This window comes from Niabella drilacis, assembly GCF_900101395.1.
Classification (GTDB): Bacteria; Bacteroidota; Bacteroidia; order Chitinophagales; family Chitinophagaceae; genus Niabella; species Niabella drilacis.
Map to the genome: position 1 here is coordinate 1 of NZ_FMZO01000017.1, position 57,671 is coordinate 57,671.

Genomic DNA, 57,671 nt, shown 5'->3' on the forward strand with positions numbered 1-57,671 from the left:
TATACGAAACAAGATCGTAGAATTATATACCCTCAAACGCTGTGTAAACATCATAGTGGAATTGGCAGGCAAGATCTCAAGTTCTATTGTAGCTATTGTACCCAACAGGTCTTTTGCCAGAAACCACAAGTTTAAACGAAAAAATCGCTTTAGTCCCATGTACAAATAAAGCACAATCAGCTGCTGAAAACAGGATCCGCTTTGCCAGAAAAGCCAGAAACCTTAAGGATCAGGCTCATGGTTGTACTATGCCCATTACCTACAATAGTAGCAACCATCGCAGATGCCTGTCTCCCTGGAAGGACGATCCTGGATACAGACTTTTCTTATTTTAATAGCATTGGTGTCCTCACAAACCACTAGTAATTACGCATTTTAATAAAATTGATTCCGGTTCATTATAACAGCATCAGGACTTCCAGGCATGGCGTTGCCGGTAACAAACAGGAGCCCAATAAAAGAGAGCGATCTCCATGCAGAAGATCGCTCTCTTTTACCAATCGTTGTTCTTATCCTTTTATTTTTTAAGCTCCTTGATCTTTAATGAGCGATAGGATACTTCATCGCCATGATCCTGCAGCAGCAAATGCCCCTTGGGCGCCATTCCAAAATTGGGCCAGTTCTTATACTTGCTGATAGCTACCAGCTGTAAGAATTCCGGGGACCCGCGCTCATATTCCACCACTTTAAAGCCATTCAGCCAATGTTCCACCTTATTGTTGGGATATACTATAACGATCCCTTTGTTCCATTCCCCGATAGGCTTGCGCGATTTTTTATCCCGGTCGGAAGTGATCAAATCATATAAAGAGCCAAGGGTGCGGTTTCCATCCCGTCCCATTTTGGCATCCGGATGCACCGCATCATCCAGTACCTGGTACTCCAGGCCGATAGCCGATCCTTTATTCTTTTCGCTTTCGGTCACAAAATATTTCACACCGCTGTTTGCCCCTTTTGTAAGCTTAAAATCAAATTCAAAAACGAAAGCGCTGTATTCCTTCTGCGTAACAATATCACCTCCATTTGCAGCTTCTTTACCCTGCGAGGACAATACCGTCAGCTCCCCATCTTTTACCCTCCAGCCTTTATCAGGAAAAGCCGGTTTATAAGCGCCCCTCCATCCATTGGTGGTTTTACCATCAAACAGTAACTGAAAACCGTTTTTCTTTTCTGCTTCCGACAAATTGTTCGGGATCATATTCACCACAAAAGTACCCGTCAGCGGAGCCGGCTTCAGCCCCGTGGTCCGGATCCGGATATTGCGCCAGCGGATCTGCCGTCCCTCCTCTTTTTTACTGCCAATGCCATGCACCTGTAATGCGATAAATCCTTTCGGTGTCATGTCATCTACAAGATAAGAACAGGGAATCCCATTTACCCAGGTACGCATGACATTGCCGATACATTCCAGTTTGATCTTATTCCATTGTCCCTGCTTAAATGCTTTTTTGGCTGCCGGGTTTAACTCCAGCGCGTACAACCATCCCCTGCGTGCCTCATCATAAATACCTCCGGTCCAGGCCCTGGCCGACGGATCGATCTCAAACTGGTACCCATGCACACGACCCTTGTTATAATCGGGAGTGCTCTCACTGCGGAACTGCACACCGGAGTTCATGGTACTGTCTACCTTAAACTCCAGTTCCAGGATAAAATCGCCATACTCCTGCTCGGTTACCATAAAGGAATTGGGCTGGCCATAAACCGTTGTGCCCACGATTTCCCCGTTTTCCACGGTATATTTTGCTTTTCCATTCAATTGTTTCCAGCCGGTAAAGTCCTTACCATTGAAGAGATTTTTCCACCCCGAACCCTGGGCGGCGGCGGCAAGCACCAATAGCGTGCAGCCTGCAAGCATCATTATTTTTTTCATTATCTGTTTTTTAAAAGATACCGGCTAAATTACCTGCTTTCCGTTAAACAGCAGAAATTAACTATTCAAACGTTTTCGTAAATACCTTTTTGATAAATGGGCTATATTCGTCAATATTACAATACAATTATTGCCATTATGAGTACAAACAGAAGAGTTTTTATCCGCAATACAGGATTGGCTGCCGTAGCGGCAGGTTTGGGAGCCATGGTTCCTCTGGAACTTTTAGCCGGGATCAAAAAAGCGGTATCCCCCAATGACAAGATCGGTATCGGCGTTATTGGCCTCAAAGGGATGGGATGGTCCGATCTTTCTTCGATGCTGAAAATACCTGAAACCCAGTGTGTCGCCGTATGTGATATAGATGACAGCATTTTGCAGCAACGCCTTGCAGACCTGGCCAAACTAAGCCCGATGAAACCGGCTGTTTATAAAGATTACCGGAAACTGTTGCAAAATAAAGACGTGGATGTGGTGATCGTAGGCACCCCTGACCACTGGCATTGCCTGCAGATGATCGATGCCTGTGCAGCGGGGAAAGATGTCTATTGCGAAAAACCGCTGGCCAATTCCATCTTCGAAGTACAGCTGATGGTGAAAGCAGCGGCCAGGTATAACCGCATGGTGCAGGCGGGCCAGTGGCAGCGCAGCCAGCGGCATTTTAAAGATGCAATTGCCTATGCGCAATCGGGGAAACTGGGCCGCATTTCCTCAACAAAAACCTGGATGTACCGTGGCGGGTCCACTGCATTGCCCGTGGTGCCGAATTCGCCGGTACCCGCAGGGGTCGATTACAATATGTGGCTGGGGCCCACAAAAAAAAGACCGTTCAATAAAAACCGCTTCCACTATGAGTTCCGCTGGTTTTGGGATTATGCCGGGGGACTGATGACCGACTGGGGAGTGCACCTGATCGACATCGTATTGATGGGAATGAAGGCCGAGGCGCCCAAATCGGTGATGGCCACCGGTGGCAAATTTGTGTTTCCCGATGACGCACGTGAAACCCCCGACCTGCAAACCACTCTTTATGACTTTGGCTCCTTCCAGATGAGCTGGGAACATAATCTGGCCACAGGGGTGGGACTGTATAATATGCAGCATGGTATCGCCTTTATAGGCGAGAACGGTACCCTGCTTTTAAACCGGGGTGGCTGGGAAGTGCGGCCGGAAAAGAACAAGATCGAAGCCGTGCCCTGGACCAAGTCTGTTGACAATGGGCTGAACCTGCATACCGCTAATTTTATTGATGTGGTAAAATCCCGTAAGAAAGCAGACCTGCACTGCCCTGTAGAGGCCGCTGCAACCGTAGCCATCGCCAGCCATATGGGCAATATTGCTGTACGCACAGGGCAAAAAATCTACTGGGATCAGGCTAAGAACCAGTTCAATACACCGGCAGCTACCCAATTGGTAAAACCGGTGTATCAAAACGGCTGGAAGCTTCCCGCTATATAGGTTGTATCTTTGCAAAAAGATATACTTGTGAAATACTATTTCTGGTTAGGCATGATGCTGTTCGCGGCCGGCTGTGCAAAACGCACGGCTCCGGCCATTGACACCAACGGCACCACCATAAGCCTCGCCCTCCACGAAAAAAAAGCATATGGTAACCTTACCATTGCCGTATCACAGATACAGGAAAGCCGGTGTCCTATGAATGCCCGCTGCATCCGGGCGGGAGAAGCCATTGCCGACCTGGTCATCAGCGACGAAAAAAACAGCGCTACTGTTTCGCTGTGTACCGGCGCCGATTGCAGCATGCAGAAAAAAGAGGCAACAGCCACAGCCGTGCTGAACACACATCAATACCAGCTCAGCCTGGTGAATGTGTTACCCGATCCCACAAAGACCCTGGCCGGCGGCACCCGGAAAGTAACGTTCTCTATCCGGAAAATACAATAGCATGCCGGCGGCACCGGTCATATTATTTGATGGGGTGTGCAACCTCTGTAATGGTTCGGTCCGGTTTATTATCAAACGGGATAAAAAAAATCTATTCAGGTTTGCCTCCCTGCAGTCAACAACAGGCAAGCAGCTCCTGCAGCAATATGCGCTTCCTCAAACGCCCCATTCAATAGTCCTTATTGAAAACGGGAAGGCCTACCTACGCTCAACAGCCGCACTAAGAATTGTACGAAAGCTAAAAGCACCCTGGCCCTTGCTGTACCTCTTCATCATTATTCCGGGTTTTATCCGCAACGGGGTATACAACTGGGTTGCCCGTAACCGCTACCGATGGTTTGGCCGGGCAGATCATTGTACATTACCCGGTCCTCAGTTCCGCGAAAAGTTTATCGGTTAGCTCATCCGGCAGGTCTTTTATTCCATAACAGGATCGTCGCAAACCCAACAAGACCCCCGGTGAAGCCTCCATTTAAGTTTGATTGTTATTTCAATCATATTTTATAATTCTGTGTGAAAGAACAATCAAATTACCGGAAATGAATAAAAAGAGACCAATCATCTTCCCAGGGCATGATCGATTGTTGGCCCGGATGGGTGAGCAAATAAAGCCCGCAAGAAAACGCCGCAAACCGACGACCATTCAGGTTGCAGAACCTGCGGGCCTGGCCCCTCCTACCTTGTCCCTTGTCGAAAAAGGCAATGCGGCGGAGCATACTTTAACGTACTGAAGGTATTAGGCTTACGGAAAGATATATTAAAACTGGCGGCCGATGATGTATTCGGGAAAAAATTACAGGACCTGGATCTGTTAAACTAAAATGGTACAAAATAAATTCAACATATACGTTTATGCACATTGGAAAGGCATGCCTGCCCCCTGGCGTATCGGTATGCTCGCTGCCCATTTCGCAGAAGGGAAAAAGGCATTCAGCTTTGAATATTAAAACATGGATACAATCACAACAACAGCAACTATTAGATCCCGACATCCCGTTCCTTTCGCATGCGCGTCAAGATAAAAAGCGGGTCTATTGCCATAAAATGGAGTATAAATAAGCCTTTGGAGGCCGAAAAGGACCTGATCTTTTGATAGCAGGCGCAGCGCGCCGTAAATAATGGTAACCAGAACTTCCAGGGACTTACCCTTAGCCGCAGCGCGGCGGGAATCTTTTCGGGGGAGACTTATAGTACCGGTGCGCTGCACCTCTGTTCCATCTCCTGTTCGTTGCTAATAAAAGCAACGCTGCGCTACAGCTTTCGCCTTTGACCACTATTCCTAAAATTTACCTGACGCGCATGCTTTCTTTTCGGGACCACAATTTCCCGGCAACAAAGAGAACTTTGGTATTTTTTCAGATAGCCTGCCCGATACCCGGGGACGTACACTCATGAAAAAACCTGCAGTCCAGCAAGCAACGAAACGAAAAAGTCCCTGTATATAATATTGATTATTTATGGGGCGTTTATAAAGAAAGCCGTATGGGCGCTTTACGTTTCAAAACAGCCCCTGAAGGTCCGTTCTCAGATGCCGACAATGAAATACCCACCCCTCCCCGGTCCTCCATCGGGGAACTACAGCATGCTTTGGATATCCCTGAAAATAACGAAGACAGGCAAGAAACAAAAAAATGGTTGAACCTATTAATGGCTCCCGGCTCATCATTGGGAGGAGCGAGGCCCAAAGCCAACATCGCGGATGAGGCCCGGGAACTATGAATCACGAAATCCTCCTCTAAAAACGACGCAATCAATAAAGGTGCCTGGGAGTACCTGGCTTATCAATTGGCCATCAGGGCCGGAATCATAATGCCCCCCTGTAAAGCGGAAAAGATAGCCGGGAAAGCTATTTCATCGACGTGAGCCACCATACATTTCCAAAGGGATCTCTTACTCCGGCGCTATACCCGTAATCCCGCTGTGCCAGCTCATCAATCACTTCACAGCCATTGTTCACCGCCTTGCGCAGGGTTTCGGAAGCATCATCCACATACACAAATAAATTTGCCGGCGCCGCATCATACCCTTCGGTTACATCCGCAAACAGGATATTGCATCCATTGATCTGTACTTCGGCATGCATAATTTCCTTACTGTCTTCATCGCGGTAGCTTTTAAAGATCTCAAGGGCATTGAATACACGTTGTGTAAAACCTATAAAGGCTTCGGCATTCAGCAGGATCAGGTACGGCATCAGCGGCTGGTGCCCTTTTGCTACTTTCATATAAACTGTTTTAAGCAAAACAAGCAAACGGGCTACTTTGTTGCATCCCCGAAAAAAGGAAGCAATGCATCCCGCAATGGTGCAGGCATGGCAGCCCTCTTCATAGTACGGGCTTCCATAAAATAAAGCACCACATGGCCCCTGGCCAGCACCTCCTTTTTGTCGTTATATGCCTCCTGGTGAAAGGTGATCCGGTGTCCCTCCGGCAGCTCATGCAGGTTAGCCGTAACCGTGATCAGGTCATCATAGGTAGCAGGACGGATATACCTGCAATGTACTTCGATCACCGGCATGATGATACCCGCCGTTTCCATGGCAGCGTATGTAATCCCCAGGTTCCGGATCGATTCGGTGCGTGCAACCTCAAAATAGTTGATATAATTACTGTGATACACCACTCCCATTTTATCGGTATCTGCATACCGCACCCTGAGCTGTGTTTCTGAAACGAACATATACGCTTATTTACCAATTGCTTTATCCAAACTGTATTTTCCCGGGCCCACGAGCAGCAGTACCAGGAATATGGCCAGGAAAACCCCGGCCAGTTCGCCCTGCCCGAAAAAGTCACCGCTATGCGCTACAAATAAAGCCACACACATAGTGACCATAAGCGGGATCACAGCCAAACGGGTAAGCAAGCCTAAAACAATAAGCACCGCACAAAAGAACTCAGCAAACACGGCCATACCCAACGAGGCTTTTACACCAATATGAAAAGGGTCTGCAAAGCCTTTGGCAGCCATTTCTGTAAAACCGGTCAGTTTTTTATACCCGTGGTTCACCGCCATTGCACTGCCGGCTGTCACCCTTAGCACCAGCAAAGCCAGTGATACGGTTCCTTCCTTATATTTCGTACTCAACCATTTCATACGCTGAAAGTATTAAAAAAACAAACATAGGTATTTATTCCATTTTTTCAGGGGGGAAAAATCAGCCCCCGATTTTATTTTCCCCACATAAGCGGGGAATTGTATATTCGTTCCCGTAAAACGATCGATCATGTTCCCTATATTGTCCGCTTATTTATACCAGGAGAAAAAGATCACCATTCCCGGGATCGGCCGGTTTGAGCTGATCCCCGTAAATGCAGCTACCGGATTTGAAACCGTTGAAGCTCCGGGCTGGGAGATCCGCTTCACGGAAAACCAGGCAGCGGAAAGCAACGAAAACCCGGAAGGGCTTTTTACGCTGCTCGGGTCGAAAGAAGCCATAAGCAGGGATGAATCCCGGATCCAGTTTGAAGAATTTGCCAGGAATATTCTTGTAAAGCTGAATGACCAGGAGATTATTGAATGGGAAAACGTTGGCGTACTCGAAAAACCCGATGCATTGATTGTTTTTACCCCCAGGGCTCTTCCACTATCACCGTTTACCGGTATTGCTGCGCAAAAAGTGCTGCGGGAACATGCAGCCCACCCGGTGCTCATCGGGGAAAAAGAAACAAGCCTGGGAGCTGCAAAAGAGCAGCTGCAGGAATTGCAAACCGGGAAAAACAAGTCGAAGAAAACAACCTGGATCGTACTGGCTGCCGTGATCGTGATCGCTACCCTTTTCTTTTTAAAGAATGGCTGCAGTCTCCAGTCTGCGGCCAACCAGCAGCAGGTCCCGGTACAAAAACCGGAACCAACTTATAAGCAGCCATAGCGGATCAGTGGTCAGTTATCCGCTGTCTGTCTTCAGTTTTGATCGTCGGGAAGAACAGAACAATCATCAATAGAACATCGAGGCACGCACGCGGATCTAACATTACCTTGAACCTGAAACTTTAAACAAACATAGGAGTCTTCAGCCGTCAGCAGTCAATATCAGATGGGCAACCTTCAACAATTCTTCATGCTCTCAGGCAACTTCAAACTCTTTCAGGTTCCGAGTGAGAAGTGTATCGCGAAAAGTTTTATGACTTCATTCATTGACCATTGGCTATTCACCGTTTGAAGTTTGAAGTTCTGGCATTAACGGTGTCTTCGTACCTTAGTAGGTTTGTCAGAAACTAAAAATCCCGTGATCTCACATTTCGTAAAAGCAGGTAGAGCGCTACGGGGATGATATTAAAGATCAGGACCACGATGATGCCCAGCACTTTCAGATGTGCGGGTAATACTTTATCCATAAGAAGCGCGCGAATGCCAAACGTAACTACGGCTATATAAACAACGATCAATATAAAATACAATGCGTCCAACCTGGTTCAATTGCTTAAGGGCCCAAAGGTAGCTTAAAACCGGATGCCCGCACCCAGGCCGGCATAATAACAAACATTATTACGCTGCAGCTTCCAGTGATCCGGATGCCGGTCTTCCGATGCCCTTCCTCCCACGATACCTCCAACACCGAAATTACCGGCCAGGCATAGCACCCTGTTTACATTCACAGTTAGTTTCCCGGTGAACCCCAGGGATGAAAACCGCACCAGCTCTCTTACATAGGCATCGGATGCATATGTAAAGGAAGGATTATTATTGTCTGTTACGCGATACCGCGTAACGGCCTTTTTAGAAGAAAAAATGTATTGCGGCCCCAAACCCAGCCGTACCCTTCCCTTATTCTTTGGGTAAAACCGCATGGCAAAACCCAGTCCCCAGGCACCGTCGTTCAAACCCACAAATGGCGCCACATCCAGCCCCAGGCGGTTGTTCAGCAAGGTCCGTTCGTACGACAGCTGAAGAGCTGCAGAAGGGCGGTTGCGCATATTTTCGGGAGCATTATACTCCAGGTCCGGCTGCACCAGATCAAAAACACCGGCAGTTGCGATAAAGGTACCGGAACCCATTTTTTCGTATTCCCGTTGCTGTAGTGCCTTTTGACGGGTGATCGGCCGGTGCTGCCGTCCCGACGAAAAGTAATCAGCAGACCCATTGGCATATACGATAGAATCCACATACTTTTTGGGGTACCTGTACACCGGGCCATCCGGGTTATCGGACTTCCTGTATTTTATGAATTCGATATCGATCTCTGTTACCTGCGCCGCAACCACCTTTGGCGGGCGTTTGGAATAGATCCGGTCCTGTGCCGCAGCGGGCAATAGCGCCATTACAAAGAGCAGGGCCAATAATATATTTCTCATACAATTTTTTTATGGTTTTAATGACCGGCAAAGCGGTGACCGCATCTCAGTTATTGATGGTACTGATCTTTTGTGGATTGGCCGGGTCTGTAATGTTATAAAGTATAAAGCCCCCTTGAACGTAAACGATCAGCGTGTGATCGTAAGGAATCACATCTATAAACTCCGTACCGTCCGACAGTATTTTCCTGCTGAAAGGTTTGGTTTTATCGGTAATATCGATCACGTTTAACCCATTCCTGCCCATGCATACATAAAGAATATTGTCCTTAAGCCCCAGCCCGTGCGGCTCGCTCATCTGCAGCGAAGAAACCTGTTTGGGGTTTAAAATATGGGTACCCTGTATATCATAAATATTCAACTGGTTCAATGTGCCGCCGCAACCGTTATTATTGCTGCGTAGTGTTACATAGGCGTAGTTTTCATCGGCTACTACAGGATCACAGGAGCGCAGATGCTGCGCCTGCCCCTGGAGCTGCGGCTTTTTAGGATTGCTGTTGTCAAAAACATACATCCCGGTTTCCGAACCTATAAAAAGTTTGTCGCGGTAAGGGAAGATGGTTTCAATATTCCACCCGACATTCTGTGTATTCAGCAGGAGCATTTGCGCCGGATTGGAAATATCGTAGGTCTGCAACGAAGAGCTGTTTACGAGGTACAGGTAGTTCCCGGAAATGGTCATCCGGGCAGTGGACCCGCCGGCACCGGAACCCGAAGGAGGCGCATTATCACCTTTACTGCAACCTGCGGCCAATATAAGTCCGCCAATCGCCAGTATTGCTAATTGTTTCAGTTTCATCAGAGCTTTTTTTAACAGTTTAATAAGAGCAGGCAGGATTCGTAAGCGTTTTCTTTTGCCAGCCGATCACGGTTCCCCTCGATTTTTCAGGACATTCAAAGGGGCCACGCTCAGGAGGAAGCGCCGGAGAAAACCGCAAACCCAACGACACCGGCATACGTTTCACCACGCTTAGTTTTTCTCCTTCGATCTTCAGTACCACCAGGTCATTCTGACTGTTGGTATAGATCAGGCCGTCTTTTACAGCCACTTCCTGTGCGCCGGCTGCTTTGATAAATCCTTTTGGCACCGGTGCCGCAGGGTCAGCAATATCCGTAATATGGATCCCCTTCCCGGTTTCCACCTGGTACAGTATACCATCCAGTACATAGATCTTTCCACCGTTGTCAACCGGCTGAGCTGCAACAAGCGAAATACTGGTAAGGTCTGCCGGGTCCCCGTAAATCGGGGCATAGCCGGTCACTTCATTTTTTTTGCTGGAACAGGATAGCAGGAGCATTAAGCCCGTCAGCATTGGCAACAAATTTTTCATGGCCTGGTTTAATCAGTTTTTATTAAGGTTTTGACCGGTCATATATGCTCATAACAAACCTGAACATGCTATCAGCAGGCAGTTGCCGGACGTTAAGCAAATCCCGTGTCTCTTCCCAAAGCAATAGGTCCCATCGGTAAGACCGGTTTATAGAAGAAACGCAGCCGGCCTCAAAAACGCAACAGCAAGGTTTTTTTTCTTAAAAACCCTGTACGGGGAAGGCGCCTGCCATCTAAAAGAAAGAGGCCGTTCTGATAGTCAGAACGGCCTCCCGTATACGTTGTCAGGAAAAAGCTCTAAATAATATCCATTGCCTTTACAAAAAACGTAGTAACAAAAGGCAGGGCCAGTGTAAGCCAAGGATTATGACTAAAAATTAAAAACAGAAAAAAAGCGGTGGACAGGAAAAAGAGAATCCACATTAAACCTTTATTTTTTGATGCCATTTCTAAAATTTTGCACAAAAATAAGGGAACCTGGCGATATTATGCGGTACAGGCAATAAAATATTGGCTCAGTTCCGAACGCCGGGAGTCCCTAATTCCTGTAAAAAGCGGCAGCGTTCCGGCATCCCGGCGGCCCCAAAGAAGATAGCAGGCAGGCTCCATAATCCGCCCCTGTACAGCACAAAAACAAGGCGGCTCCCCAAACCCTGGCCCGCGATAATTGCCTCAAAAAAATCGGTCTATTTTTTGAATGTGTATTAAATACACATTATCTTTATAAAAAAAGATCAACGATTATCGGATAAAACCCCGTTACTTGCCGGCTCTTTAGAAAAATTCTTAGTCAATGAAAGTTCAGTTTAATATAAAGTTCCATACAAAATATGGGGAAAGTCTGTGGTTATGCGGTTTAGACAGTGCAGGGGAAAAAGATCAGGCGGCCGGTGGTATGCCGATGAAATATCTCAATTATGATTATTGGACCCTTGAACTTGACCTGGATCTCCATGCCCTTCAACAACCACTTTCCTATTTCTATACATTCCAGAACAGTAACGGCGAAAGAGTACCGGAGTACCAAACAGCCCGGCAGCTCCGGCTTCCCCGGGATCCGGAAAGCCCCCTGGTCATCTACGATACCTGGATCGCCACCGACGCCATTGAAAATGTATTTTACACCGCCCCCTTCCAGGAGGTATTTCGGCATCCGGCGGAGCCGCGTCCTGACACGCTTCCAGCGGAAGCCGGCTATACTTTTGTGGTAAGGGCCCCGCTGCTGGAGGAACACGAAGTGGTTTGCCTGCTGGGAAACATACCAGCGCTTTCCGGCTGGAACACTGCTGCCCCGGTATTGCTGCAGCAATGGGGAAACGACTGGATGGCAAGTCTCTCCATACCATCGGTTCCGTTTTCGCTGGAATACAAATACGGTATCTACAACAAAGAGCTGGGAAGCTTTGTGGCCTATGAAGAAAAAGAAAACCGTGTGTTTGGTCCGCCCGTAAATGAGAACGGTACAATCATTCTTCACGATGGTTTTATCAGGCGCCCGAACAACACCTGGAAGGGCGCCGGGCTGGCCATCCCGGTGTTCAGCCTCAGAAGCAGGGAAGGGCTGGGTATCGGTGAGTTCAACGATCTGAAAGAGCTGGCCGACTGGGCACAGCAGACAGGATTAAAACTCATCCAGATCCTGCCCGTTAACGATACCACCGCCACGTTTACCTGGCGCGATTCATATCCCTATGCAGCCATCTCGGCCTTTGCCCTGCACCCGGTTTACCTGAATGTTGAAACAGTGGCCGGTGACAGTGCTCCCGAACTGATCCGGGAGATGCAGGCAGAAAAGGAGCGGCTGAACGCGCTTCCGCAGATCGATTACGAAGCGGTTGTAAAGTTAAAGATCCGGCTGCTGAAGCAGTTGTTCGACCGGCGGGGCAAAACACAGCTCACATCAAAAAATTACCAGACGTTTTTCAACACCAACCGGCATTGGTTACAGCCTTACGCGGTTTTCTGTTATCTAAGGGATAAATACAAAACGGTGGATTATTCCAAGTGGAAGACGCATTCTGTATACGATGCTGCGGCAGTTGGCACACTTTTTAAGAACAACCCGGTTGTTGGGTTCTATTGTTTTCTTCAATATCATTTACACCTTCAGCTGGAAGCAGCTGTTGCCTACGCGCATGCAAAAGGCATTGTGATCAAGGGCGACATCCCGATCGGAGTATATCGTTACGGGTGCGATACCTGGGTGGCTCCCGAACTCTACCATATGGAGCTGCAGGCAGGGGCTCCCCCGGACGACTTTGCCGTTCACGGCCAAAACTGGGGATTCCCGACCTACAACTGGCCCCGGATGCAGGACGACCACTTTAGCTGGTGGAGAAGCCGCTTTGAGCAGATGAGTCATTATTTTGATGCGTTCCGCATTGACCATATCCTGGGTTTTTTCAGGATCTGGAGCATTCCCCTGGATGGGGTGCAGGGCATTATGGGCTACTTTGATCCAAGCATTCCCTTAAAAGCCGAAACCTTTTATGAAAGAGGTATCCAGTTTAGTGAGGACCGGTTCTGTCATCCTTTTGTGAACAACGTTGTGCTGAACCAGGTATTTGGAGAAAAGGCCCCGCTGGTTAAAAAACGGTTCCTGAAATCGGAGAACGGCTTTGATTACTTTTTCCTGCCTGAATTCGACAGCCAGCGGAAAATTGAGAACTGGTTTACCCTGGAAAATGATCCCGATGATCTCAAACAGGGGCTGCTTCAGCTGCTGGCCAATGTACTGGTGCTAAAACAAAGAAAAGACGGGCAAACCTGTTACCATCCCCGGTTCGGGCTGGATAAGACCATCTCCTTTCAATCGCTGCCGCATGATCAGCAGGACAGGCTGAAAGCCCTGTATATTGATTATTTTTTCAGAAGACAGGATGCCTTCTGGAAAAAAGAATCGCTCAAAAAACTGCCGGAACTGAAAGCCGCTACCAATATGCTGATCTGTGGCGAGGACCTGGGGCTGGTACCGTCGAGCGTACCGGAGGTTATGAAGGAGCTTGGCATCCTCAGCCTGGAGATCCAGCGGATGCCCAAACAGGATGGAATCCGCTTTTTTAATCCTGCCAATGCCCCCTATCTTTCCGTGGTGTCGCCATCGACCCATGATATGAGCACCATCCGTGGCTGGTGGATGGAGAACCGGGCACTGACCCAAACCTTTTACAACGAGATGCTGCATCTCCAGGGCGAGGCCCCGGTCTGTTGCGAAGGCTGGATCAACCGGGAGATCATTCAACAACACCTGGGCTCCCCCGCTATGTGGTGCATCTGCCAGTTACAGGACCTGCTGGGTATGGATGATCTCATCCGGAGAAAAGACCCGGAAGAGGAGCGGATCAATATCCCGGCCGACCCGCATCACTACTGGCGGTACCGGATGCACCTACCGCTTACTGAACTGATGGCGAACCAATCCTTTTCCGATCTGCTGAAAACAATGATAACAAACAGCGGCCGATAGGCTGTTCCAGGTTTAAGGTGTCACATCAGACCCGGTTTCATGCCCGCTGCGGCCATGGTAAACCCTTAAGGGTTGTATTTGATGAACCGCGCGTGAAACGCGGGGTTCATGATCCGGATCCTGGTTGAACCCCGGCCGGGGTTCAATGTAAACCAATCGCCCATAAACCGACGGTTACCCCGCCGGCTATCCGGGCATAATCCCATCCGGGGTTTTACCGCTTATCTTGACGCATATGCAAACGATCGCGACAGGGCGACATTGCGTTTATGAAAACGCGATCATTTACAAATGCGCCCGTTCAACGTTCAGTACTAACCGGGTTCTTCGTACCTCAGTAAGTTCTTCAGAAATCAGAAATCAGATGAGCACTCTTTTCATCAGGCCCGTACAGGAACAGGACGATGCCCGCCTGGCAACGATCATCCGCGCAGCGTTCCTGGAATTCAATGCCCCTACCCGCAATACGGTTTTTGAAGATCCCACAACGGACCGGCTATCTGAGCTTTTCCGGGCCGGGAACGCTGTGCTATGGGTGGCCGAACAGGAGGACAATATCCTCGGGTGCTGTGGTATTTATCCGACCGAGGGATTGCCGGAGCACTGTGCCGAACTGGTAAAATTTTATCTCTCCGCCTCCGCAAGAGGCAAGGGTGTGGGAAAGGCACTGTTTAGTAAATGCCTGGAATCTGCAATAGCCCTAAACTACAAAGAAATATACCTCGAAAGCCTGCCCCAGTTCGTTACCGCGGTGGGCATGTACGAAAAGCTGGGGTTTCAGCAACTCGGTCACCCCCTGGGTAATTCCGGTCATACAGGATGTACGATCTGGATGCTGAAAGCGCTCTGACCCGGTGAAAAGCGGCAGTTGTACATGAGAAAAAGTTGAAATATTTAAGGCATTATTCTACCTTCACCAAATGATTGCCTGCCCTCCCTTTTTTATCCGGGCCAACAACATTAAGGGCAGGTCCTTTATTTTACCATTGTAATCATTTTAACTGCAGTTCTAATGTATAAAAACCAGGCTAAGAAAAAAGGAATAACCAGTATAAGCTGCTTTTTATTCGCCGCCATCCTGTTAACGGGCTGTACCAAGCGCTCCTGGGAGGTAACGGAAACAGCTGAACCAACTCCTTATGGCATCAATGAAGTACTTGCCAAAGGCAGACCCGGTAACCCGGCTGCCGCCGCATTGACTACCCCCCTGGGTACCTGGTGGTGGAGTGTCAGCAAAAAGGACTGGGATACTTACCTGAATTTTGCCCAGCAGAACGGCGTTACCGAGATCTATTTTTATACGACCGATTTTTCCGCAACCACCAGTGGCTTTATCCAAAAGGCCACGGGCAAAGGCATAAAAATTTTTCTTCTTGCGGGGGATTACCAATGGATCTATGACCGTACCGGTCTTATTTCACTCATGACCAAGTACACACAGTACCAGAATTCCGTCGGCAGCGCTCAACGGTTTTCCGGTATTCACCTGGATGTGGAGCCGCATCAGGACCCGCAATTTCAACTGCAGCGGGCAACGATCCTGCAACAATATATCGACTTTGTTACCTGGGTATGCGCTCAATACAAAGATGCGGGGTCCATCGATTTTGATATTCCGTTCTGGCTGGACGATGAAGTGCTGTACAACGGCACACAACGCCGGCTGTATGAAGCCGTGATCAGTGAGGCCACCCGTGTCTTTATTATGTCGTACCGCGATACCGCAGCAAAAATGTATGACGTTTCTAAAGAAGAGATCGCTTTTGCAGTGTCTCAGAATAAGCAGATCTTTTTGGGCGCAGAAACGGCCTCTTCAAAAGAAGGAGACCAGGTCACCTATTATGAAGAAGGTAAAGCCTACATGTATGGCGAATTTCAAAAGCTGAAGACCCTGTGCGGCAATATCAACTATGGCGTGTCCGTGCATCATATAAAATCATGGTACAGCCTGAAAAAATAGAAAGGAGCAGGCCGGTAATCAGCGTCCGGACTCTTTTTTATCAGCGTAGTATTCCTTCAGGATGGTACTTACCAGCGGCCGGTAAAAGCTCCAGAAAAAACTTTTCCGTTGTGTCTTATCAAGCCGGTTCATAAACAAAAAACTAAAAAATTCGATCCCTTTAAAGTAGGAGGTATTGAACGATATCGGGTTGTCGCAGAAGTCGCCCGAAAAGTACCAGAACTGGTAATCCGTTCCCTTGTGCGACTGAACTGCAGGAAAGCTTAAAGGGATGCCATAGCGCCGCAGGATTTCCTTTCCTGCATCCGTAAGATCAAGAGCAAACCGCGCGTTGATCCTGTTCATCGCCGTGTCCGGCGTTACAACATCAAACCAATAAGAATAGTTCACTTTTTCCGGAAGGTGATAATGCTCCCTGAATGCCTTTTCGGTAACGATATACGGCAGCGGCGACACCAGGTCTTTTCCTCCTTCGAGTACGACAATGGTATTGCCCGCACCTACAAAAACGATTCCTTCATCTTTAAACGGCCAGCTGTTATTATGCCGGTCCATATACCCTTTCACCAGCCAGTGCGGGATATCTTTATTTTCGGCCGTATCCAGCTGACCAAAATACCGGCCTATCCAACCCGTCCATTTAAGTCCAAACAACTGCTCAAAGCGATACCGTTCCGAAACCGCCGAAGGGGATCCGATCGTATTAAACTCTGCCAGCACCAGTTTTCGTTTCTGCTTCATTTTCTCCATAAAATCCACGTCCTGCATGCTCAGTCCTCCATATACCGTGCGGGAGCGCTCGCCGATATTCTTTTTCAGGTACCACTCATTTGAAAAAACACCGTAGGCATCTGTGTAATACGCCAGGTCCGCATCATTGCTTAGCTTATCCAGCAGCGATGCGTCAAAACGCTCCAGGCCCTTTAACCGGAATTGTTCATTTTTCTTTGGGAAAAACCCAAAATAGTCGCTGCCTACATGGTACAGGTGGCGGGCATCCTTGGTGAAGCGGTAATGATTCAGGATCCAGGTCAGCGAAATATGCTCCTGCCCTTCTGTGGTCAATACTGTTTTATCTACAATGGCAACCACCAGCTGTTTTTTGGGCGTCAGCAACCAAAAAAGCCACATCAGCAGCGGGATGAGGAGTAATACCCAGGGGAAAAAATAAGCATACCTGCGATTCCGTTTCATAACTGGTTCTCTTTTAAAAGCGCCGGATATATCCGACACCGGCCTGGATCTGGTTCCCTTTTGTATCCGGCATATACTCCTGGTTGATGAGGGAGGCGCCCAGTGTAACAATATTCAATTTAAAAGCATGCCTGAAATCAAGAGAGGCTTTATACGTTTTGAGCGGATAGGCCGCATTGAGCTGGGGGCTCAGATAGCGTTCATCCGGAGAGACCCCTGTTCCCAAATTTAACCCGATAAAATCATCGGCACCACCAAAATAATAGCGGCCAAGCAGGTTATAGGAAACGGAGTTCCTGCTGGTTTTGGATGGCACAAAGTAAGCCCGGGCTCCAAACAGAAAGCTGCTGTAATATTTGCCGATATAAGCTGTGTATATGTTGGTAGCCGAAGTAAAATAAAGATGCCGTATACCCAATTCGGCCTCAAAACTGCGGGGCAGGTTCGCATACACGGAAAGGCCCGCGCGCCACCTGGGAAAAACGCCCACATTATTGGAGTAGCCCCCATTCACATACAAATAAAAGGTCCTGGAGATCCGGGGATAGGCATCTACCTCCAATTGCACGCCATTGTCCCGGAACCGGTTTGCATAGTTCACCCGCCCGATCACTGTTCCGATACCTGTGCGCCGCCCGTAGTCCAGACTAACCAGGTGCCATGGGTCATCAAACTGTTTATCAAAATAAACATAGTCATAAGAAATACCCACCCGGTTTAAAGAACGCTCATCCCTAATACTGTTTCCTAATGCCAGCGCTTCTGCATTTTTACTGTTTTTCTTCAGGAGGGTGTCCACAATATTCCCTGCCTCCCCATAGTGCCGCATGGCTGCAAGTACTTTTGCTTTCCGGAGCAGCAGCGCCGCCGAAGCCGGATGGTATTGTAACCCGGCATTTGCCCGTTCCAATGCTGCCGCGTTATTATCATTCCAGTATTCCAGGTCGGTGTAGGCAACCGCAGCATCCTCGTAGTCCGGTTCATCGTTCAGAATATAGTTAAAGCAGGCCCGTGCACTGTCCGGCCGTTTTTGCCAGGTGTACAGCCGTCCCAGGAAAACCCGGACGTCTGCATATTTCGGGCTCAGCCCCAGTGCTTTTACTGCATAATGCTCTGCCAGCACATAATCTTTTTTTTCAAAAGCCGCATGCCGGGCAGCCTGGAAAAGGCCATCAGACGTTGTGGTATCTGCCTGCGCACATACCTGCAAACCGGCAAAAAGCAGGATCCATAACAAAGGAGCTCTTATTGACATAGTTGATCATTTTAAATTTTGGGGCAATGCATTATTTTTCTGTTGTATAGAGCCGGTATATCGAATCCGGTACCAGCCCGGCGCCATCAATAACCTGCCGGTTCTTCCGCTTAAACCGGTCAAAGGCACCGGTAAGCCGGTTCAGTACCTCTTTTGAATCACCCGGTACCAGGTCAAGCCGCTGGTCCATTTCAAATAACGTGTTCCCGTTGATCATATAGGTTCCCTCCACAAAATCGACCAGGTCATTCTTATCCTGCATCAGCGGGTAAGCATGCACATTCCGGAATGCACGTGCCGTATCCAGCCCGGAGCCTATCCAGCTTACCAACGATGGCATTTGCAGGGAATAGCTCTGTTTCAGGAAAGCCAGCAAGGACGGGGTTACATCGAAATGGGCAACCACCGGTGAAAATTTTGCAGACCGGCGCAGCAATGGCGACCAGATGAGGAGCGGTACATGATAGCGGTCGATCTTACTGTTCAGCGGCAGTTCCGGCATCTGGTGATCGCCGGTCACGAGAAAGATCGTATGCGCAAAATCCGGCCTCCGGCTATAGGCGGCAAAAAAATCCCGCAAGGCGTCATCGGCGTATAAAATACTGGCGTATTGATCCCGGTAATTCCGGGTCACCTGTTTTTCGGGTTCGGGAAAATGGAGATCCGTCAGGTGCTGTTCAAACTTTTTAAAATACACTTCCTGGTCGTTTACCAAAAACGGGCTGTGAGTGGCTACTGTAAGTAGTACCGAAACCTTTGGCGCAGCGGGCGCCGGCGCCTGCGAGTTTAAATACCAGCGGAACAACTCCTTATCCCCGTACCCCCATGAAAACCCGGAGCTGGCCGCCGGCAGTTTCCGGTAACCTGACGGAAAGCTTTTTATATCCCTGATAGCGCCGATATGATTCTTTTGCATAAAAAGATCCATGTTATCAAAATGCGCATCACCACCATAATAAAAGGAGGTGTTGTATCCGTTATGTTTTAGCAAAGACAATAAACTAAGGTGTGCCGGCATGGATGCCCCCAACTCCGCAAAGCCGCTTTTGGCAAAGGGCAGCGATCCTAAAAGCCCCGGGAGCACTGAAAACGTTCTCCCGGATGTACTCAGGCAGTTTTCCCAGTAAAGCCCGGTGCCTGAAAGGGAATCCAGGAACGGGGTGAAATTGCCCAGGCGGGCCCCGCTGTTCGCAAACGCGGCGCCCAATCCCTCAACAATGACAATGACCAGATCCGGGGGCCGGTCTGTCTTTTGAAAAAACGGGGAAAGAAGGTCCGGTGTGTCTTCCCTGCGCAGAAACGGATACCGGGCTTCATCTACATATTTAAAGGACCGGAGTGAATCCCGTACTAAAGCCCCGCTATCATAATCCCCGGAATAAAAATCGCTGTAAATATCTGTGGGCTGCTCCTGCGGACTGAAGTACCCGATAGACCCGGAATAAAAATAATAGGATTTGTTTACCGACAGGTTGTTGGCATATTCATTTCCCGGATGCATTCCTGAAACACGCAAAGCCGGATGAAAGGGCGTCAGCAAGGCAAGCAACAGTACCACGGTGTAGCTGCCAGCGGCCCGCAGTTTTATTTTCCGGGGCAGCATTGCAAGGCCGGAGATGACAAGTGCCAGGAACACTATCAGCACCACCACGATCCAGGCGCTGACCCCGGCCGCTCCCACTGTTTGCCGGATATCCGAAGACTTATACAGCCACAGATCTCCACCCAGCAAATTGAACGACTGTTGGAAATAAAAAACCAACGCAAGCTGCACCAGGCACAAGGAGCTCCCCAGCGCCGTAAAGACAACGGAAGCCAGTTTGCGACTGATCATATAGCACCCCATATAAACCAGATAGAGCAGGAAACCGATACCTGCCAAAAATGCAAGATCCTTCAACAGCCCCGTAAACAGCACACTCCAGAAAAACGCATTAAAGCGGTGCTGGTAGCTGTCATATCCCATTTCAAACAAACGCAACACCAGGAACAGGCCGGCCAGCACCATGAACTGCGGCACAAAACCGGTACAGGAGCCCTTTAGTTTCCTGAAAAAGAATGATTCCTTTTTTACGGGTTTGTATGGGTGTCGCATCATTATGAACTCTTTTTATCAAATCCCTCCCGGGCCATATCGCCCCAGCTATGCCGGTTCCTGAAAATATCCACCAATCCCCTGATGCTGCTCCAGACAACAAAAGGGTGAAAATTAAACGGCTCGCTCATACTGGTCAGCAGCAGTTTGGCAATATCTGTTCTCCGCCGGTACTGGTTGTAGGTTTTTACCTCCATATAAACTGCAAATACGGAGTACAGGTAGTTAAACCCGATCACAACCGCAAGCAATGCAAAGAACAGCTCCCAGTCCACGAACCCTGCAAATACCATAACCAGGAAAGCCATAAATCCGAGAAACTCAATAACGGGAGCCAGCAATTCAAAAAAGAACCAGTAAGGATAACTCAGCATACCCAGCAACCGGTAGCGGGGGTTAAAAAACATGATCCTGTGAAATTTCAATGTTTCATACGTGCCCCTGATCCAGCGGTTCCGCTGCCGGCCCAGCACCTTATAGGATGCGGGGGCTTCCGTCCAACACAGGGGATCGGGAATATAGGTAACTTTATAAGGCCGTTTCCGTTCCTCCATATAGCGCCGCATCCGTACCACCAGCTCCATATCTTCGCCTACAGTGTTCCGGTTATATCCGCCGCATTCAATGACGATTTCCTTATCAAAGGCTCCGAATGCACCGGAGATCAGTAATAGCCCGTTGAGCCGGCTCCAGGCCATTCTGCCCAGCAAAAAAGCACGGATGTACTCGAGCGTCTGCATCCGTGGCAGGTATTCTCTTGGCAGTCTTACTTTCACAAGGCTGCCGTTTTCAACAACGGAGGAGTTGGCTATGCGTATCACACCTCCGGATGCGATCACCCTTTCGCTGGTGGCTTCCATAAAGGGCTTTACCATTTTTAAAATGGCATCCTGTTCCAGCACACAGTCTACATCAATACAAATAATGTAGTCGTTAGCCGCAATGTTGATCCCCACATTCAATGCATCCGCCTTACCTCCGTTTTCCTTATCAACCACTACCACTTTCCGCAGTACCGGGTTCCGGCTTTTATACACGCCTTTTATATCCTTTGTGGGTATCTGGTGCGGAACAAAAAAGTCAACCTTTTCAAGCTGATAGGCGTTGATCAGCTTTTGCAGGCTGTCATCCTTGCTGCCGTCGTTTACGATGATCACCTCCAGGTTATAATAATAGATCGACAACAGGGAGCGGACATTGTCTACAATTGTCAGTCCTTCATTGTAGGCAGGCGCAATAATACTTACAGAAGGTGCATGCAGGGAGGAAGCGATCATCCGGTAATCCGTTACCCGGTTCTGGTGAATATACTTACGGGTTTCCCCGATGGAAAAAACACCGATAAATATATAGAAGGCAAAAAGCACTATGGAATACAGGAATATCCCAAAAGCAAATGCTTCCAGTATGAGGGCCCACCAATTCATCTTTTTAGCTCGAACCTTAAATGATTATAAATATTGCGGAACGGCAATGGCTGTTGTGCGGCTTTGCTTTCGAGCAGCCCCCACCCGGCCGTACAGCAGGTTACGATCACCCGGGCAGCTCCCAGCTTCAGAAAATCGTTCCCGCTGTCCAGCTCCTTCATAAGGAATGGCTGTTGCGCATCCCCGGCAATGGCGGTGAGACTGTTTAAAATCACGATCTTATTCCTCGGGGTTTCTGAAGCATAGCGTTCACACAAAATAGCCGCTGTTGCATCCCCGGCGATCTCCTTCAATGTTTTCGCGGCCTGTCCCCTGACCTCCTCTCTTTCATGCGTTAAACAGGAAACCACCTCGTCATGCACTTCAAAGCATTGATAGATCTCCGCAAGCTTTAAAGCAAATACTACCACCGTATTGTTATCAGAATACAGCCAGTTGCTTAGCCCGGGGATCGGTTCAGGATCAAGCGGGCGCAGCTGCTCTATCAGGTTCAGCTGCTGCCAGTCTGAAAGGGAATGGGTCAGCACATTAAGGAACCGCAGCCCCCTGAATCCATAAAAATTAAACATTGCAGCCTGAGCCTCCCGCCGGATATATTTATTCCGGTTATTGGTCAGTTTAAAGATCCGTGCGTTCATATCTTCCTGTTTCATCACAGACAGCTCGTTGATCCCTTTCACCTTTTTATACCATACCGGGCTATCCAGTTTTTCAATGGAATCGGCCTTAAAACCCAGCTCCAGGTACAGGGCAACCACTTTATCCCCCACCGTTCCGGCAACACTCTTTTTCAACTCGATAAGACTGTTCAGCGCGAACTGCCGCTTATCGCGCTGCTTTAAATGTTTTGCAAACTTGGCCGGGATCCGGGAAGCCGGGATCTGTGTGTCTTCCAACACCAGTTTGCTTACCCATAGCTCAAACCCCATCCGGAAAGACTCCGGGCGAAAGAAGGCCTGTTTACGCTTGTAAAGATTCCAGTAAATCAAAATAAGCAGCACCACAATAAGCACCGCAAAGCCGGCGGCCACTGCATAAAAAAAACCAGGTTTCAGCAGATCTGATATGGATAACAACCCGTACAAAGCCATTAAAAGGAGCAATTAAAACATCAGGAATTTGCATCTGCATTTATAGTCCCCATCACCCTTTTGATCCGCATTTCCAATTCTTTCAGACCAAAGGGCTTTACTACATAATCATCCGCGCCCAGCAGAAAAGCTTCTTCCACGGCATTCTCCTGCCCCATGGCAGAAAACACGATGACCGGTATTTTTTTGCTTTTTGCTTTTGCCGCGTTCAATACTTCCAAACCCGAAACAAAGGGCAGCATGATATCCGTAATGATGAGGTCCGGGGCAAAGGCATCCAGTTCCTGCAACGCCTGCCTTCCATCTGAGCAGGGATGCACGTCATAGCCGATCTTCTTCAGCTTCAACTCAATGGCGCGCAACAACGCCGTTGCATCTTCAACAAGTAAAATTTTCATAGTTTAGTTTTTCACATATAAACCAGAACCAATATATTGTTTAAGGGCCAATAGTATCAAGGTTACAGAGGACCGCTACCGGGTGATACCAATACAACAAAGATATATAAAAGCTGCTTTATTTACTGCAAAGCCCGGGGTAAACGCATCTGTGCCGGGTGAACCCCAACATGGTTCACGGTTATATTGCCGGCGGACGGGATAGCATTCCAGGCGGCCCAGGGGCCTACAATGGTTGAAATTCCCGGCATGCGGTTGTTGGCATCATCAATTCCGGCCGCCCCGCCCGGCTTAACGCACACGGGTGCTACCGGTATCCGTGCGCATCTGCCAGGAAACAATGCGCCAATGAAGTGTGCCAGGAGTTACAGCTGCAACTGCTGTGTATACAATGCTTTTTTCCCCTCCAGGTATGAGGGTGCGGGGTCTCTTATAACATCAACGATCTTTCCTTTCTCAAGGTGCAGGATAATATTACATAACCGTAGTGTATCAAGGCGATGGGTCACCAAAAAGGTATTGCGCCCCTCTACTAACCGCCCGATCGCCTCAATAACCATCTGTTCGGTATGCATATCTAAAGAGCTGGTGGGTTCATCGAGCAGCAATATGGGAGCATTTTTGATAAATGCGCGGGCGATGGCAATGCGTTGCCTTTCACCACCCGACAGTTTTGCACCTCTTTCGCCCACCTGCGTGTCATAACCGGCCGGTAGATTCATAATGAACTCATGTGCATTGGCATTTTTAGCCGCCTTCACAATTTCTTCGCGGGATGCCTCCGGCCGGCCATATGCAATGTTCTGCGCAATAGTCGTGGATAACAACAAGGGCTCCTGCAGCACTATAGCGAACTGGTTGCGATAATCGGAAAGCCCGATAGAATGGATGTCCAAACCATCAAGCTGTATGGTTCCGGAGGAAGGATCATGAAACCTCAATAACAGGCTCAGGAGCGAAGATTTCCCGGAGCCGGTTGAGCCAATAATACCCAGGCGGTCGCCAGGCTGTAATTCCAGGTTGATGCCGGACAATACCGTTTTTGCCGGATCATAAGCGAATGATACGTTTTTTAGAGAGAACCGGCCCCTGACTGCCGGGCAGGGAACATGTTGCACTGCAGCGTTAAATTCCTGGGGCTCGTCGAACAGGGCATACGCACGTTTAATGCTGGTAAGTGAAGACTGGATATCGGAGATGTTTCGTGTAATAACATCTATTGGGCCATAGATCTGGGCTACATAAGCGAGAATTATGGTCAGCTCACCCAGCGTCATGCGATTATTGTGAATATCATAAGCGCCTACATACATAAACAGCGCTGTTACTATTGCAAACAACATCCCCACCACAAAGTAGAACCAGGCGCTGGCCCGTGCCACGCGCATCTGTCCATCTACCACTTCATTTGCCCGGTCAGTAAACCGTTCCGCTTCTATGCTCTCCCTGCCAAAAGACTTAATAATCCGTATCGCTCCCAACACCTCGTTCATTACCGACATGGCATTGCTTTCGCTCGTCTTTACATCATTCCATTGCTGTTTCCATTTAGCCGCAGATTTACGGATAAGCAACACAAGCGGGGGGATAACTCCCAGCAGCATCAGCGAAAAGGTGGCATTGATTGAAAACATTACTGCCAGCATGGCCAGCAAGGTTACCGAAGAGGTTATGAGCGGCATAATGTTAACGATCAACAACGTCTTGATGTTGGCGGCATCATACTGAATGCGGTATAAAGCATCTGCAGTACCCATATTGTCATGGTGTGCAAGCGATAACCGCTGCACATGATCAAAGAGGTTACTGCGGAACCGGAGCACCAGCTTTTCACCGGCGACCGTGTTGAGCAGCCAAATCACCAGCTTGTAGCAGTTCTCCAGTAATGCGATCCCCATTACCAGCGCCACTGAAAGCAGCACCACCGTTCTGAAATCAATACCACCCGGGAAGAACCCGGCAATGAAGCCTGGCAGCGGCGCATGATTAAAACCACTGTCGATCAGGATCTTTAATCCAAGCGGTTTAAGCAGGACAAGAGATACGGCCAAAACATTCAGCAGTACGATCACACCCAGGAGCAGCCAGTAGGGCCGCGCCTGTACCAGTACCCGAATAAACAAAGCTCTTTTTTTTGTTGCCATTTACTGGAAGTTATTATTATTGAGATTCAACCGGCAGCAGTGCCGGCGAAGTTTTGCCAGGTTCCGGCTGTATATGCGGCACCGATACCATCTCATCCACTACAAGCGGCGCCGGCTTTGCATCAAATTGCAACTGATGAAAAGCCGCCATTACCGTAGCCAGCGATTGCCGGTATCCGCTCCAGACCAGGTTGATGAGTACAAGCAGCATGGCAGCCAGCAGCGCAGCTCCTGTCCATTGTTGCCGGAACAAAGCGAGGGCTCCTACCGCCAAAAGGAAAATACCGATGGCAACCGGAAAACGGAAAAAACGTGGCCGGAACCTTAATTTAAGATACTGCCTGCCTTGCCCGTGCTCTTCAACCAGTACCGTGCTACGCATGGCCACCACTAAATGATGGATGGACTCCAGGTCCCAGCGGTCAAATGTATGCCCCCGCTTTACCTGTGCGCCCGACGCTGCCAGGTTGGTTTCTAACACGGTAAGCCATTCGTGCGGGGCCTTCCAGGTTTCGGACCAGACAGCTCCGCCACGTGTTGTTGTTTTCGTAGCAGTGGAAACACCTGCACTCCCCCGCCGTTTTCTCCAGGGCGTTAAACCATGCTGTACACGACCGATCAGGCGTGCTGCCGGCTGTACGAAATGAAGCCCTATGATGATCCACAGGTACTTATAGTGGCGCCCCAGTCTTTTGCTGGCTTTCCAGTTCTTACCGGCGCTGTAAATGATCTGTATGAACGAAGCCATCAAACAAATGGCCAACACGCCCCATGCGCCAAACCATACCGGCGATACAAGCCCCAGAAACCCCACAACTCCGAGTGCCGCACACAGCAACCCCCACTCGGGCATCAGCGGGATCAATCCCCACCAGCCCCTGGATGGACTGTACACTGATTGAAAGGGTGCGCTGCCCCAGCTGCCAAAAAAGATCTTTTTCTTTTTCCAGGGTATGGGAAAAGTAGTGCCCGCACCATATATACTCCCGTCCCAATTATAATGGCCAAGTGCATTATACCTTTCCGGCCATTTTTGCTCAAGCAGGGCTTCCGCCTTTCCGTAGCCCTTTTGCTGCTTCCAGTATGCGCGAAACGAATTCCTGCGATGATGCCATACCAGGGCGCCCGGATGATAGCCAATAGTACCACCGGCCTCCTGCAGCCGCCAGCAAACGTCAACATCATCGCCGGCTGCACGATAGCGGGGATCAAATCCCCCGATGTCCAGCAGGGCCTGACGGCGGATCACCATATTGCACCCGGGAATATGTTCGGCTATCTCATCGGTAACCAAAACCTGCAGCGGTCCACCCGGTGCACAGCCTACACAGGCCGCCAGACCGCCATCTTCACCGGGCACCAGGTTGGGGCCACCAACTGCAACATAATCACCATGTGTAAAGGCATAAGATAAATAATTCAGCCAGTCCGGATCGGGGTAAGCGTCATCATCGATGTATGCAATGACCTCGCCGGTTGCAGCCTTCATGCCGGTATTACGGGCATTACTGAGCCCCCTGTTTGGCGTGCGGATCAGTTGAACCGGGTACCGGCTCACGATCTCAGCCAGGTTATCGCGCGAGCCGTCGTCCACAACGATCACCTCATAATTATCATAGCGCAGCTGCAGGATCCCCTCCAGGCACTGGCCGATCGTTTTACTGCCATTGTAGGAGCATACAACAACGGAAAAGCTTATGGCTACAGGGTTAATACTTTGCTGTATGGCGGAGAAGGTCCCCGCTACGACGGCCATCGCCGGCTTGGGTCTCCGCTGCCGGTCAACAATTCCAAAATCCCAATCCAGGATCTCCAGCCCTCCCCGCCACCACTCATCGGTCCAGCTGAAAACAAAAAGCCCGGCGCATCCCTTTCCAAGTACCATTTGTATCTGCCAGCCAATAGCAGCAGCCTGCTGCTCCTCCCCGTTGCGCTGGCTGTCCAGCCCCATTTCTGCAAGCAGCAGGGGGCGATCCCCGCACAAATTATGCAGGCGCGCCAGGTAGCCAGATAATTTCTCCGGCGTTTCCAGGTAAACATTGATACTGTAAAAATCAAGGAAATCAAGATTGAGATATTCCGTGGTCGGGTAATTTACATAGGTCACCAATCCTTCCGGATCAGCAAGTTTTACCGCGTCAAATAACTGGCGTAGAAATTTTTCAACTTTCTTTTTCCCATACCACCGTACTATGGAGGCCGGTATCTCATTACCGATGGTATAGCATAAAATGGCCGGATGCTGCGCACAGGCTGCTACTGCTTTCCCCACGCGTTGTATAATCTCCCCACGGGTATCTTTATCAAGAAAAGTAATATGTTGTTCCCAAGGCAAACCGACCATTATTTTCAGGTTATATTGTGCGGCCAGATCCAGCAATCCGGCCGGCGGCACCGTATACACCCGTACGCTGTTGATGCCGCTGGCCTGCATTAAGCGGAAATCCTGCTCCACCTGCCAAAGAGGTGGAAATTGATGTCCCCCGATATCCGGCGCAAACGTTCCGTAGGTTACCCCTTTTATGAAATACTTTTTATTATCGCAAAAAATAAATTTCCCCTTAACCCTGGGGCGCGCTCCGATTTCCGGGCCATTGGTTCTGGTTTCCATTTCTTAACCTTTAAAGTTTTACACTACTAAAACCGGAAAAGAAGGCTTTTAAGTTCCGATACCATTCCTGTATCAGCAACTGTGTATTTCCTTAAAAGGTCAAACCCCTATAATACCGGGTCTGCAAAAACTTACGTTCCCGTTTACTACCCTGTTTCTTTAAAAGACGAGCAGGGTCATTATGGCCACAGCACTACGTTACCAGCAGACTGTATCAGCCATCATCTTCAAGGTTATATATGTTGAGAACAGGGCTTTGGATTTTTTGGATTAAAAACTAGGGGTACATTATATTAACATCTCAAAAGCCACCCCAAAAGTAAAAAAAATATGGATGACATTTGCGGTCATCCATATTTTTTTATAAAAACGTTTTTTTGTGCCGGGAGCAGGTAACTCCCCTGTCCATTCACTACAATGCCCATCAGTAACCGCCCGCACCCTGCTCTCCCTTTACGATGGCCACACCCGCACTGCAGCCCAGCCGGGTGGCACCTGCTTCCACCAGTTCCTTTGCAAATGCATAATCCCGTATACCGCCACTCGCCTTTATCTGCACGTTTGAAGGCAGATGCTTTTTAAATAACGCAACAGCATGCACACTGGCGCCTTTTTCTGCATAGCCCGTAGAGGTTTTTAGATAGTCGATACCGGCCGCACCGTACAATTCACAGCATTTAATGATCTCTTCATCGGTTAACACACCGCTCTCAATAATGATCTTGATCACTTTGCCCTTTTCGCGGATCACGGGCATCAGGTGATTGATTTCGTTAGCCAGGTATTGCCAGTCGTTATTCTTTAAAGCGACCAGGTTGATCACAATATCCAGTTCCTCAACCCCATCTACCAAAGCCAGCAGCACTTCCGCCAGCTTTGCTTCAATTGCGGAATAGCCAAAAGGGAACCCGATCACTGTTGCGGTCTTTACCCCGGTACCCTCCAGAAGGCTTTTTGCCTTTCTTACAAACGGCGGAGGTACGCAAACGGCCGCAAAACCATAGGCTTTTGCCTCGCTGCATAAATTCTCAATATCGCTCACCAGCGTAGTGGGCTTAAGGATCGTATGATCTATATATTTCGCAATATCCATTATTCCTGCTTTTGATTGCAAACCTACTGATTTCCCGCAGTATTGAGCGGCCGGCAGTCAGCTTTTAGCTTTCAACCCGGCTGCCCGGAACGCATTAAGCGGCAAAACAGGCATTCCGCACCGCGTATCCGGCGCCGTTCCGGTGCAAACCTTCCCAAAGCCCCGGAAAACATTAAACCCTGAACTTCAGGCCGGGAACCGCCCCCAGCCCTTATCTTTGCGGAAATTTTCAAGCATGTTTCGTACTAAAACCTGCGGTGAGCTAAGAATCGCAGATATTCATAATGAAGTAACCCTGGCCGGTTGGGTACAAACCGTCCGCAAATTTGGCAGTATTACATTTGTAGACCTTCGCGACCGTTATGGCATTACCCAGCTGCTGTTTTCCGAAGCCCTGAACGATCAGCTGGATGCCAACCCGCTGGGAAGGGAATTCGTGTTGCAGATCACCGGGAAAGTGAGCGAGCGGAGCAATAAAAATAAAAATATCCCTACCGGTGATATCGAGATCCTGGTAGACCGCTTTTCCATTTTGAACAAAAGCATCACGCCGCCGTTCACCATCCAGGATGAAACAGATGGCGGGGATGACCTGCGGATGAAATACCGGTTCCTGGACCTGCGCCGCAACGCGGTAAAAAAGAACCTGGAGCTTCGCTACGCCATAAACCGTGCAACCCGCAACTATCTGCATGAGCAGGGCTTTATGGATATTGAAACCCCCTTCCTGATCAAATCCACCCCTGAAGGAGCCCGCGACTTTGTGGTTCCCTCCCGTATGAATCCCGGTGAGTTTTATGCCCTGCCCCAGTCGCCCCAAACCTTTAAGCAGCTGCTGATGGTAAGCGGGTACGACCGGTACTACCAGATCGTAAAATGTTTCCGGGATGAGGATCTGCGTGCAGACCGCCAGCCGGAGTTTACCCAGATCGACTGTGAAATGGCTTTCGTAGAGCAGGAAGATATCCTGAACACGTTCGAGGGCCTGGTTAAACATATTTTTAAAGCGGTAAAAGGCATCGATTATACAGAAGCGGTAACCCGTATGAGCTGGGAAGACGCTATGTGGCAGTATGGCAACGACAAACCGGATATCCGTTTCGGCATGCAACTGCTGAACATTAAAGCCCCTGCGCATGTCTATGTTCAGAAAGAACGGAATGAAGCTCTGGTAGCCGGGGCCGGGTTTGGCGTATTTGACGATGCAGAAACCGTGCTGGCTATTGCTGCACCAAGGTGCAGTGAATATACCCGCAAACAAACAGATGAACTGACGGAATGGGTAAAGCGTCCCCAGATCGGGATGAAAGGCCTGGTGTTTATCAAATGCAATGCTGACGGCAGTTTTAAAAGCAGTGTAGACAAATTTTACAGCGAAGACCGGCTAAAAGCCATTGCTGAAGCCGCCGGGGCAAAACCCGGAGATCTTATCCTGATCCTTGCGGGTGCTGAAGAACGGACCCGGAAAGCTATGAGCGAACTGCGCCTGGAAATGGGCAAACGACTGGGCATGCGAAAAGACGATGAGTACAGGCTGCTTTGGGTGCTTGACTTCCCGTTGTTTGAATACGATGAAGAAGGAAACCGCTGGGTAGCGCGGCACCATCCGTTCACCTCACCCAAACCCTCCGACATCGATACGATGATCGGCAATAACCCGAAGATTGAAAATGCGGCCACTTACTTAAGCCATCCTTATGCGAACATCAAGGCTAATGCCTACGATATGGTCCTGAACGGTAACGAGATCGGAGGTGGCAGTATCCGTATCTACCAGAAGGAGCTCCAGCAAAAAATGTTTGAAGCCCTGGGGATGGACGAGCAGGAGCAACAACACAAATTCGGGTTCCTGCTGGGCGCCTTTGAATATGGAGCTCCGCCACACGGTGGTATTGCCTTTGGCCTTGACCGGGTCTGCGCTATTTTGGGTGGCAGCGAAAGCATCCGCGATTTTATCGCCTTCCCCAAAAACAACAGTGGCAGGGATATCATGCTGGACGCTCCGGCTACCATCGATGATAAACAGCTGGATGAATTACAGATAAAGATTGATTTAAAATAGCAACCGGGTCGCCCGGCAGCGCGCTATAGAAAGCATATCTTACCGACCGGCGGCAATCCCTGATAAGGGATCTCCGCTGGTCTTTTTTATGGCCGCTACAGGGAGGTTGCATAACATTTTTATTACAAGCTGCCTTGTAGTCAGTTTTCCCCCCCGGGAGCGCCGGATCTTAACAGCCCTTGTTGCGGGTAGGGCGGATTCGCCGCGCTTTGCCCGCCCGGAAGCCCGCGGGGAGACCTTAAAAATGGATACAAAATGCTATACCCACCAGGGCAAACGCATCTGATTTCAGCATTGTTCAGCTCCGGAGGAACAGCGTGTTTATAGTAATCTGCTGTTTTATCAACCCGGCTCCTGTAGGAGCCGCGTAAAATTTCCGGCCCAACAAACACGCGGTTCCTACAGGAACCGGGGTTTCCCCTTTAATATCCTGCTATAAACACGAGGCACTTACAGTGCCTGAAAATGCTCCAGGAGTGCTCTTTTCACCCAATTTAGATGCGTTTGCCCTGCTATACCCACTTTAAATGAGCCCGGTTCAATCGCTTTTTTGTATTTTTAAGACCAAATATTGAACCATGCTGCAAATATTGCTCCGGGGCATACCACAACTGATCATCTTAGCTGCCCTGTTTTACTACCTGGTCAAAAAAAGGAATGTACTCAGCGTTATTCTTTTTGTCAGCTGCCTGGCAAGTTATGCGATCAGTCAGCTTCAGTTCCAAAAGTCCATGTCCATTCAGCAGGATATGGGTGAGCGACTCCGAACGATGCAATTACTCGGCAGCCTTTCACTGATCAGTTATACCGTTTTTGCCGTTGCCTTTTTAATACTGATCATTGACATCCTTAAGCCCACCGCTTCAGGCTATCAATTTCTTGACGATACAAAACAACCAGGCAATCTATAAATTCAGGCCACAGCCATATATTTAGCCGATCAAAAACAGAGGCCATCCACCATTGACTATTGACTAATTAAACCCATCATAATGAAACGTATTCTTCTATACACCCTTTGCTTATCGATCTTTATTACCGCCTGTAACAAGGAGGATGATTTTAAACCGGATAACAGCCCCATTCCCCCGCCGTCCCAGGCCTATAATAAGTCTAATGTTTCCTATGGCCCGGATGCGCTTCAGGCAATGGACATTTACCTGCCGGCAGGCAGATCTGCAGCAACCACCAAAGTATTCATTTTTATACATGGCGGCGCATGGGCCGAAGGCGATAAGGCAGATGCGGATCATGCTCCGCTGATCGACTCCCTGAGAAGACGCCTCCCGGATTGGGCTATTTTTAATCTAAATTACCGGCTGGCCGGTGGCATTCCGCTCAAAAATAAATTTCCGGCCCAGGAGGAGGATATTAAGAAAGCGATCCAATATATCTACGACAAACGGCAGACCTTTACAATTTCGGATAAATGGGTATTTGCCGGCGCAAGTGCGGGGGCGCACCTGGCATTGTTACAGGGGTATAAGAACAATAGTCCCATCAAACCCAAAGCGATCATCGACCTATTTGGACCAAACGACATGACCGCTTTATACAACTCCTACAACAATAACGATCCGGCTGAGGCCGTATTGATCAGCTTACTGATGAGCGGTACGCCCAGCAATAACCCAACGATGTATCATGACAGTAGTCCTATTAACTATGTAACAGCACAATCGGCACCCACCATTATATTTCATGGAGGCCTGGACGATGTGGTTCCAAAAGAACAATCTTACACATTGCAGGCCAAACTCAACAGCGTGAGTGTTCAGAACCAGCTCGTTTACTATGAAAATCAGACCCATGGCTGGTCAGATCCCGCTATCTGGTATGATTGTCTTAACAAGGCACAAAGTTTTATTACCGCCAATGTTCCATAGACCTTCGGGAAGAAACGGTATGCAATAAAAATGCCGTCGGTTATGATATTTCCGGTTTTTCGGAATGACGGGTCCGGCTTTTCATCATCATAAATAGTACGACAGGTCACTCCGAAACCTCAACGCAGGCATTGTTGTCAGCAGCTGTTAAGGCGTATACACTTCGGTTATCTTTATCACCGTTCCGGATGCTATAACCAGGCCATACAGCTTACCGGCATATTCCCTTTTCAACTGTGCCAGGTCACTTTTGTACAGACGGCTGCTGCCCTCCCGGATGAGCCATACACTACAGGAGGCTGCCACCGGCAGTGTACGGGTTCCGTAAACGAGGCGGGACCTGCTACCCTGCACTAAAGCTGATAGCAGCACCCTCCGGAATCGCGCGGTAACCGATTCCAGGGCCCTTTTTGGGCAAACAAAAAGGTACAAGAACGCAAAGTTTCTGCACAGATTTTGAAGTATCAGTAACTTTTTCATGCAGCATTTGGGCGAGCCTTTGCCCGAAACCCGTTGTTTTACAGCATTATTTGATGGGTCGCCGGGTTCAACAGCAGACCCTAAGTATCGTAACATAATCTGCTCTCAAAACCGTTGTCTTATTCGCAACAAAGACCCCTTTGATCCATACCGGTTGGGATACAGGAATCCTATTATATTGTGCCCGCATTTCCACAAACATCACCGATAACAAGATCAAAAAAAGAAGCCGTTTCATTTCCTGTTCTATTTTGTTGTTACAAACTCAAACTGCTCGCCGCCATATACCAGGGTAGAAAATCCGCCGCGACCATTTTGCCAGGGGTAGCTATTATGATTGTCCACTTTAAAAAAATCATATTTGAATACAGAAAGGTTGTTGGAAAACATCAGCGGGAACGTAAGTCCGGCTGGTAAAATATGCTGATACTGTTTCAGATCCTGGTCGTTATAGCAAACACCATATTGTCTTACCTTGCCCGCCCCATCCGCATTCCAGGGTTTTATTTTAACCGACTGAATATTGGCCCATACGGTAGTTCCTTTTTGAGCGGCTGTTGCATCAATGGTAATGTCAACATATCCCAAACGCTCCGGCTCCGTAATAAGCGGAAAGTTCAAAGTGGTTGAATCGTTGGCAACAAACGTGTACAACTGTACGCGATAATTCCCGGCCGAAGGCGAGCGCAGCCCCAGGCGGCTGATGATTCCTTCTTTATACGTAATAAAACGGACTCCCACCTGGTACGCTCCCGGGGATCCATCGGAAGTACCATTCTCCGGATCCAGGGCATCAATATCTGCCATAGGGTTAACGACCACTGCAGGCGTTTTTACAGGTGGCGGATCCACGGCTTTTTTGTCTTTTTTGCAGGCCGCAGCCATGAGTAAAATCAATGATGCTATAATTGTATATTTCATTGCAGGTTTTTATTAGTGATTAGTGAAAGAAAAAGCAGTATAGCCTCCGGTTGCACCTAAATCTTCAGGTGTGCAGGTGTCAGCTATTTTACAACAGGCGCCTGCGGCCGGGTAGATGGCAAGCCGGGCAATACCTTTCTCACTACATTTAATGGGGCGGGGTAAACAGCGTTCCATGTTCCTTTGGCCGTGGCCGGCTGAATAGGCTGCAAATTGAGATATTGCTTATACCCGTCAGCAAATGTGAGCGCGATCACAAAGCTGCCAAACATTTCCTTCTGCTGGTATTTTGCATACCCGGAGGGCTTAAAAAACAGATTGACAACCAGCTCTCCGTTTCCCTCCGTTACAAAATTTTTATACTTCAGCGATTGATCAACAGGAATATCAAAGGTCTGGCGATACACATTCCCGTATGCTTCATTCGTTTTTATCACCTCTGTGTTGGAAGCGATATGCTTCAGATCAACATTGCAGAATTCGGTGGCATATGCATGAGCGCCTTGTGCTGATGATGCATTTAAAAAATGAAACTGCTCCGTTTTAAATGCATTGGGATTGATTAATATAGTATTCGCATTTGTAATGATGAGTTGCATTTTTACAAGCGGGTTATTCAGAAAAGTTTCCTGCCCCTTCACATAATTTTCAGGAACCCCCGTTTTTTCTACAACGGGCCGCTTACGGCTGTTTATCTGTGCCGGTGCGTCCGGTACCAACAGCAGGAGGAGGCCGGCAACAAAAGCCGTACCGGCCATCTTCTTTACATTAATACGTTTCATTGTTTCACTTTTTAAAATCGCCGTTAATCAATTCAAAATCATTTTTCAGATCTTCAAACTCATTGGTATAGGTCGCCTGGGAACTTATGGCATACCCATCAGCATTATACGTTTGTGACCGGGCTTCGGAATAACTGCTACCGGCAGGCAGGGTTTTGGTGGTCACACTTGCGGTCCCATTCTGGTTGCAGAACCCGGAACTCAATATTTGCATTGCGCGTTCCGGTTCCACATAGTACTCGCTGCGTTTATTGGTATAGGTAAATGTTTTCTCCTGTGTTTGGATACCCGAAGCATTATACGTTTTCTGCAGGGCTATATTCTTTTTATCTGCCGTAAACTGATATACGTCCTTCCCGTTGAGTGTTCCGGATGGATTGTAGCGGACTGCCTCATAACCCGTAGCGGTGAAATTATAAATAGTATAAGCATAAATCGCCCCCCCTGGCAGACTGTAAAAATTCACCCTGGAAAGATTGCCGCCGGCATCGTACTCATAAGTCCGGTAACCATAGGCAGCATTGTCAAAATCGGCCCTGACGATCCTGTTATGATCATCCCGGCTTGCGGTCAAAACATAATTGCTTAAAGAACCTGCAGATATGCATTGAAGCATTTTTCCGTTGGCATCAAAGGTATACTCAATGCTCCAGGCAGAACGCCCCTGCACATGACTGCGTTTTTTTAGCAGGTAGGTCTTTTCGGGCACGGCCTCAACATCTTTATCCTTATTACAGGCAGTCCAGACAACGGCCAACAATAATACAGTAAATAGTTTTTTCATTTTCAATGGTTTTAATCTTTGTACTTCGAAAGTACCAAGCGACATCAACCCTGCACAAACCAACCGACGAACGGAAATAAAAAATCGATGAAAGAAATTTTTCTATGAGAACAGACGCCAGATGCCAGACATCAGATGTTAGACGATGAATGTCATACATGATGTCTATTGTCAATCGTCCAGCATCTATTGTCTATTTAATGCTGTTTCCCTGAAGCCGCTGATGCACAGATCTGGCTGCAGCTTTAGCAGTGATCAAAAACAGCTCAGAGAAGGCGCTATCGGTGATCCTGGGTTTCTGTGGCAACCATAAAAACCGACAAGGAAACGATATTGATTGTCTACCATCTAAAGTCTAAAACGGCAACACAGCGTTTACCGTCTTCTTTTCCCCATCTTCATTGAATAAGACCAGATCTTTGAGCTCCATGGTCCTGTTTTTTACGGTAATGCTGCCGGTGGATTTTTCGTTACCGGTAAACTGTTTGCTCCCCAGGCCACTTCCCACGCCACTTAGGGCCACAGCTACAATGCCCGGCTCCGGTTCCGTCATCGGCAGTGAACTTCCGCCATCATAGATCTTTAAGGCAGGATTGGTAGCAGCATCCTGTTCGTTAACGAATGTAACCTGCAGCAACTGGAAATCCGGATTCGTTGCGCCGCCCTCGTTATGCTGGCACAGTACAGAAAAATTGGATTTTACCTTATCGCTGCCAAAGTACTGCGTGGTAACTTCTGCGGCAACTTCCTTTCCATCGAAGCTAAAGCTGCCGGTTTTACCTGCTTCACTGCCGCTTTCAGCTCCGGCCGCTGCGGCAACTTTATTTACCGTATTCGTTTCCTTCTTTTCTGTGTTGCCGCCGCTGCAGGACCAAAGCAGCATCGAAAAAATAAGTGCGGGAAAAATAGCCTGTTTCATTTGTTGATTGTTTATCTGTTTTTAGAAGTTATTTGACAATGATCGTCCAGAAGGTCATTTTGCTGAGCCTGGTTTTTTCAGCAGGTTGTGCCGTTGCTGCCCCGGAACCGGATAATGCCGCTATTGCCAGGAGTATAAGTTTGCCGATCATAATATTCCTGCTCATTTAAATTTCTTACTTTAAAATATACTCGTAAGTCATATTCGACGGTGCCGCACCGGTGCTGTAGGTTTCTTTATCGGTAAGCGGGTAGCCCTCAGCGTTATAGGTATATGTGTGCCGGGTAGTATAGGAGGTTCCGCTAACCGAAGTGCTCGCCACCTCTACAGCATGCTGATTGGCAAAGCCCTGCTCTATCTTCATCATCTCGGAATACGGGTATATATTTTCCGGGCTTCGTGTAGTAAGAAAGGTAAACACGGTTTCCTCTGTTTTGGTACCCGCGCTATTATATACGGTACGGCTTGCTATATTTTTTTTATCAGCGGTATATTGAAACACTTTTTTAGATCCGGCCACTCCCGCTGCAGCATACGAAACCTGCTCATACCCGTCGGCGGTGTAGTTGTACAGGTAATACCGGGTCAATGTGCCGGAAGCGTTGAAGAACGAAGCTTTTAAGACCTGCCCGGAGGCATTGTATTCAAAGGTCCTGTACCCATTGTTGTGCTGCGCTTTTGTTATCCTGCCTGCGGCGTTGCTGGTATAGGTATAGTTGACAGCCCCCGCCGGTGTTGTTTCTATATTGTAAAAAATACTGGAAACTATTTTGTGCCCCGCGTCGAAAGCATAAGTCTCTGAACCATTTTTTGAGCCGTCGGCGCCATACACCCAGTTCCATTTACTCATAAATACAGCTTTGGCAGACGGAACATCCTTATCTTTTCCGCAGGAAGCTGCAACCACTGTTAGCACCAGCAAGACAAATACCCTTTTCATTGGAATCATTTTCTGTGTCTTTTGATTTTGTATATCCTATCGATATCAAAATAAAAGATCGCAGCGGCCGTTCACAAATTTCACCGATAAACGGCTGCAAATAATCGATGAACGGAAACGGTGTGTAATTTGAAAGTAACGTATGAGGAACCTGGCAACGGGCAGCAAACATGCACGTAAAAAAAGCCGTCACAGCAGACGCTATTCAAATGGTTCATTTAAAATTCCAGACAAGCCCGGGTATAAGTGCCATCATAGTGAAAAGACACCGTAGCATGGATCTTCCGGCTCAGCTCGTCTACCAGTTTCAACCCCAGGCCCGAAAGTGATGCAGCATGCTGCTCCTGGCGGATCAGCCGTTCGTACTGCTCCTGGGTAAATGCAGCTCCCTGGTTTTTGACCAGCAACCAGGTTCTTCCGTTTTCCTGTTTTGCTTCAATTTGTATCAGGCTCCCCCCGGGTGCTGCTTTAATGGCATTTTGCAACAGGTTGCGAACAATGGTTTGCAAATAGTTCGCATCCGTTTGCACCGTCAGATCTTCGGGAATTCCGGTTTCAAACACAATCTTCCGGGCCTCGCTGTTGAGTTGCAGCAGGCGCTGACAATCCATTACAACGGCGGCTATATTTACAGGCTGCAGCTGCGCCTCAAAGGCATTCATCTGCGTTTTGCTCCATAGCAGCAGGTCTTCCATTGTTTCTAACAGCGACCCTGTGGCATTTTGGATCTTGCTGCTTAATGCAGCCTTTTGATTTTCATCCAGTGCACCGGGGTTCAGTTGCTGCAGTCTTAAAAACTGATATACCTGGTTCATAGGGCTCCGCAGGTCATGACTGATAATTCCGAATAATTTAGCCTTTGTTCTATTGGCTTCCTCCAGGGCTGAATTGAGCCGCACCAACAAATCGGCATTCCGTTTCTTATTGCGGTAAAACAACAACAACAGTCCTGCCAGCAGCACAAGTGCAACGATGCCGGCCACCAGCCATAACCGCTGCTGCCGCGCAAAGGAGATCTGTGCCTTCTGAGCCTCTATCTCTTTTACCTTTTCCTTATTCTGAAAACGGGCTTCGGCATTGGCCATGCTCTGCTGTGCCGCCCGCGCATCCAGCGAATCCCGGAGCGGCAGGTATTTTGCATAATACAGATCCGCTTCCTGCCATTTTCCCAGTCCCTCGTAACAGGCGGCCAAAGCCCTTAATACTTTTGCATACAGATCAGCACTAAAGCCCTGCCTTACGGCTTCTGCCCTGATCAGGTAGGGTAACGCCTTCACGTAATTTTTTTGAACCGATAAGGCCCTGCCCATTGTATAGTTGAAGGAACCGGTTTCTATGGCGTCCTGCACCTTGGTACCGATGAGCTTTTCGGCCATTACCAGGTACGGCATTGCTGCTGCTGCATTTTCCCGGTCCAGGTAATATTCAGCATTGGAAAGGTATGTACTGATCAGCGTAGACCATCCGTCGGCAATTTTATAATGATGCGCCACCATATTTTCCAATGAATCCTCGTACTGCCGGGCGCTGACCGTATTGCCCATTTTCAAATAAGAAGTGGCCATTCCCTTATAGTATGCACAGATGCCGGCTTTATAATTCCACAGCAAGGGACGCGCCTGCCGGTAAAATTCCTGGGCCTTGGTATAGTGGTCCATGGTCTCGTACAGGTCTCCAATATTAAAATAGGCAACACCTATATTAACGGAATCCGCGTCACCATCTTTATAGAGCCCTTGCTGCATCTCTGTTTTCATCAATCCAAGACTCTGAAGCCGGTAATTCAGCTCCTGCTCCCGCCAGCCGATTACCCTGTAGTAATCCGCCAGTTTTATATAACACGCTTTTTTAAGGGAAACGCTGGATGTTGTATCGATCATCCTATTTAATGCTGCGGCAGTTTTATCCCGTTCAGTCGTGTAGCCGTCTGTATAATTATACAAATACATCAACTCAAGCAATGCATTACTGATCCGTTTACTGTTTTCAGCAAGGTGCGCATAGGTCAGCGATCGTTGATAATAGAAGATCGCCGAATCGGATAGCACGCCCTGGTAGCCAACGCCGATATAGAAATTGAACAGGGAAAGATTCGTATTGTCTCCGGATGGTATCACGGCAAGCGTCTGGCGGGCCAATGCCTGTGCCTTTCCGTATTCCTCTACCCGGTTTAAGGAGTCGCAGGCCAGCGAAATACGTAGTAATTGCTCTTTTGTTTTGACCTCCTGCGTCCGGCCATCAAAGGCAAACAGCAAAAGGCCCATCAAAGCGGTTGTATAGAGGACAACATTCCGTTTCATATTGCAAGGCTTATTCTTAAAAAACAGTTCCGGTCTTATTAAAATTTCATTTGGGCTACAACGCTGCGATAGGTCTTGCCGATGGGTATGGTGGTATTACCGCATATCAATTTATCGGTGTGCTGTTCGCGTACTTTATGAACCGCAACGGCATAACTGCGGTGCACCCGCAGGAATTTTTTTCCCGGGAGCCGCTCCAGCAGCCCGGTAAAAGTAGCAAGCGTCATATAATTTTTATGCTCCGTTACCACCCTGGTATAGTCCTGCATCGCTTCCAGGTAAATGATGTCATGCTGCGGAAGTTTGATATGACTATGCCCCTCCTTTATTACAAGACTTTCCTTTTCGACCAGCACCTCATAAGCAGCGGCCTTTCTCCTGATGGCCAGGTAGTCTTTGATCCGCTGTACACAAAGCGCAAATCGCTCTGCAGTAAGCGGCTTTAAAATATAATCGAGGGCCGAATGCTTAAATCCCTCCAGGGCAAACTCGGCATGCGAGGTAATAAAGATACAGACAGGTATTTTATCCCGGATCCGGCTGACCAGGTCCAGCCCGGTAAGCCCCGGCATATCAATGTCCAGGAAAGCAACATCAGGCCGGTTGGCCTCGGCAAATACCAGGCCTTCTGCAGAACTGGTAAAATAACCGGCAGCTTGCAGGGCCGGGTAGGCCGCTACATACTCCCGGAGCACCAGCTGGTCCAGCAGGTCATCATCAATTACCACAAAGCGGATCGGATCCGTCATAAACAGATTATTGTACGCTCAAAGATAAAAATTTTATGTACGTTTGAAGGGTAATTAAAGGTAACTGTATGAGCGACCTTATTTCACTGGAAACGGAAAGACTGCTGCTGCGGCCCACATCGGAAGAAGATGCTCCCTTTCTTTTTTATTTAATGAATTCGCCCAAATGGCTAAAATACATCGGTAACCGGGAGATTACTTCTTTTGAGAAAGCCCGGAATTATATCCTGCTGCGGATAAGGCCGCAACAGCAGCTGCCTGGCTTTGGAAGTTTCACCGTGATCCGCAAGAGCGATCAAAAAAAAATGGGAACCTGCGGGCTTTACCGGAGGGAAGGGTTACCGGCCCCGGATATCGGATTTGCGTTGCTTCCCCGGTTTGAGCACAAAGGGTATGCTTTTGAAGCAGCGCAGAAGCTCCTCGAAACCGGTTTTGAAGCCTATCATCTCGAACAGGTCTTTGCCATCACCATGCCGGGGAACAGCGCCTCGCAAAAGCTCCTGAAAAAACTGGGGCTGAAACCCAATGGGATGTTCCTGCTTCCGGGTGACGAGACCGCATCCTGCCTGTTCCAACTGGCGCACAGCGCCTGGGCTTCTACCCGTCATCCAAAGCTGCAGCTCAATTCCCCGGAACTCTGAGCCTTTTTCCGCCCCCGCTGCGAAGAGGAACGGGGAAAGATCAGCGGGAAAAACGCCCGCAAACCGAACGGCACCTGTTTAGAAAAAATTCAACAGTCCAAACTCCCGGCACCCGTTGTTTAATTTTTTTCAAACAAAGCACCTGCATTTTATTATTTTTACAGAAACGACCCCAAATACAATAATTATGAAATTAAAATTAATTGCTTGTGTTGCTGCCAGCGCCTTGCTCGTCATTCATGCCAGGGCACAGCAGAAGAGCTACCAATGGATGGCCGGTTCCACGGACGGGATCCCTTACAGGTATGTAAGCAACGATCCTATGAATACCCGCTTTTACACACTGAAGAATGGTTTGACCGTTATTCTGACCGAAAACAAAAAAGAGCCAAGGATCACCGCCAAGATCGCCGTAAGGGCGGGAAGCAACACCGATCCAAAGGATCATACCGGGCTGGCACATTACCTGGAGCATCTTTTATTTAAAGGCACCAGTGAAATGGGCTCCACCAGCTATGCAAAGGAAAAGCCCTACCTGGACCGGATCGAGAACCTTTACGAACAATATAACTCCACAACAGATACGGCCAAACGCAGAGCCATTTACAAAGAAATAGACCAGGTGTCCGGCGAGGCGGCCAAGATCTCCATTGCCAACGAGTACACGAAACTGATGGCAACAATGGGCTCCCAGGGCACCAATGCTCATACCTGGGTGGAAGAAACGGTGTATGAAGAAAATATACCATCTACCTCCCTGAACAAATTCCTCAAAGTGCAGGCCGACCGCTTCCGGGACCCCGTGTTCCGGATCTTTCATACAGAGCTGGAAGCCGTATATGAAGAGAAGAACCGCACCATGGATAACGATGGCTGGAAGGTAATGGAAGCCATGCACCGCAACCTGTTCCCCACCTCTAACTACGGGCAGCAAACCACCATTGGCACTATAGAACATTTGAAGAATCCCTCATTAAAAGCCATCCGGCAATACTTTGACAAATACTATGTGCCTGATAATATGGCAATCATCCTGGCCGGCGATTTTAATACCGAAGCTGTAATTAAGGAGGTTAATAAACAGTTTGCCTATATGAAGTCCAGTCCCGTAACCGGGTATGAGCATGCTCCGGAGCCGGAAATAAAAGGCCCTGTAGTTACGAACATCCTTGGGCCCAGCGCCGAAAATGTCCAGATCGGCTTCCGTGGCGGACCAGAGGGCAGCCGGGAAGCCATGATGGCTGATTTGCTGTCCACCATTCTTGCCAATGGCAAGGCCGGCCTGATTGACCTGAACCTGAACCAGCAGCAGAAAATCCTTTCGGGCGGTGCTTACCTGAGACAGTATAAGGACTATGGCGTTTTTGATATTTATGCCACGGCCAAACAGGAGCAATCGTTGGAAACCGTAAAAGACCTTTTGTTTGAGCAAATCGATATCATAAAAAAAGGCAACTTTGATGATCAGCTTTTGAAAGCCATTGTTGCCAATTATAAGTTAGATGAGATCCGCGGACTTTCCAGCAACGATAACCGGGCAAGCCAGTTAATGCAATCTTTTATTGCCAACAAGGGCGAAGGCTGGATCAAAAATGTATCTTACCTGCAGGCGCTTTCAAAGATCACCAAGAAAGACGTGGTGGATTTTGCCAACCAGTTTTTCAAAGCGGATAACTATACCGTTATCTATAAACGTAAGGGAGAAGACAAAAGCATTACAAAGGTTGAAAAACCAGCCATTACACCGGTGGCCACCAACGATAACCTGGAGTCGGACTATGTAAAAAAAGTAAATGCCCTGCCAGCCACGCCGGTAAAGCCGCTATGGATCGACTATACCAAAGCCATCCAGAAAGGAAAGGCCGGTTCCGCGGAACTGTTATACGTTCCTAATAAAGAGAACGAGCTGTTCAGCCTTTATTACCGGTTCGATATGGGCTCCTGGAACAATAAGATCCTGCCCATAGCAGCAAGCTATCTCTCTTATATTGGTACCGATAAAAATTCGGCCGAAGCCATTAACAAAGCATTTTACAATATTGCCTGCAACTACGCTGTGAACGTGGGTACCGAAAACACAACAATCACCATCAGCGGGCTGCAGGAGAATTTTGAAAAGGCCGCCCGTCTTTTCGAAGACCTGCTGTTAAACTGTAAAGCAGATGAGGCCGCTCTTACCGCATTAAAGGGACGACTGGCAAAAGCGAGGGCCAACCGAAAACTGGATAAGGGCGCCATTATGCAGGGGCTCAGCTCCTACGCATCTTACGGCGCCAACAATCCCTTCAACTATACCCTTAGCGACGAAGAGCTGAAAAACCTCGATAGCAAGACCCTGATCGATGCATTGCATCAGCTTACCGGCTATAAACACACTGCTATGTATTTTGGGCCGGTAACGATGGCAGCAATTTCAAAAAGAATTGCCGCATTTCATAAAGTACCCTCCGCCTTCAATGATTATCCCAGGGGGCTTACCTTCAACCGGACCATCCAGACAGCCAACCAGGTATTGTTTACCAATTACGATATGGTACAATCTGAGATCCGGTGGATGCGCAATACCGAAGCCTACGACCCCGCAAAGGAGCTGACTGCAGACGTATTCAACAATTATTTTGGCGGCGGCATGGGAGGCGTTGTTTTTCAAACGATCCGCGAATCCAAGGCACTGGCCTATTCCACCTATGCGCTTTACCTGACGCCCTCCAAAAAAGAAGACAGGTACAGCTTTATAGCTTACGTGGGCAGCCAGGCGGACAAGATGAAAGAAGCCATCGCCGGCATGAACGACCTGATCAATACGCTTCCGAAATCGGATAAAAGCTTTGAAAGCGCCAAAGCCAGCTTAAAGAATGACCTGGAAACCGATCGGATTACCAACGAAGGGATCCTCTTCAGCTACCTGGCCGCGCAGCGCAAGGGACTGAACTACGATATCCGGAAGACAAAATATGAGCAGCTGGGCGGCATCAATTTTGACAATATCCGGACCTTTCATCAACAGGAACTGTCGGGCAAACCTTATACCTACTGTGTGCTGGGTTCTGATAAAAAAATAAAAACGGATGATCTTGAGAAGATCGGACAGGTAAAAACCCTTACGCTGGAAGAAATTTTCGGGTATTAAGAGCCTGTTTAAATTTTATTGATGGAGTTTATTATGAAGCTATTTTGGAGCGAAACAAGGAAAATTTTGCAGGCATAGTAGGCCACTATGGCGAAAAATTTAACGCAGTTGCAGCCCAAAACAGCCATAATAAAGCCATTGAATGAATTTTAAACAGGCTCTAAGCCTACGAATCCATTTTTGAAAAGCCGGGATCTTTGTTCCGGCTTTTTTGTATCTTTTGCGTATGAATATCCGGTACAGACAACTCCTGCAGGAGGACGGATTATTGCTCCGGCAACTCATACTCCTTTATGTTGACGTATTTGCAATGACCGCATCCCTGCCGGACGAGACTTATTTAAAGAATCTCCTGTTCCAAAAAAACATCGGATTCTTTGTTGCCACTACAAACGATATTGTTATCGGGGGGCTTACCGCCTACATGCTTCCTTCTGTTTATTCGGAGGCCAGCGAAGTGTACCTCTACGATCTGGCCGTTAAAGAGGCATATCAACGGCAGGGCATTGGACGCAGGCTCCTTGATACGCTCGGCACCTGGTGCCGGGCACATGGAGTGTCGGATTTTTTTGTACAAGCCAGTGCAACGGATTCCGCAGCACTTGACTTTTACCATGCAACAGGGGGAGTACCGGAAGCGGTGGCTCATTTTTCATATGCAACCGGGAAATAATTAACTTCATCCTGTTAAAAACAGTAACAATGAAACCAGGCATCTTGCTTCTTATTTTACCGGCATTGCTCGCAATACAGACCGTATCAGCTCAAAAGGCCCCCGCAAAGGCAAAAGTAGACTATGATGCTTTTGAACAGCTTGTAAAAGAAGTAAAGGAGCACCGGAAAAAAAAGCTGGTGACCCTGGATGAGTTCTTGAAGCTCAGTGGTGAAAAAGGGGTGGTGGTACTGGATACCCGGTCGGATGAAATGTATAACCGGAAGCATATACAAAATGCCGTACATCTGAATTTTTCAGATTTTACACAGGAGAACCTGTCGCGAATGATTCCGACGACAGCGACAAAAGTGCTGATCTATTGCAATAATAATTTTGAGGGAGATCAGCGCAACTTCGCTACCAAGGCCGTGGTTCCGGCTGCTGCGTCCAAAAAGCTCAGGCCCATAACACTGGCCCTGAATATCCCTACCTATATCAACCTCTACGGGTATGGGTACCGGAATGTGTATGAACTTGCAGAACTGGTCAATGTCAACGATCCCCGGTTAAAGCTGGAAGGAACGGAGGTCAACGCCCCGGAAACAGTTCCTGCCGGCGAAACACTGATGTCGAAGAAGTAGCCGTCAGTTATCAGCTATCAATAGAACATTGAGGCACGCACACGGATCTAACGTTGAACCTGAAACTTTAAACAATATTAAATTTCAAACAAAGAACCAGGAACAAACACAGAAGCAATCCTTATCCGCCGCTTTTCTTAGCCTGTGTATAGCCATTCTTCTGGAACCATTGAAGCAATTTATCGCGATGATCTCCCTGGATGATAATTTCGCCATCCTTGGCATTGCCCCCTGTCCCGCAAAAGGACTTCAATCTCTTTGCCAGGTCCTGCAGATCGCTGTCAGTTCCGGTAAACCCCAGGATCACACTGGCCGTTTTGCCTCCCCGGTGCTTTGTTTCCAGCTGTATACGCAACCTTTGCTGCCCAGGCTGCAGCGTATCCTGCCCGTCGCCGGACTGTTCAAACTTAAAATCCGGGTTGGTACTGTATACAAATCCGTGCTGGTCTGACTTATTCTTTGCCACGATTTTTTTGTTTAAAGTTCCGGGTGCCGCACCAAACGTGAAACCTGGAACATGGAAGATCATACCACCGCTTTCAGGCTCAGGTCAAGGCTTTGCGCCTGGTGAATGAGTCCGCCCACGCTTACAAAATCAACACCGGTAGCAGCATAGGCCTCAATAGTATCCAGGTTGATGCCGCCACTGGCCTCCGTTTCAAAAACGCCATCAATTATTTGAAGCGCCTCCCGGATCTGCCCCGGGGTAAAATTATCCAGCATAACCCGGAATACTTTTTCTTCACCCGCCTCCATCACTTTTTTAACATCCTCCAGCGTCCTTGTTTCAATTTCAATTTTTATGGCAAGCCGGTTGCGCTGCACATAGTCATAAGCTCTCTGAATAGCATTTTCGATCCCTCCAGCGTAGTCTATATGGTTATCCTTCAACATAATCATATCATACAGACCAAAACGATGGTTCACGCCCCCTCCGATACGTACGGCTTCTTTTTCCAGCAAACGGAAATTGGGAGTGGTTTTCCGGGTATCGAGCAACCGGGTGTGGTACCCTTTTAATTTATCGGTATACCTGCGGGTGAGCGTGGCAATACCACTCATGCGTTGCATACAGTTCAGCAGCAGTCGCTCGCATTGCAAAATCGTATGTTCCAGGGCAGTTACCTCAAAGGCAATATCACCGGGTTTCATATCAGCCCCATCCTGCATAAAGAACGTTACTGCGCTCCCCGGCTCTTTAAGTCTTAAGATGGCTTCGGCCACCTGTGTCCCCGCCAGCACGCCCTGCTGCTTTACTTTTAATACGGCCCTTCCTTTTGCCGCCGGGTCAATGCAACACAACGTAGAATGATCCCCGGATCCGATATCCTCCCGGAGTGCTTCGCGGATCAGATGCTCTAGTTTTTCCTGAAATGAGTCCATGGCTGTAAAAATAAACAGCCTCTCATTAGGAGAGGCCGTTTTATCATTAAATTTTCACAGAATTCTTACTCAATCAGCTGAAAGCGCAGTTCTTTGATCACTTCGCCCCCCTTTTCCTTCCGCATAAAAATATTGACCCGGTAATTTCCACCGGCCGTTTGCAGGGTCCCTATCGCATAGTTACCATTGGGGGAGCTTCCTTTATGCTTAAGCTCAAAACCCTTTACCGTTACTTTTCCGAAAAATTCCTTCAGCGCCTGCTCGGCCTGGGATTTGTTATAGTTGTTGCTTTTATCGGCGATCGTTAACTGCATGTTCTCTCCTACATTTCCTACAAGCTGTGCCGCATTCCCGGTTTTAAGACTTGTAATGACACCATCCACGCTCTGCGCATGCAGACTAATGGCCAACAGGTTGATTGCAAAAGCAATAAAAGACAATCGTAATAAATGTTTCATTGTATCTTCATTTTGTTATTACTCCTTCTCAGGGTATCACGAATATATTAAAAAATCATGCTTGTTCACCAGGTATCTTTCTGTCCCGATCAAAATGTTTGTAAATAGACCCGGGTGAAGTCATTTATTCTTGAACAATCTTTTTAATTTTACCGCTTCGGTAGCCCTGCTGTTTTACCATCCGGTTACCGAAGCCTTTTTTAATTTTTAACTAAAATCACAAGTTCATGTCACAAAAAAGAGCAATATTACTCATAATGGACGGTTGGGGACTCGGGAAAGTTGCATCAGCAGACGCGATCCAGAATGCCAATGTACCTTTTACCAGGTCATTATACAGCCGGTATCCGCATACCACCCTTACCACATTTGGGGAATTAGTGGGATTACCGGAGGGACAAATGGGGAACTCTGAGGTGGGGCACCTCAATCTTGGTGCAGGACGTATTGTGTATCAGGAACTTCAGCGCATTAATGTAGCCATTAAGACAGGCGAGCTGGCATCCAATAAAGAATTGTTGCGTGCCATTACCCATGCAAAAGAAAACAGCAAACCCTTACACCTGTTAGGTTTGGTCAGCGACGGAGGAGTGCACTCGCATATCAACCACCTGAAAGCCCTAATTAACATTTGTAAGGACAATGGGTTACAGGAGGTCTACATCCACGCTTTTACCGACGGAAGAGATACGGATCCCAAAAGCGGGCTGGGTTTTATAGAAGCGCTGCAGCAGCACCTGGATCAAACGGGAACGGGTAAAATTGCAACGGTGGATGGCCGGTATTACGCTATGGACCGGGATAAACGCTGGGAGCGTGTTGCCCTGGCCTATGAGGCCCTGGTAAACGGGAAAGGTGAAACCTCCGCCTCTGCAGTGGAAGCCGTTAAGAACAGCTATGCGCAGGGTATTACGGACGAATTTATCAAACCAACGGTGATCGTAAATGCCGACAACCAGCCGGTAGCCACTATTCAAAACGGGGACTCCGTGCTCTGTTTTAATTTCCGTACAGACCGCTGCCGGGAGATTACCGAAGTGCTGACCCAGCAGGACCACCCGGAGCAAAATATGCATACCCTGGAACTGGATTATACCACCATGACCGTTTACGACCATACGTTTAAGAACGTCCATGTATTGTTCCGTAATGAAGATCTTACCCAAACCATCGGGGAAGTGATCGAAGCCCATCACCTGAAACAGATCCGCATTGCAGAAACGGAGAAGTACCCGCATGTGACATTCTTTTTCAGCGGCGGGCGCGAAAAGCCATTTGAAGGGGAAAGCCGTATCCTGAAGCCTTCACCCAAGGTAGCCACCTATGATCTTCAGCCGGAGATGAGCGCCCGGGAGCTTACGGAAGCTATTCTCCCCGAGATCCACAATAAAACGGCCGATTTTATCTGCCTGAACTTTGCAAATGCAGATATGGTAGGGCATACCGGTGTTTTTTCAGCTGCTATAAAAGCAGTGGAAACGGTAGACCAATGCGTGGAGCAGATCGTAAACGAAGCATTGAAACAGGACTATGTGATCTTCCTCACCGCCGATCATGGTAACTCCGACTACCTGGTGAATGAAGATGGCAGTCCGAATACCGCGCACAGCATGAACCCGGTTCCCCTGTTCATTATTGACAATAACTGGAAAGGCGCGGTAAAAGAAGGCAAACTGGGCGATATTGCGCCGACCATCCTTACCTTTATGAAATTGCCCATACCCAGGGAAATGACCGGGGATATACTGGTTGATAAAGATTCTATACAATAAGAGCCTGTTTAAATTTTATTGATGGAATTTATTATGAAGCTATTTTGGAGCGAAACAAGGAAAATTTTGCAGGCATAGTAGGCCACTATGGCGAAAAATTTAACGCAGTTGCAGCCCAAAACAGCCATAATAAAGCCATTGAATGAATTTTAAACAGGCTCTAAGCAGTTTATCTTATTTTGAATACTGAAGGGCGGGCTTAAAATAAAGCCTGCCTTTTAGTTTCCCAAAAGTGGTGAAACCAGGGCAAACGCATCTAATTCCAGCAATGCTCAGCTCCGGAGGAGCAGTATGTTTATAGCAATATGCTGTTTTGATGACCCCGGCTCCTGTAGGAGCCGCGTGTTTGTTGGGCCTGAAATTTTACGCGACTCCTACAGAAGCCGGGGTCATACCTTGTTATAAACACAAGGCACTTACAGTGCCTGCAAATGCTCCCGGTGCGCGCGCTCCACCCAATTTAGATGCATTTGCCCTGGTGGTGAAACGGATAAAGAAGGATGTTTTTCGTAACTTCGGTAAAACGAAAGATCATGGTCCGGTTACATCCTCAATATATAACAGATACAGCAGGTGAGCAATTGGTTGTACTTACAAAGGCAGAGTACAATGCTCTTATGGAAGAGCTGGATGAAGCCATGGATGTATTACTTTATGACCAGGCCATGCGCGAAGATGACGGAGCTCGTATTTCACTGGACGATTACTTAAAAAAAAGGGAAACGAAAGATGATTAAGTATACCGTCATTTTATCAGGAAAGGTCAGTAAACAGCTGGATAAGCTTTCCGATACTGTTGCCGCGCCTATATTTAAAGCTATCCGGAAATTGCAACAAAACCCGCGCCCTCCCGGTTACTGCAAGCTAACAGCACGTGATGGTTACCGGATCAGGGTAGGTGATTATCGTATTATTTACAATATCATTGACAGTAAACTGATCATTGAAGTTATTGCAATAGGCCATCGAAAAGATATTTATCAGTAGCCAATAGCCCGTTACCTGTCCAACAACCCCAGTGAGACCCGAAAGGCCCTGGCGACCATCCTGCTTAGACGCCAGTAGCCCCTGTCTCTATCGTTGTTTTTACAACGTATTTTTTTTAAAACAACATTTACCGGCTAATTTTGTACGTTTCTACACGTATTTACCAACAGATTGACACAGGAAACATTCTCAAATATCGCCACCACCATCCCGCACCAGCCGGGCATCTATAAATACTTTGATGATACCGGGAAGATCCTTTATGTAGGAAAGGCTAAGGACCTGCGCAAGCGGGTAAGCTCCTACTTTAATAAAACCTTTACCAATTATAAAACGCACGAATTGGTGCAGCGCATTGAGCATATCGAGTTCACCATCGTTAATAGTGAGCCCGACGCTTTTTTCCTGGAAAATGCGCTGATCAAACAGTTTCAGCCCAAGTACAATATCAATCTGAAGGACAGCAAGTCCTATCCGTATATCGTGATCAAAAATGAGCCTTTTCCCCGCATTTACCTCACACGGCAACCGGTTAATGACGGGTCGGAATACCTGGGACCTTATACTTCGGTTTTTAAGGTACGGGAGCTGCTGGAGTTTATCAAACGCACCATTCCTATGCGCACCTGCAGTCTGAACCTAAGCGCCAGGAACATCGAAAAAGGGAAATACAAAGTTTGCCTTGAATACCATTTAGGCAACTGCAAAGGCCCCTGTGCCGGGCTGCAAACAAGGGAGGATTACGACGCTAACATCGGGCAGATCCGCGACCTGCTGAAGGGAAACCTGGGGCCGGTCATCCGCCATTTTAAGGAAGAAATGCGGGGGCACGCCGAAGCGCTGGAATTTGAAAAAGCCGAACAGGTACGCAAAAAGATCGAATACCTCGAGGACTATTATCAATCCAAATCGGTGATCACCGGCATCAGGGGCGGCGATAAAGATGTGTTTTCCATCATTAAAGACCAGTCCGTTGCTTATGTTAATTACCTGATGATCCGGAACGGGACCGTGGTGCAAACCCAGACCAATAAACTGGAAACACATTTGGATGAGCCGGTAGAAGAGATCCTGGTATATGCGGTAAGCCAGCTGCGCATGACCTTTAACAGCCAGGTTCCTGAAATCATTGTGCCTTTTGAGATCGATTATCCGGAGGCCCATGTTGAGATCATGGTGCCAAAAGCGGGCGACCGGAAGAAGCTCCTGGAACTCTCGGAAAAAAACGCGGGATATTTCATCGAGGAACTCCGGAACAAAGAGCGCATAAAGATCAACAGGAATGTAGATCATGTTAAAGTGCTGGAACAACTGCAGATTGATCTGCAACTGCAGGAATTACCCGTGCATATCGAATGTTTTGATAACTCAAATTTCCAGGGCAGCTATCCCGTATCGGCCATGGTTTGTTTTAAGAACGGGGTTCCCAGTAAAAAAGATTACCGTCATTTTAATGTAAAAACAGTAGAAGGCATTAATGACTTTGCCAGCATGAAAGAAGCCGTTTACCGCCGCTACAAACGGCTCACCGAAGAACAGCAAGCCCTTCCGCAACTGGTGATCATCGATGGCGGAAAGGGGCAGCTGGGCGCCGCGCTGGAAGCTATGGAAGCGCTGGAATTACAGGGCAGCATTACCCTGGTAGGCCTCGCCAAAAATGTGGAAGAGATCTTCTTTGCCGGTGATAAAGAATCACTCAAACTACCCTATAGCAGCTCCAGCCTGAAACTGATCCGGTTTATACGCGACCAGGTACATCGCTTCGGCATAACGTTTCACCGCCAGAAAAGAAGCAAGGGCACCTTCAAAAATGAATTGGAATCTATAAAAGGAATCGGTAAAAATACAGCGGATGAACTGCTGAAGGAGTTCCGCTCTGTTAAAAACGTCAAAGAAAGATCCCTGGATGAATTGGCCGCTGTTGTCGGTAAGGTAAAGGCGCAGCTGGTTATTGATCATTTTTCTTCCTGAACGAAGGTGCCGGTTTACTGTGGAGATTTGGAAAAGAAGATCTTTCTTCTCCGACGGAGCGTGGGGGCGTTTTAGAATAGTAGTTTTCAGCGATCCGTTGGCCCTGTCAGATCTTGAAGTTGGACGTTTGCTTTTTCCCTCTTTTAGAATTTAAGCTATCAAGCTTCCGTTTTTAGCGATTGAGATAGTGTATACAGCATCAAGCTTTACCCGGATACCCAATGTGGAACTTTGAACCTGGAACACACCGTACATCTCACTATAAACATCTCACTATAAACATCTCACCAAAAACTTCTCACTACAAACTTCTCACTACAAACCCTAATCCTCATCCATCTCTTCTTTCAATGTTTCACTGATATGCACCAGCACTTTATCAATACGGTGGCCGTCCATATCAACGATCTCAAAATCGAACCCGTTCCAGTCGAGCTTATCGCCGGTAGCCGGTATCTGTTTTAGCCGGTGCAGGATAAAGCCCGCCAGCGTGTCAAACTCCTGCTCGCCTTCGTTCATCCATTCAGCCTTATCAAAATAAGAAAGAAAATCATAGAAAGGGATCTGCGCATCTACCAGGAATGAATCATCATCCCTGCGGGTAATTTCATAGTCGTCTTCATTTTCTTCCGGCATATCACCAATGATCGCCTCAAGAATATCGTTCAAGGTAATCATCCCCAGCACACTTCCGTATTCGTCTACAATAAAACAGGAATGCAACTGTGATTCTTTGAACTTTTCCATAACCCGGAACGCGGTATTATTCTCGGGTACAAAAAGCGCCGGGCGCATCAGTTCTTTAAAAGGTACTGTATCCTTATTGGTGTAAAGGTCTTTTAATGAAATGACTCCCTTGATATCATCGATCTCTTCATCACAGATCGGATAAATAGAATGGGGTTCTTTTAATATTTTTTCCCGGATCATTTCCTCCGTATCATTCACTTTAAACCATACGATATCACTGCGATGGGTCATGAGTGAAGTGATATTCCGGTCGCTCAGGTGAAATACCCGCTCAATGATCTCCTGCTCGGTTTCTTCCAGCGTTCCCTGCTCTGTACCTTCACTGATGATCGCTTTGATCTCTTCCTCGGTTACCTGGGTATTTTCACTTTTGATATTTAAGATCTTCCCGATCAACCCGCTCGATTTTGTGAGCAACCAGATAAACGGATAAGTAATGATCGAAACCCAGCGCATAGGCTGCGCTACAAATTTTGCAATCTTTTCGGGACTCGACAAGCCAATACGTTTGGGCACCAGCTCTCCAAAAATGAGCGTAAAGTAGGTAATAATGATCACCACCGTTGTGGTTGCGATCCCTTTACTATAGGCCGCGATGGCAGGAAACTGCTCCAGAAAGGAGATTATACGACCGGTGATCTTTTCACCCGAATAAATACCGGTTAAAATACCGATAAGGGTGATCCCGATCTGAACGGTGGATAAAAAAACATCCGGATGATTGGCTAATTTCAGCGCTGCTTCCGCCCGCTTATCCCCTTTATTCGCCTGAGCCTCCAGCCTTGCCTTCCTGGCTGACACAAGCGCTATTTCTGCCATTGAAAATAGTCCATTGAGTAAAATCAATAAGGCTATTATGAATAATTCCATTAATCTATTTCGGTTGATTCCTTATCGAAGATATGAAATCCGATCCTTTTATTAAATAAGTTGCCCCAAAACAGGCCAATTAATATTCCGAGGATCGTTCCGCCCAGTACATCAAACGGATAATGCACGCCCACATATACCTGCGACAGCCCGATAATGCCTGCCCATACGAGCGGAGCCCAGGCATACCTGAAAAACCGGCGGAATGTTACAAAAAAGAACATGCTGATACCAAAGTGGTTGATAGCGTGGTTAGATACAAAACTGAAGCCCCCGGAACAACGACCTAATACCATGCGTACATGTCCTTCCATTTCAGGGTCGTTACAGGGCCGCAGCCGTTCAAAAATGTGCTTAAACAGGTGTGAGCCTACCAGGTCCGTGCTGGCTGCGGTACAAACAAACAGCAATAACCAAAGCCATCCCTGCTTTTTAAAATTGATGAGCACAAAGGCCACCACAAACAGGTAAAGCGGCCCCCATACATAAGGATTGCGGAACAGTGGCAACAAACCATCCAGGAAGGGGTTGGCGCCCCTGACATTGATCAGTTCAAATAACCACCGGTCGGCCTTTACCAGCCAGTCGGGGAACGGGATGTACAAAAAACGGGTCATTGAGCAAATTTAGCGAATGTGGGAATCGGGGAATTGAAAATTTGAAAATACGGGAATTTGAGAATAACCGGCGGGTCTCAATATCCGGCAATTGTAAACCAGGCTCAACAATCCCAGGCCAGGTTCAACAATATGCGGCTAATCAGCACCTGCAACCAGTGTGCCCTTTGAAAAGGAAACCCAACCCGGAACTGAACCCTGGAATCTGCCGAAGTCTTGGAGCGGGCCAATGACGGGAAACTGGCGCTAAACGCTGAGGACTGAAGGCCGATTACTGATAACGGATAGCTGACAACTGAAACTTTTAACTAAGTTTGCAGCTTTATGTTATCAAGACTGAAAATACCGAAAACGATCCTGTGGGTTATCAACACCGGGCTGGTACTTTTTGCCTTGTTCTTCATTTTCCGGTTCATTACCTTCTTTGCATTCAAGCCTCCGGGCATTTCCTTTGATGACTGTGTACCCTCCTTTGCCCTCGGGGTGCAGTACGATCTCCGGTGGATCTCTATTTTCCTGCTGCCGGTGATCCTGTTCAGCTACCGCCGTTCTTTTTCCCCCTTCTATTCTGCCCGCAATAAACGCATCTGGACCTGGTATCTGGCCATTGTCACCTTTCTGTTGTTCCTGTTCTTTATTGCCGACATGGTCAGCTTTTCCTATAACCGTACCCGGCTGGACGCCGGTGCCATGAATTTTGTGGAGGACCCCGGTATCTCCCTCAACATGATCTGGCAAACCTATCCATTGGTCTGGATCCTGGTGGGCCTGGCAGCCGCCATCATTTGCTTTAAATGGGCGCTTAACAAAAGTCACTGGCAGGTCATCAATCTTACAGACGGCAAAGCCATCATGCACCGCAGGTTCCCCTTTGTGATCGCCGCTATTGTACTGGGGCTTTTTATATACGGGAAAATGGATAGTACACCGTTGAAATGGAAAGACTCCTTTGCACTCAAAGACAGCTTTAAAACCTATCTTGCCCTTAACCCGTTGCAAAATTTTTTTTCTACCATGCGGTTCCGGGAACCCGTGATCAACGAAAAAGGTGCCCGGGAAGCTTTTCCGCTTATGGCCGACTTCCTCCAGTTTCCACCCAGGGCGCCCTTTGGCTTTAAGCGAACAGTAGCACCTCATAGTACAGGGCTGGAAAGCAAGCCCAATGTGGTATTGGTCATTTGCGAATCCTACAGCATGTACAAAAGCAGTATGAGCGGCAATGTACTCAACGCCTCTCCCTACTTTGATTCGCTGAGCCGGAAAGGGATCTTTTTCGAACGCTGTTTCACTCCCCATTTTTCAACCGCCAGGGGGCTTTTCGCCATCCTGACCGGTACACCCGACGTACAGTTATTCAAGTTCTCCACCCGCAATCCTGAAGCTATAGACCAGAACACCATTATCAACAATTTCACCGATTATTCAAAACATTACTTTTTAGGCGGCGACCCGGAGTTCAATAACTTTGAAGGCCTGCTGATGAATATCAGCAATCTTCAGCTGCATACGGAACAAACCATACCTGCACCCCGGATCAATGTTTGGGGCATCAGTGATAAGGATCTTTTCATGGCCGCAAACAATGTCTTTAAAGCAGCAAAACAACCTTTTTTTGCGATCATACAAACCTCTGATAATCATAGGCCTTACACCATCCCGGCAACAGACCGTGATTTTGAGAAAAAAAACGTTTCAAAAGACAGTCTCCTGGCCAATGGGTTTGAGTCGCTGGAAGAATACAACACCTTCCGGTATGCCGATTATTCCATCCGGAAGTTCATAGAATCTGCTGCCCGGGAACCCTATTTCCACAATACCATCTTTGCCTTCATCGGCGATCACGGAGTAGCCGGTAATGCCACCAGCGTGTACCCCGCGGTCTGGACCACACACCGTCTTTCGGACGAGCACGTTCCATTCCTGATCTATGCGCCCTACCTCGTTGCGCCTCAACTGAGAAAAGAGACGGTTTCACAAATTGATGTGCTGCCCACAATTGCCGGCTTGCTGCAACGCCCCTATGATAATTTTACGCTGGGCCGCGATCTTCTCGCCCCGGACAAAAAGGGAAACCTTGCTTTCATTACCAATACCGCCGGCAGGATCGGCATTGTAAATGATCAGTTCTACTATGTAAAAAGTCTTGACTTTGCGGAAGAAGACCTGACACCGATTGATACCACGATCAATTACCCCCGCCGGGTATTGGACTCTGCACGCAAAAAAATGAGCGCCCTCACCAATGCCTACTACCAGACAGCGCAATACCTGCTGCTTAACAATAAGCAAATGCCCTAGCGAGCTGTTGCACTGCCGCCGGGCAACGCCGGCACCCGGTGCCGCTTTCCTGTTGTAAACAAGGCGGCCTTACCGTTTTCTGCTGTAATGCAAGCAATTTTAGGCTTCTTCAATACAGGCGCTGTGTTAAGAATCGATTTTATCCATCCCCGCGCAACTATATACCTGCCAAACGAAAAATTCCGCTGTGCAAACGGGCCCGGGGTTTGCACAGTTTCCGCAAAAGTAATGTTATAACTAAAATAATCTCGCAGAAGGCGCGTACTTTTGCAGCCTCAAACAACTCAGGCCCGGCAACCGGACCTCATTCAAAAAAATAAAAAAGCATATCGTGTCGCTTATAAAAAGTATATCAGGAATCCGCGGAACAATTGGTGGGAAAACCGGCGAAACCCTCTCTCCTGTAGATGTCGTAAAGTTCACTGCGGCTTACGGATCCATTCTGAAAAAGGCAGCCAACGGGGCAAAAAAGATAACCGTGGTGGTAGGGCGTGATGGACGCATCAGCGGGCCCATGATCAGCAGCCTGGTTACAGCAA

The 57,671-nt window shown here is 48.1% G+C and carries 52 protein-coding genes (1 of these 52 running past the window's edge); 21 read left to right on the plus strand and 31 right to left on the minus strand.

Annotated elements, in window-relative coordinates; all coding sequences use genetic code 11:
- Positions 1 to 517 precede the first annotated feature (517 nt).
- The gene (locus BLS44_RS21510) at positions 518 to 1,873 is read right to left on the minus strand and encodes a 3-keto-disaccharide hydrolase (RefSeq protein WP_090392310.1); all 1,356 of its coding nucleotides are present in this window, start codon (positions 1,871 to 1,873) and stop codon (positions 518 to 520) included.
- 138 nt (positions 1,874 to 2,011) lie between these two features.
- Here BLS44_RS21510 and BLS44_RS21515 point away from each other — a divergent pair, with 138 nt between their 5' ends.
- The 4 genes from BLS44_RS21515 (at position 2,012) to BLS44_RS21540 (ending at position 5,497) form a co-directional block, all read left to right on the plus strand.
- Positions 2,012 to 3,331: a Gfo/Idh/MocA family protein gene (locus tag BLS44_RS21515; protein WP_090392490.1), complete on the plus strand. Its 1,320-nt coding sequence runs from the start codon at positions 2,012 to 2,014 to the stop codon at positions 3,329 to 3,331.
- Positions 3,332 to 3,358: 27 nt separating this feature from the next.
- Positions 3,359 to 3,778 (plus strand): hypothetical protein, encoded by a 420-nt coding sequence (locus tag BLS44_RS21520; RefSeq protein ID WP_143019876.1) that lies wholly within the window; start codon positions 3,359 to 3,361, stop codon positions 3,776 to 3,778.
- A gap of 1 nt (position 3,779) precedes the next feature.
- Positions 3,780 to 4,178 (plus strand): thiol-disulfide oxidoreductase DCC family protein, encoded by a 399-nt coding sequence (locus tag BLS44_RS21525; RefSeq protein ID WP_090392312.1) that lies wholly within the window; start codon positions 3,780 to 3,782, stop codon positions 4,176 to 4,178.
- 1,082 nt (positions 4,179 to 5,260) lie between these two features.
- The gene (locus BLS44_RS21540; protein ID WP_090392314.1) at positions 5,261 to 5,497 is read left to right on the plus strand and encodes a hypothetical protein; all 237 of its coding nucleotides are present in this window, start codon (positions 5,261 to 5,263) and stop codon (positions 5,495 to 5,497) included.
- Positions 5,498 to 5,624: 127 nt separating this feature from the next.
- On the opposite strand, the gene BLS44_RS21545 is transcribed toward BLS44_RS21540, so the two are convergent.
- The 3 genes from BLS44_RS21545 to BLS44_RS21555 are packed head-to-tail and all read right to left on the minus strand — an operon-like array spanning position 5,625 to position 6,874.
- Positions 5,625 to 6,002, minus strand: coding sequence for a VOC family protein (locus tag BLS44_RS21545; RefSeq protein ID WP_090392492.1), 378 nt, complete (start codon positions 6,000 to 6,002; stop codon positions 5,625 to 5,627).
- Between the two features lie 32 nt (positions 6,003 to 6,034).
- Complete coding sequence (locus tag BLS44_RS21550; protein ID WP_090392315.1) at positions 6,035 to 6,457, minus strand: acyl-CoA thioesterase; 423 nt, start codon at positions 6,455 to 6,457, stop codon at positions 6,035 to 6,037.
- Between the two features lie 6 nt (positions 6,458 to 6,463).
- A complete protein-coding gene (locus tag BLS44_RS21555; protein WP_090392316.1) occupies positions 6,464 to 6,874 on the minus strand; it encodes a DoxX family protein in 411 nt (136 codons plus the stop codon).
- A gap of 130 nt (positions 6,875 to 7,004) precedes the next feature.
- Between BLS44_RS21555 and BLS44_RS21560 the strand changes: the two genes are divergently transcribed.
- Positions 7,005 to 7,649, plus strand: coding sequence for a hypothetical protein (locus BLS44_RS21560; RefSeq protein ID WP_090392317.1), 645 nt, complete (start codon positions 7,005 to 7,007; stop codon positions 7,647 to 7,649).
- Positions 7,650 to 7,995: 346 nt separating this feature from the next.
- Here the strand turns inward: BLS44_RS21560 and BLS44_RS21565 are convergent, their stop codons facing one another.
- The 4 genes from BLS44_RS21565 to BLS44_RS21580 are packed head-to-tail and all read right to left on the minus strand — an operon-like array spanning position 7,996 to position 10,403.
- The gene (locus BLS44_RS21565; RefSeq protein WP_090392318.1) at positions 7,996 to 8,187 is read right to left on the minus strand and encodes a hypothetical protein; all 192 of its coding nucleotides are present in this window, start codon (positions 8,185 to 8,187) and stop codon (positions 7,996 to 7,998) included.
- A 33-nt stretch (positions 8,188 to 8,220) separates the two neighbouring features.
- The gene (locus BLS44_RS21570) at positions 8,221 to 9,072 is read right to left on the minus strand and encodes a hypothetical protein (protein WP_090392319.1); all 852 of its coding nucleotides are present in this window, start codon (positions 9,070 to 9,072) and stop codon (positions 8,221 to 8,223) included.
- A gap of 46 nt (positions 9,073 to 9,118) precedes the next feature.
- The gene (locus tag BLS44_RS21575) at positions 9,119 to 9,871 is read right to left on the minus strand and encodes an LVIVD repeat-containing protein (protein WP_090392320.1); all 753 of its coding nucleotides are present in this window, start codon (positions 9,869 to 9,871) and stop codon (positions 9,119 to 9,121) included.
- A 19-nt stretch (positions 9,872 to 9,890) separates the two neighbouring features.
- A complete protein-coding gene (locus BLS44_RS21580; protein ID WP_143019877.1) occupies positions 9,891 to 10,403 on the minus strand; it encodes an LVIVD repeat-containing protein in 513 nt (170 codons plus the stop codon).
- A 792-nt stretch (positions 10,404 to 11,195) separates the two neighbouring features.
- Here BLS44_RS21580 and BLS44_RS21585 point away from each other — a divergent pair.
- From BLS44_RS21585 to BLS44_RS21595, 3 genes are all read left to right on the plus strand, one after another.
- The gene (locus BLS44_RS21585; RefSeq protein WP_090392322.1) at positions 11,196 to 13,868 is read left to right on the plus strand and encodes a 4-alpha-glucanotransferase; all 2,673 of its coding nucleotides are present in this window, start codon (positions 11,196 to 11,198) and stop codon (positions 13,866 to 13,868) included.
- A 364-nt stretch (positions 13,869 to 14,232) separates the two neighbouring features.
- Positions 14,233 to 14,718 (plus strand): GNAT family N-acetyltransferase, encoded by a 486-nt coding sequence (locus tag BLS44_RS21590; protein WP_090392323.1) that lies wholly within the window; start codon positions 14,233 to 14,235, stop codon positions 14,716 to 14,718.
- 162 nt (positions 14,719 to 14,880) lie between these two features.
- On the plus strand, positions 14,881 to 15,828 hold the full coding sequence (locus tag BLS44_RS21595; RefSeq protein ID WP_090392324.1) for a hypothetical protein: 948 nt from the start codon (positions 14,881 to 14,883) through the stop codon (positions 15,826 to 15,828).
- An 18-nt stretch (positions 15,829 to 15,846) separates the two neighbouring features.
- Here the strand turns inward: BLS44_RS21595 and BLS44_RS21600 are convergent, their stop codons facing one another.
- The 9 genes from BLS44_RS21600 to deoC all read right to left on the minus strand — a co-directional run bounded on the left by BLS44_RS21600 (position 15,847) and on the right by deoC (position 29,136).
- Positions 15,847 to 17,022: a hypothetical protein gene (locus BLS44_RS21600; RefSeq protein WP_090392325.1), complete on the minus strand. Its 1,176-nt coding sequence runs from the start codon at positions 17,020 to 17,022 to the stop codon at positions 15,847 to 15,849.
- 13 nt (positions 17,023 to 17,035) lie between these two features.
- Positions 17,036 to 18,277 carry a YaiO family outer membrane beta-barrel protein gene (locus tag BLS44_RS21605; RefSeq protein ID WP_090392326.1) on the minus strand — a complete coding sequence of 414 codons (1,242 nt, stop codon included), beginning with the start codon at positions 18,275 to 18,277 and terminating at the stop codon, positions 17,036 to 17,038.
- A 31-nt stretch (positions 18,278 to 18,308) separates the two neighbouring features.
- Positions 18,309 to 20,375 carry an LTA synthase family protein gene (locus tag BLS44_RS21610; protein ID WP_090392327.1) on the minus strand — a complete coding sequence of 689 codons (2,067 nt, stop codon included), beginning with the start codon at positions 20,373 to 20,375 and terminating at the stop codon, positions 18,309 to 18,311.
- Entirely contained in the window at positions 20,375 to 21,799 is a 1,425-nt protein-coding gene (locus BLS44_RS21615; RefSeq protein ID WP_090392329.1) for a glycosyltransferase family 2 protein, read from the minus strand. The genes BLS44_RS21610 and BLS44_RS21615 overlap by 1 nt, the downstream gene beginning before the upstream one ends.
- Positions 21,796 to 22,890, minus strand: coding sequence for a HEAT repeat domain-containing protein (locus BLS44_RS21620; protein WP_090392331.1), 1,095 nt, complete (start codon positions 22,888 to 22,890; stop codon positions 21,796 to 21,798). Before BLS44_RS21620 ends, BLS44_RS21615 begins: the two co-directional genes overlap by 4 nt.
- Before the next feature lie 20 nt (positions 22,891 to 22,910).
- Positions 22,911 to 23,288, minus strand: a complete 378-nt coding sequence (locus tag BLS44_RS21625) for a response regulator transcription factor (protein ID WP_090392333.1) — start codon at positions 23,286 to 23,288, stop codon at positions 22,911 to 22,913.
- Between the two features lie 365 nt (positions 23,289 to 23,653).
- The gene (locus tag BLS44_RS21635; RefSeq protein WP_090392336.1) at positions 23,654 to 25,432 is read right to left on the minus strand and encodes an ABC transporter ATP-binding protein; all 1,779 of its coding nucleotides are present in this window, start codon (positions 25,430 to 25,432) and stop codon (positions 23,654 to 23,656) included.
- Positions 25,433 to 25,448: 16 nt separating this feature from the next.
- A complete protein-coding gene (locus BLS44_RS21640) occupies positions 25,449 to 28,043 on the minus strand; it encodes a glycosyltransferase (RefSeq protein ID WP_090392338.1) in 2,595 nt (864 codons plus the stop codon).
- 424 nt (positions 28,044 to 28,467) lie between these two features.
- The gene (gene deoC / locus BLS44_RS21645) at positions 28,468 to 29,136 is read right to left on the minus strand and encodes a deoxyribose-phosphate aldolase (RefSeq protein WP_090392340.1); all 669 of its coding nucleotides are present in this window, start codon (positions 29,134 to 29,136) and stop codon (positions 28,468 to 28,470) included.
- 235 nt (positions 29,137 to 29,371) lie between these two features.
- On the opposite strand from deoC, the gene aspS reads away from it, so the two are divergent.
- The 3 genes from aspS to BLS44_RS21665 all read left to right on the plus strand — a co-directional run bounded on the left by aspS (position 29,372) and on the right by BLS44_RS21665 (position 33,084).
- Entirely contained in the window at positions 29,372 to 31,198 is a 1,827-nt protein-coding gene (gene aspS, locus BLS44_RS21650; RefSeq protein WP_090392342.1) for an aspartate--tRNA ligase, read from the plus strand.
- Positions 31,199 to 31,776: 578 nt separating this feature from the next.
- Positions 31,777 to 32,109, plus strand: coding sequence for a hypothetical protein (locus BLS44_RS21660; RefSeq protein WP_090392346.1), 333 nt, complete (start codon positions 31,777 to 31,779; stop codon positions 32,107 to 32,109).
- 81 nt (positions 32,110 to 32,190) lie between these two features.
- A complete protein-coding gene (locus tag BLS44_RS21665; RefSeq protein ID WP_090392347.1) occupies positions 32,191 to 33,084 on the plus strand; it encodes an alpha/beta hydrolase in 894 nt (297 codons plus the stop codon).
- A gap of 147 nt (positions 33,085 to 33,231) precedes the next feature.
- Here BLS44_RS21665 and BLS44_RS21670 read toward each other — a convergent pair whose 3' ends face one another.
- From BLS44_RS21670 to BLS44_RS21705, 9 genes are all read right to left on the minus strand, one after another.
- Positions 33,232 to 33,564, minus strand: coding sequence for a hypothetical protein (locus BLS44_RS21670; RefSeq protein WP_176954509.1), 333 nt, complete (start codon positions 33,562 to 33,564; stop codon positions 33,232 to 33,234).
- Between the two features lie 246 nt (positions 33,565 to 33,810).
- Positions 33,811 to 34,485: a hypothetical protein gene (locus BLS44_RS21675; protein WP_143019879.1), complete on the minus strand. Its 675-nt coding sequence runs from the start codon at positions 34,483 to 34,485 to the stop codon at positions 33,811 to 33,813.
- Positions 34,486 to 34,568: 83 nt separating this feature from the next.
- Positions 34,569 to 35,267 (minus strand): hypothetical protein, encoded by a 699-nt coding sequence (locus BLS44_RS21680; protein WP_090392353.1) that lies wholly within the window; start codon positions 35,265 to 35,267, stop codon positions 34,569 to 34,571.
- 4 nt (positions 35,268 to 35,271) lie between these two features.
- On the minus strand, positions 35,272 to 36,051 hold the full coding sequence (locus BLS44_RS21685) for a hypothetical protein (RefSeq protein ID WP_143019880.1): 780 nt from the start codon (positions 36,049 to 36,051) through the stop codon (positions 35,272 to 35,274).
- A gap of 355 nt (positions 36,052 to 36,406) precedes the next feature.
- Entirely contained in the window at positions 36,407 to 36,970 is a 564-nt protein-coding gene (locus tag BLS44_RS21690) for a hypothetical protein (RefSeq protein WP_090392356.1), read from the minus strand.
- Between the two features lie 28 nt (positions 36,971 to 36,998).
- Complete coding sequence (locus tag BLS44_RS26700) at positions 36,999 to 37,136, minus strand: hypothetical protein (RefSeq protein ID WP_176954510.1); 138 nt, start codon at positions 37,134 to 37,136, stop codon at positions 36,999 to 37,001.
- A 9-nt stretch (positions 37,137 to 37,145) separates the two neighbouring features.
- Positions 37,146 to 37,910 (minus strand): hypothetical protein, encoded by a 765-nt coding sequence (locus BLS44_RS21695; RefSeq protein ID WP_143019881.1) that lies wholly within the window; start codon positions 37,908 to 37,910, stop codon positions 37,146 to 37,148.
- Between the two features lie 218 nt (positions 37,911 to 38,128).
- Positions 38,129 to 40,210 (minus strand): tetratricopeptide repeat-containing sensor histidine kinase, encoded by a 2,082-nt coding sequence (locus tag BLS44_RS21700; protein ID WP_090392360.1) that lies wholly within the window; start codon positions 40,208 to 40,210, stop codon positions 38,129 to 38,131.
- 38 nt (positions 40,211 to 40,248) lie between these two features.
- Positions 40,249 to 40,959, minus strand: a complete 711-nt coding sequence (locus tag BLS44_RS21705) for a LytR/AlgR family response regulator transcription factor (RefSeq protein ID WP_090392362.1) — start codon at positions 40,957 to 40,959, stop codon at positions 40,249 to 40,251.
- Positions 40,960 to 41,027: 68 nt separating this feature from the next.
- Between BLS44_RS21705 and BLS44_RS21710 the strand changes: the two genes are divergently transcribed.
- From BLS44_RS21710 to BLS44_RS21725, 4 genes are all read left to right on the plus strand, one after another.
- Positions 41,028 to 41,600, plus strand: a complete 573-nt coding sequence (locus BLS44_RS21710; protein WP_090392365.1) for a GNAT family N-acetyltransferase — start codon at positions 41,028 to 41,030, stop codon at positions 41,598 to 41,600.
- A 187-nt stretch (positions 41,601 to 41,787) separates the two neighbouring features.
- Positions 41,788 to 44,730, plus strand: a complete 2,943-nt coding sequence (locus BLS44_RS21715) for a M16 family metallopeptidase (protein ID WP_090392367.1) — start codon at positions 41,788 to 41,790, stop codon at positions 44,728 to 44,730.
- A 226-nt stretch (positions 44,731 to 44,956) separates the two neighbouring features.
- Entirely contained in the window at positions 44,957 to 45,403 is a 447-nt protein-coding gene (locus BLS44_RS21720; RefSeq protein WP_090392369.1) for a GNAT family N-acetyltransferase, read from the plus strand.
- A gap of 29 nt (positions 45,404 to 45,432) precedes the next feature.
- Positions 45,433 to 46,026 (plus strand): rhodanese-like domain-containing protein, encoded by a 594-nt coding sequence (locus tag BLS44_RS21725; protein WP_090392370.1) that lies wholly within the window; start codon positions 45,433 to 45,435, stop codon positions 46,024 to 46,026.
- Between the two features lie 121 nt (positions 46,027 to 46,147).
- On the opposite strand, the gene BLS44_RS21730 is transcribed toward BLS44_RS21725, so the two are convergent.
- The 3 genes from BLS44_RS21730 to BLS44_RS21740 form a co-directional block, all read right to left on the minus strand.
- Entirely contained in the window at positions 46,148 to 46,492 is a 345-nt protein-coding gene (locus tag BLS44_RS21730) for a translation initiation factor (RefSeq protein WP_218127800.1), read from the minus strand.
- Between the two features lie 59 nt (positions 46,493 to 46,551).
- The gene (nadC, locus tag BLS44_RS21735) at positions 46,552 to 47,409 is read right to left on the minus strand and encodes a carboxylating nicotinate-nucleotide diphosphorylase (protein WP_090392374.1); all 858 of its coding nucleotides are present in this window, start codon (positions 47,407 to 47,409) and stop codon (positions 46,552 to 46,554) included.
- A gap of 65 nt (positions 47,410 to 47,474) precedes the next feature.
- Entirely contained in the window at positions 47,475 to 47,867 is a 393-nt protein-coding gene (locus tag BLS44_RS21740) for a DUF4783 domain-containing protein (protein WP_176954511.1), read from the minus strand.
- A gap of 227 nt (positions 47,868 to 48,094) precedes the next feature.
- Here BLS44_RS21740 and gpmI point away from each other — a divergent pair, with 227 nt between their 5' ends.
- The 4 genes from gpmI (at position 48,095) to uvrC (ending at position 52,597) form a co-directional block, all read left to right on the plus strand.
- Positions 48,095 to 49,639: a 2,3-bisphosphoglycerate-independent phosphoglycerate mutase gene (gene gpmI / locus BLS44_RS21745; RefSeq protein WP_090392378.1), complete on the plus strand. Its 1,545-nt coding sequence runs from the start codon at positions 48,095 to 48,097 to the stop codon at positions 49,637 to 49,639.
- Positions 49,640 to 50,172: 533 nt separating this feature from the next.
- A complete protein-coding gene (locus BLS44_RS21750) occupies positions 50,173 to 50,376 on the plus strand; it encodes a hypothetical protein (protein WP_143019882.1) in 204 nt (67 codons plus the stop codon).
- On the plus strand, positions 50,369 to 50,626 hold the full coding sequence (locus BLS44_RS21755) for a type II toxin-antitoxin system RelE family toxin (protein ID WP_090392383.1): 258 nt from the start codon (positions 50,369 to 50,371) through the stop codon (positions 50,624 to 50,626). Before BLS44_RS21750 ends, BLS44_RS21755 begins: the two co-directional genes overlap by 8 nt.
- A 171-nt stretch (positions 50,627 to 50,797) precedes the next feature.
- The gene (gene uvrC, locus BLS44_RS21760; RefSeq protein ID WP_090392385.1) at positions 50,798 to 52,597 is read left to right on the plus strand and encodes an excinuclease ABC subunit UvrC; all 1,800 of its coding nucleotides are present in this window, start codon (positions 50,798 to 50,800) and stop codon (positions 52,595 to 52,597) included.
- Between the two features lie 324 nt (positions 52,598 to 52,921).
- On the opposite strand, the gene BLS44_RS21765 is transcribed toward uvrC, so the two are convergent.
- Together BLS44_RS21765 and BLS44_RS21770 are read right to left on the minus strand one after the other, a co-directional pair.
- Positions 52,922 to 54,217, minus strand: a complete 1,296-nt coding sequence (locus tag BLS44_RS21765; RefSeq protein WP_090392387.1) for a hemolysin family protein — start codon at positions 54,215 to 54,217, stop codon at positions 52,922 to 52,924.
- Positions 54,217 to 54,834 (minus strand): phosphatase PAP2 family protein, encoded by a 618-nt coding sequence (locus BLS44_RS21770; RefSeq protein ID WP_090392389.1) that lies wholly within the window; start codon positions 54,832 to 54,834, stop codon positions 54,217 to 54,219. Before BLS44_RS21770 ends, BLS44_RS21765 begins: the two co-directional genes overlap by 1 nt.
- Before the next feature lie 324 nt (positions 54,835 to 55,158).
- Here BLS44_RS21770 and BLS44_RS21775 point away from each other — a divergent pair, with 324 nt between their 5' ends.
- Both BLS44_RS21775 and glmM read left to right on the plus strand, forming a co-directional pair.
- The gene (locus tag BLS44_RS21775) at positions 55,159 to 57,132 is read left to right on the plus strand and encodes an LTA synthase family protein (RefSeq protein WP_090392391.1); all 1,974 of its coding nucleotides are present in this window, start codon (positions 55,159 to 55,161) and stop codon (positions 57,130 to 57,132) included.
- Positions 57,133 to 57,463: 331 nt separating this feature from the next.
- Positions 57,464 to 57,671: the 5' end (the start) of a phosphoglucosamine mutase gene (glmM, locus tag BLS44_RS21785; protein ID WP_090392395.1), read on the plus strand. Its footprint extends 1,181 nt past the window's final position; 208 of the gene's 1,389 nt are visible here — the first part of the coding sequence; it begins with the start codon at positions 57,464 to 57,466; its stop codon lies off the right edge, out of view.

Excerpts from the sequence above, each read along its gene's own strand:
- BLS44_RS21510 (WP_090392310.1), bottom strand. The coding sequence starts at position 1,873 with ATGAAAAAAATAATGATGCTTGCAGGCTGCACGCTATTGGTGCTTGCC.
- BLS44_RS21515 (WP_090392490.1), top strand. The coding sequence starts at position 2,012 with ATGAGTACAAACAGAAGAGTTTTTATCCGCAATACAGGATTGGCTGCC.
- BLS44_RS21525 (WP_090392312.1), top strand. The coding sequence starts at position 3,780 with ATGCCGGCGGCACCGGTCATATTATTTGATGGGGTGTGCAACCTCTGT.
- BLS44_RS21540 (WP_090392314.1), top strand. The coding sequence starts at position 5,261 with ATGGGCGCTTTACGTTTCAAAACAGCCCCTGAAGGTCCGTTCTCAGAT.
- BLS44_RS21545 (WP_090392492.1), bottom strand. The coding sequence starts at position 6,002 with ATGAAAGTAGCAAAAGGGCACCAGCCGCTGATGCCGTACCTGATCCTG.
- BLS44_RS21550 (WP_090392315.1), bottom strand. The coding sequence starts at position 6,457 with ATGTTCGTTTCAGAAACACAGCTCAGGGTGCGGTATGCAGATACCGAT.
- BLS44_RS21555 (WP_090392316.1), bottom strand. The coding sequence starts at position 6,874 with ATGAAATGGTTGAGTACGAAATATAAGGAAGGAACCGTATCACTGGCT.
- BLS44_RS21560 (WP_090392317.1), top strand. The coding sequence starts at position 7,005 with ATGTTCCCTATATTGTCCGCTTATTTATACCAGGAGAAAAAGATCACC.
- BLS44_RS21570 (WP_090392319.1), bottom strand. The coding sequence starts at position 9,072 with ATGAGAAATATATTATTGGCCCTGCTCTTTGTAATGGCGCTATTGCCC.
- BLS44_RS21575 (WP_090392320.1), bottom strand. The coding sequence starts at position 9,871 with ATGAAACTGAAACAATTAGCAATACTGGCGATTGGCGGACTTATATTG.
- BLS44_RS21580 (WP_143019877.1), bottom strand. The coding sequence starts at position 10,403 with ATGAAAAATTTGTTGCCAATGCTGACGGGCTTAATGCTCCTGCTATCC.
- BLS44_RS21585 (WP_090392322.1), top strand. The coding sequence starts at position 11,196 with ATGAAAGTTCAGTTTAATATAAAGTTCCATACAAAATATGGGGAAAGT.
- BLS44_RS21590 (WP_090392323.1), top strand. The coding sequence starts at position 14,233 with ATGAGCACTCTTTTCATCAGGCCCGTACAGGAACAGGACGATGCCCGC.
- BLS44_RS21595 (WP_090392324.1), top strand. The coding sequence starts at position 14,881 with ATGTATAAAAACCAGGCTAAGAAAAAAGGAATAACCAGTATAAGCTGC.
- BLS44_RS21600 (WP_090392325.1), bottom strand. The coding sequence starts at position 17,022 with ATGAAACGGAATCGCAGGTATGCTTATTTTTTCCCCTGGGTATTACTC.
- BLS44_RS21605 (WP_090392326.1), bottom strand. The coding sequence starts at position 18,277 with ATGTCAATAAGAGCTCCTTTGTTATGGATCCTGCTTTTTGCCGGTTTG.
- BLS44_RS21610 (WP_090392327.1), bottom strand. The coding sequence starts at position 20,375 with ATGATGCGACACCCATACAAACCCGTAAAAAAGGAATCATTCTTTTTC.
- BLS44_RS21615 (WP_090392329.1), bottom strand. The coding sequence starts at position 21,799 with ATGAATTGGTGGGCCCTCATACTGGAAGCATTTGCTTTTGGGATATTC.
- BLS44_RS21620 (WP_090392331.1), bottom strand. The coding sequence starts at position 22,890 with ATGGCTTTGTACGGGTTGTTATCCATATCAGATCTGCTGAAACCTGGT.
- BLS44_RS21625 (WP_090392333.1), bottom strand. The coding sequence starts at position 23,288 with ATGAAAATTTTACTTGTTGAAGATGCAACGGCGTTGTTGCGCGCCATT.
- BLS44_RS21635 (WP_090392336.1), bottom strand. The coding sequence starts at position 25,432 with ATGGCAACAAAAAAAAGAGCTTTGTTTATTCGGGTACTGGTACAGGCG.
- BLS44_RS21640 (WP_090392338.1), bottom strand. The coding sequence starts at position 28,043 with ATGGAAACCAGAACCAATGGCCCGGAAATCGGAGCGCGCCCCAGGGTT.
- deoC (WP_090392340.1), bottom strand. The coding sequence starts at position 29,136 with ATGGATATTGCGAAATATATAGATCATACGATCCTTAAGCCCACTACG.
- aspS (WP_090392342.1), top strand. The coding sequence starts at position 29,372 with ATGTTTCGTACTAAAACCTGCGGTGAGCTAAGAATCGCAGATATTCAT.
- BLS44_RS21660 (WP_090392346.1), top strand. The coding sequence starts at position 31,777 with ATGCTGCAAATATTGCTCCGGGGCATACCACAACTGATCATCTTAGCT.
- BLS44_RS21665 (WP_090392347.1), top strand. The coding sequence starts at position 32,191 with ATGAAACGTATTCTTCTATACACCCTTTGCTTATCGATCTTTATTACC.
- BLS44_RS21670 (WP_176954509.1), bottom strand. The coding sequence starts at position 33,564 with ATGAAAAAGTTACTGATACTTCAAAATCTGTGCAGAAACTTTGCGTTC.
- BLS44_RS21675 (WP_143019879.1), bottom strand. The coding sequence starts at position 34,485 with ATGAAATATACAATTATAGCATCATTGATTTTACTCATGGCTGCGGCC.
- BLS44_RS21680 (WP_090392353.1), bottom strand. The coding sequence starts at position 35,267 with ATGAAACGTATTAATGTAAAGAAGATGGCCGGTACGGCTTTTGTTGCC.
- BLS44_RS21685 (WP_143019880.1), bottom strand. The coding sequence starts at position 36,051 with ATGAAAAAACTATTTACTGTATTATTGTTGGCCGTTGTCTGGACTGCC.
- BLS44_RS21690 (WP_090392356.1), bottom strand. The coding sequence starts at position 36,970 with ATGAAACAGGCTATTTTTCCCGCACTTATTTTTTCGATGCTGCTTTGG.
- BLS44_RS26700 (WP_176954510.1), bottom strand. The coding sequence starts at position 37,136 with ATGAGCAGGAATATTATGATCGGCAAACTTATACTCCTGGCAATAGCG.
- BLS44_RS21695 (WP_143019881.1), bottom strand. The coding sequence starts at position 37,910 with ATGAAAAGGGTATTTGTCTTGCTGGTGCTAACAGTGGTTGCAGCTTCC.
- BLS44_RS21700 (WP_090392360.1), bottom strand. The coding sequence starts at position 40,210 with ATGAAACGGAATGTTGTCCTCTATACAACCGCTTTGATGGGCCTTTTG.
- BLS44_RS21705 (WP_090392362.1), bottom strand. The coding sequence starts at position 40,959 with ATGACGGATCCGATCCGCTTTGTGGTAATTGATGATGACCTGCTGGAC.
- BLS44_RS21710 (WP_090392365.1), top strand. The coding sequence starts at position 41,028 with ATGAGCGACCTTATTTCACTGGAAACGGAAAGACTGCTGCTGCGGCCC.
- BLS44_RS21715 (WP_090392367.1), top strand. The coding sequence starts at position 41,788 with ATGAAATTAAAATTAATTGCTTGTGTTGCTGCCAGCGCCTTGCTCGTC.
- BLS44_RS21720 (WP_090392369.1), top strand. The coding sequence starts at position 44,957 with ATGAATATCCGGTACAGACAACTCCTGCAGGAGGACGGATTATTGCTC.
- BLS44_RS21725 (WP_090392370.1), top strand. The coding sequence starts at position 45,433 with ATGAAACCAGGCATCTTGCTTCTTATTTTACCGGCATTGCTCGCAATA.
- nadC (WP_090392374.1), bottom strand. The coding sequence starts at position 47,409 with ATGGACTCATTTCAGGAAAAACTAGAGCATCTGATCCGCGAAGCACTC.
- BLS44_RS21740 (WP_176954511.1), bottom strand. The coding sequence starts at position 47,867 with ATGAAACATTTATTACGATTGTCTTTTATTGCTTTTGCAATCAACCTG.
- gpmI (WP_090392378.1), top strand. The coding sequence starts at position 48,095 with ATGTCACAAAAAAGAGCAATATTACTCATAATGGACGGTTGGGGACTC.
- BLS44_RS21750 (WP_143019882.1), top strand. The coding sequence starts at position 50,173 with ATGGTCCGGTTACATCCTCAATATATAACAGATACAGCAGGTGAGCAA.
- BLS44_RS21755 (WP_090392383.1), top strand. The coding sequence starts at position 50,369 with ATGATTAAGTATACCGTCATTTTATCAGGAAAGGTCAGTAAACAGCTG.
- BLS44_RS21765 (WP_090392387.1), bottom strand. The coding sequence starts at position 54,217 with ATGGAATTATTCATAATAGCCTTATTGATTTTACTCAATGGACTATTT.
- BLS44_RS21770 (WP_090392389.1), bottom strand. The coding sequence starts at position 54,834 with ATGACCCGTTTTTTGTACATCCCGTTCCCCGACTGGCTGGTAAAGGCC.
- BLS44_RS21775 (WP_090392391.1), top strand. The coding sequence starts at position 55,159 with ATGTTATCAAGACTGAAAATACCGAAAACGATCCTGTGGGTTATCAAC.